38 protein-coding genes (2 of these 38 cut by a window edge) are annotated in these 57671 nt (G+C 74.4%); 25 read left to right on the forward strand and 13 right to left on the reverse strand.

The annotated features are described in order from the left end of the window. Both NX801_RS03635 and NX801_RS03640 read left to right on the forward strand, forming a co-directional pair. A protein-coding gene (locus tag NX801_RS03635; RefSeq protein WP_258785652.1) for a GDSL-type esterase/lipase family protein crosses the window boundary here: on the forward strand, positions 1–108 show its 3' end. The gene continues 1119 nt to the left of window position 1, outside the view; 108 of the gene's 1227 nt are visible here — the last part of the coding sequence; the start codon falls outside the window, past its left edge; its stop codon occupies positions 106–108. Between the two features lie 132 nt (positions 109–240). Next, positions 241–1434, forward strand: coding sequence for a polyamine ABC transporter substrate-binding protein (locus NX801_RS03640; protein WP_258785653.1), 1194 nt, complete (start codon positions 241–243; stop codon positions 1432–1434). Positions 1435–1989: 555 nt separating this feature from the next. Here NX801_RS03640 and NX801_RS03645 read toward each other — a convergent pair. Continuing rightward, entirely contained in the window at positions 1990–2628 is a 639-nt protein-coding gene (locus tag NX801_RS03645) for a TetR family transcriptional regulator (protein WP_258785404.1), read from the reverse strand. A 461-nt stretch (positions 2629–3089) separates the two neighbouring features. Next, positions 3090–4082: a TetR/AcrR family transcriptional regulator gene (locus tag NX801_RS03650; protein ID WP_258785405.1), complete on the reverse strand. Its 993-nt coding sequence runs from the start codon at positions 4080–4082 to the stop codon at positions 3090–3092. Positions 4083–4248: 166 nt separating this feature from the next. Here NX801_RS03650 and NX801_RS03655 point away from each other — a divergent pair, with 166 nt between their 5' ends. From NX801_RS03655 to NX801_RS03665, 3 genes are all read left to right on the forward strand, one after another. Continuing rightward, positions 4249–5595, forward strand: a complete 1347-nt coding sequence (locus tag NX801_RS03655) for a UDP-glucose dehydrogenase family protein (protein ID WP_258785406.1) — start codon at positions 4249–4251, stop codon at positions 5593–5595. Positions 5596–5879: 284 nt separating this feature from the next. Continuing rightward, entirely contained in the window at positions 5880–7130 is a 1251-nt protein-coding gene (locus NX801_RS03660; RefSeq protein WP_258785407.1) for a glycosyltransferase, read from the forward strand. Next, a complete protein-coding gene (locus NX801_RS03665; RefSeq protein ID WP_258785408.1) occupies positions 7127–8764 on the forward strand; it encodes an MDR family MFS transporter in 1638 nt (545 codons plus the stop codon). The genes NX801_RS03660 and NX801_RS03665 overlap by 4 nt, the downstream gene beginning before the upstream one ends. A gap of 272 nt (positions 8765–9036) precedes the next feature. On the opposite strand, the gene NX801_RS03670 is transcribed toward NX801_RS03665, so the two are convergent. After that, a complete protein-coding gene (locus tag NX801_RS03670) occupies positions 9037–9381 on the reverse strand; it encodes a DUF3072 domain-containing protein (protein WP_258785409.1) in 345 nt (114 codons plus the stop codon). A 334-nt stretch (positions 9382–9715) separates the two neighbouring features. Here NX801_RS03670 and NX801_RS03675 point away from each other — a divergent pair, with 334 nt between their 5' ends. Then, positions 9716–10306: a lytic polysaccharide monooxygenase auxiliary activity family 9 protein gene (locus NX801_RS03675; RefSeq protein WP_258785410.1), complete on the forward strand. Its 591-nt coding sequence runs from the start codon at positions 9716–9718 to the stop codon at positions 10304–10306. A gap of 147 nt (positions 10307–10453) precedes the next feature. Here the strand turns inward: NX801_RS03675 and NX801_RS03680 are convergent, their stop codons facing one another. After that, positions 10454–10645 (reverse strand): antitoxin, encoded by a 192-nt coding sequence (locus NX801_RS03680; protein WP_258785411.1) that lies wholly within the window; start codon positions 10643–10645, stop codon positions 10454–10456. A gap of 155 nt (positions 10646–10800) precedes the next feature. On the opposite strand from NX801_RS03680, the gene NX801_RS03685 reads away from it, so the two are divergent. Beyond that, a complete protein-coding gene (locus NX801_RS03685; RefSeq protein ID WP_258785412.1) occupies positions 10801–11922 on the forward strand; it encodes a chitinase in 1122 nt (373 codons plus the stop codon). Between the two features lie 94 nt (positions 11923–12016). On the opposite strand, the gene NX801_RS03690 is transcribed toward NX801_RS03685, so the two are convergent. The 4 genes from NX801_RS03690 to NX801_RS03705 all read right to left on the reverse strand — a co-directional run bounded on the left by NX801_RS03690 (position 12017) and on the right by NX801_RS03705 (position 17394). Next, entirely contained in the window at positions 12017–15955 is a 3939-nt protein-coding gene (locus NX801_RS03690) for an nSTAND1 domain-containing NTPase (protein WP_258785413.1), read from the reverse strand. A gap of 44 nt (positions 15956–15999) precedes the next feature. Then, positions 16000–16416, reverse strand: coding sequence for a hypothetical protein (locus NX801_RS30675; RefSeq protein WP_309505774.1), 417 nt, complete (start codon positions 16414–16416; stop codon positions 16000–16002). A 346-nt stretch (positions 16417–16762) separates the two neighbouring features. Beyond that, a complete protein-coding gene (locus NX801_RS03700; protein ID WP_258785414.1) occupies positions 16763–17080 on the reverse strand; it encodes a hypothetical protein in 318 nt (105 codons plus the stop codon). Then, positions 17077–17394: a hypothetical protein gene (locus NX801_RS03705; protein ID WP_258785415.1), complete on the reverse strand. Its 318-nt coding sequence runs from the start codon at positions 17392–17394 to the stop codon at positions 17077–17079. The genes NX801_RS03700 and NX801_RS03705 overlap by 4 nt, the downstream gene beginning before the upstream one ends. 81 nt (positions 17395–17475) lie before the next feature. Here NX801_RS03705 and NX801_RS03710 point away from each other — a divergent pair, with 81 nt between their 5' ends. From NX801_RS03710 to NX801_RS03755, 10 genes are all read left to right on the forward strand, one after another. Then, on the forward strand, positions 17476–18291 hold the full coding sequence (locus tag NX801_RS03710; protein ID WP_258785416.1) for a helix-turn-helix domain-containing protein: 816 nt from the start codon (positions 17476–17478) through the stop codon (positions 18289–18291). 16 nt (positions 18292–18307) lie between these two features. Continuing rightward, positions 18308–18496 carry a DUF397 domain-containing protein gene (locus NX801_RS03715; RefSeq protein ID WP_258785417.1) on the forward strand — a complete coding sequence of 63 codons (189 nt, stop codon included), beginning with the start codon at positions 18308–18310 and terminating at the stop codon, positions 18494–18496. A gap of 627 nt (positions 18497–19123) precedes the next feature. After that, positions 19124–20440, forward strand: a complete 1317-nt coding sequence (locus NX801_RS03720) for a helix-turn-helix domain-containing protein (protein WP_258785418.1) — start codon at positions 19124–19126, stop codon at positions 20438–20440. Between the two features lie 103 nt (positions 20441–20543). Further along, entirely contained in the window at positions 20544–21539 is a 996-nt protein-coding gene (locus NX801_RS03725) for an LbetaH domain-containing protein (RefSeq protein WP_258785419.1), read from the forward strand. 2 nt (positions 21540–21541) lie between these two features. Then, positions 21542–22858: a UDP-N-acetylglucosamine 1-carboxyvinyltransferase gene (locus NX801_RS03730; RefSeq protein ID WP_258785420.1), complete on the forward strand. Its 1317-nt coding sequence runs from the start codon at positions 21542–21544 to the stop codon at positions 22856–22858. Then, complete coding sequence (locus NX801_RS03735; RefSeq protein WP_258785421.1) at positions 22855–23886, forward strand: serine hydrolase domain-containing protein; 1032 nt, start codon at positions 22855–22857, stop codon at positions 23884–23886. The genes NX801_RS03730 and NX801_RS03735 overlap by 4 nt, the downstream gene beginning before the upstream one ends. Before the next feature lie 197 nt (positions 23887–24083). Beyond that, on the forward strand, positions 24084–24272 hold the full coding sequence (locus tag NX801_RS03740; protein ID WP_258785422.1) for a DUF397 domain-containing protein: 189 nt from the start codon (positions 24084–24086) through the stop codon (positions 24270–24272). Between the two features lie 266 nt (positions 24273–24538). Continuing rightward, positions 24539–25045, forward strand: coding sequence for a hypothetical protein (locus NX801_RS03745; RefSeq protein WP_258785423.1), 507 nt, complete (start codon positions 24539–24541; stop codon positions 25043–25045). Positions 25046–25144: 99 nt separating this feature from the next. Further along, positions 25145–26551 carry a flotillin family protein gene (locus NX801_RS03750; RefSeq protein ID WP_258785424.1) on the forward strand — a complete coding sequence of 469 codons (1407 nt, stop codon included), beginning with the start codon at positions 25145–25147 and terminating at the stop codon, positions 26549–26551. Between the two features lie 171 nt (positions 26552–26722). Further along, a complete protein-coding gene (locus tag NX801_RS03755) occupies positions 26723–27784 on the forward strand; it encodes a PucR family transcriptional regulator (RefSeq protein WP_258785425.1) in 1062 nt (353 codons plus the stop codon). Positions 27785–27804: 20 nt separating this feature from the next. Here the strand turns inward: NX801_RS03755 and efeU are convergent, their stop codons facing one another. From efeU to efeO, 3 genes are all read right to left on the reverse strand, one after another. Next, positions 27805–28824, reverse strand: coding sequence for an iron uptake transporter permease EfeU (gene efeU / locus NX801_RS03760; RefSeq protein ID WP_258785426.1), 1020 nt, complete (start codon positions 28822–28824; stop codon positions 27805–27807). A gap of 75 nt (positions 28825–28899) precedes the next feature. Further along, a complete protein-coding gene (efeB, locus tag NX801_RS03765) occupies positions 28900–30159 on the reverse strand; it encodes an iron uptake transporter deferrochelatase/peroxidase subunit (protein ID WP_258785654.1) in 1260 nt (419 codons plus the stop codon). Between the two features lie 111 nt (positions 30160–30270). After that, the gene (gene efeO / locus NX801_RS03770; RefSeq protein WP_258785427.1) at positions 30271–31413 is read right to left on the reverse strand and encodes an iron uptake system protein EfeO; all 1143 of its coding nucleotides are present in this window, start codon (positions 31411–31413) and stop codon (positions 30271–30273) included. A 326-nt stretch (positions 31414–31739) separates the two neighbouring features. Here efeO and NX801_RS03775 point away from each other — a divergent pair, with 326 nt between their 5' ends. Together NX801_RS03775 and NX801_RS03780 are read left to right on the forward strand one after the other, a co-directional pair. After that, a complete protein-coding gene (locus tag NX801_RS03775; protein WP_258785428.1) occupies positions 31740–33188 on the forward strand; it encodes a TolB family protein in 1449 nt (482 codons plus the stop codon). Positions 33189–33492: 304 nt separating this feature from the next. Continuing rightward, the gene (locus NX801_RS03780; protein WP_428986059.1) at positions 33493–35172 is read left to right on the forward strand and encodes a purine-cytosine permease family protein; all 1680 of its coding nucleotides are present in this window, start codon (positions 33493–33495) and stop codon (positions 35170–35172) included. 22 nt (positions 35173–35194) lie between these two features. Here the strand turns inward: NX801_RS03780 and NX801_RS03785 are convergent, their stop codons facing one another. Together NX801_RS03785 and NX801_RS03795 are read right to left on the reverse strand one after the other, a co-directional pair. After that, positions 35195–36721, reverse strand: a complete 1527-nt coding sequence (locus tag NX801_RS03785) for an amidohydrolase (RefSeq protein ID WP_258785655.1) — start codon at positions 36719–36721, stop codon at positions 35195–35197. Between the two features lie 306 nt (positions 36722–37027). After that, complete coding sequence (locus tag NX801_RS03795) at positions 37028–38437, reverse strand: lysine N(6)-hydroxylase/L-ornithine N(5)-oxygenase family protein (RefSeq protein WP_258785430.1); 1410 nt, start codon at positions 38435–38437, stop codon at positions 37028–37030. A gap of 191 nt (positions 38438–38628) precedes the next feature. Here NX801_RS03795 and NX801_RS03800 point away from each other — a divergent pair, with 191 nt between their 5' ends. From NX801_RS03800 to NX801_RS03825, 6 genes are all read left to right on the forward strand, one after another. Then, positions 38629–39588 (forward strand): methionyl-tRNA formyltransferase, encoded by a 960-nt coding sequence (locus NX801_RS03800; RefSeq protein WP_258785431.1) that lies wholly within the window; start codon positions 38629–38631, stop codon positions 39586–39588. Further along, on the forward strand, positions 39585–40673 hold the full coding sequence (locus tag NX801_RS03805) for a FecCD family ABC transporter permease (RefSeq protein WP_428986051.1): 1089 nt from the start codon (positions 39585–39587) through the stop codon (positions 40671–40673). Before NX801_RS03800 ends, NX801_RS03805 begins: the two co-directional genes overlap by 4 nt. Further along, positions 40670–41833, forward strand: a complete 1164-nt coding sequence (locus NX801_RS03810) for a FecCD family ABC transporter permease (protein WP_258785432.1) — start codon at positions 40670–40672, stop codon at positions 41831–41833. The genes NX801_RS03805 and NX801_RS03810 overlap by 4 nt, the downstream gene beginning before the upstream one ends. Before the next feature lie 650 nt (positions 41834–42483). Continuing rightward, a complete protein-coding gene (locus tag NX801_RS03815; protein ID WP_258785433.1) occupies positions 42484–42702 on the forward strand; it encodes an MbtH family protein in 219 nt (72 codons plus the stop codon). Continuing rightward, positions 42699–44747: a multicopper oxidase family protein gene (locus NX801_RS03820; RefSeq protein ID WP_258785434.1), complete on the forward strand. Its 2049-nt coding sequence runs from the start codon at positions 42699–42701 to the stop codon at positions 44745–44747. Before NX801_RS03815 ends, NX801_RS03820 begins: the two co-directional genes overlap by 4 nt. 124 nt (positions 44748–44871) lie before the next feature. After that, positions 44872–57671: the 5' portion of a non-ribosomal peptide synthetase gene (locus tag NX801_RS03825; RefSeq protein WP_258785435.1), read on the forward strand. It continues 5236 nt past the right edge of the window; 12800 of the gene's 18036 nt are visible here — the first part of the coding sequence; it begins with the start codon at positions 44872–44874; its stop codon lies off the right edge, out of view.

Consider the following 57671-nt stretch of genomic DNA (forward strand, 5'->3'; position numbering starts at 1 on the left):
CACCCCGACGCCGCCACGCACCGCCGGATGGGCGAGCGGTTCGCCGCGCTGGCCTTCACCGCCGGCGGCCCGCTCGCGGCCCACGACGGACAGGTGGCCACCGGCTGACCGGAGGACGGGGCGGCTCGCGGCGGTCGACAGTCTGTCGCGCGAGCGGGGCAGGGGTCGACGCGGCGTCCATTGCCGGGGCTCCGGGGCGGCCGCCATTCTGCGGGCGTGACGGCGCCCCGGAGTTCCTCCCTGTCCCGCCGGTCGCTGCTGGGCGCCCTCGGCGCCGGCGGCGCCGGACTCGCCCTGACCGGCTGCGGAGTGCCACCCGCCCGGGTGGCCCCGGCCGACCGGGCGGGACCCGACCACTCCACCCGCGAGCGCCGGGTGGACTTCGCCAACTGGCCGCTCTACATCGACGTCGCGGAGAGCGGTTCCGGTGACACCGCCGGTGGCGGGAGTGGCACCTCCCACCACCCCACGCTCGACGCCTTCACCCGGCGCACCGGGATCGCCGTGCGCTACCGCGAGGAGATCAACGACAACGACGAGTTCTTCGGCAAGATCGGCCCCGCCCTGATCAACCGGCAGGAGACCGGCCGCGACCTGGTGGTCGTCAGCGACTGGATGGCCGCCCGGTTCGTCCGCCTGGGCTGGGTGCAGGAGATGGACCGGGAGAAACAGCCGAACGTCGCCCGCGAGCTGGACCCGCAACTGCGCTCGCCCGCCTTCGACCGGGGGCGGCGGTGCAGTGTGCCGTGGCAGAGCGGCATCACCGGGATCGCCTACGACCGCCGGCGGCTCGGCCGCGAGATCCGCGCCACGGCCGACCTCTGGGCACCCGACCTCCGGGGCAAGGTGACCCTGCTGTCCGGGATGGACGAGGCGTTCGCCCTGCTGATGCAGGGGGGCGGGGTGGACGTCACCCGCTGGCGGGCCGACGACTTCCACCGGATGTGCGACCGGGTGGAGAGGCTGATACGGAGCCGCCACATCCGGCGGTTCACCGGCAACGACTACATCAAGGACCTGGCGGCGGGCGATGTGCTGGCCTGCCAGGCGTACTCCGGCGATGTCATCCAGCTCCGCGCCGACAACCCGGACATCGCCTTCGTCGTCCCCGAGGAGGGCGGCGAGCTGTGGGCCGAGAGCCTGGTGATCCCCGACCGGGCCCGCCACAAGGCCAACGCCGAGGCCCTGATCGACCATTACTACGAACCGGAGGTCGCCGCCCGGCTCGCCGCCTGGGTCAACTACGTCTGCCCGGTGCCCGCCGCCCGGGACGTGCTGGCCGCCTCGGACGACGCCGAGACCGCCGCGCTCGCGGAGAACCCGCTGATCTTCCCCGACACCGCCATGCGCTCCCGCCTCGCCATCGCCCGGGACATCGGGGCGGGGGAGCGCCCGGAGTTCGCCAGACGCTGGAACGCGATGGTGGGGCTGTAGCGGCCGTACGGGTGCCCGGGCGGGGCCCACTGGCGCCCGGACGGGGATCCGCGCCGGGGTACGGAGCCGTTCGCGCGTGCCCGGGTACGGGCGCCGCCCCTCGCGAGCCGGAGATGCCCGCCCCCGCGTGCTCGGGTACGGGCCCGCCGCCCGCGTCCCGGGTACGGGCCTGCCTCCGCGTGCCGGGGTACGGACCCGGGGCCAATGAACTCCCGGTGCGCGCCGCCCCGCGGCTGCGGGAGGCGCTCCGCCTCGTCCCCGTACAGCCGGGCGAGGCGCCGGGCCTCGGCCCTGACGCCGACGGCCCGCATGACCCGCATGACCCGCATGACCCGCATGACCCGCATGACCCGCCACGCCCGGGCGCCGTACCCCGCCGGGCGCCCCGGCGAACCGGCTCGCCTCATGGGCGCCCGCGAATTCCGGACAGCCCCGCAGGCAACCGGTACCGGCGCGCCGGGGAACCCCGCCCGCCCCACCGCCGGGCCTCCGCCCCGGCGAGTCCGCTGGTACGGGCTGGGCCGGCGGGACCGGGTGCCCCTGGGTGGCGGGGGCTCAGTCCGCCGCCGGCAGCCCCGCCCGCAGCAGGGCGAAGGCGTGGTCGGCGTCCGCCACCGCCTCGGGGTGGACCTCACCGGCCGGGCGGCCGGCCGCGAGGCGCTCCCAGTTGGCCGTCGCCAGGACGCGTTGGGTGGCGACGATCTGGCCCGCCAGCAGGGCGGCCGTCACCGCGCGCGGCGCACCGCCCAGGGCGTCCGCCAGGGAGTGGGCCAGCGCCTCCTCGGACTGGGCGAGGTGGGCGCCGAGACGCGCCACCAGGCCCGGCGTGGAGTGGACCAGCCGGTGGAAGGCGAGGACGTCCTGGTCGTCGTTGAGCCCGGTGATCGGGTCCCGGGCGGCCAGCCCCGCCAGGAAGTGCCGGTGCAGCGCGTCGACCGCCGCCGCCCCGGAGGCGCACCCCGCGACCACCGAGGCGCTCTCCGTCAGATGGTCGGCGAGTCGGTGCACCACCAGGTCTTCCTTGGTGGGGAAGTAGGCGAACAGCGTCGGCTTGGACACCTCGGCGGCCGCCGCGACGTCCACCACCGACACCTGGTCGAAACCGCGCTCCAGGAAGAGCGCGATGGCCCGCTCCGAGATGGTCATCCGTGTGCGCTGCTTCTTGCGTTCCCGCAGCCCTGCCGACGCCTCCATGCCCGCAGGCTAGCACCGGGCTTACCGGGTCAAGGACCTGACCGGGGCAGCTCGGAGCCGTATGCATTTCGGCCATGTGATGTCATCGCGATCGTGACCCTTCCGCCGTGACGGCTGTGCGGTGCCGCCCGGCGGCCGGGCGGCGGAGACTGACCCGATCAGCTTAAGTGAACCGAGTAAAGAAAGTGACTCGGTTCGCTGAATTCACCCGCAAGAGTGCTGTTGGCACCGCCCGGCGCCCGCAGTCGCCCGGCCGGGCCGGGGCCCTCGCGGCCCGGTAGTCACCCGGCCGTGCCGAGCCCTCCGGGCCCGGCGGTCCGCCCGTGGGTCGCCGCGTCCGGCCCGGGGTCCCCGGCGGTCCCGTCGGCCGGCCGCCACCGAGCCGGGGCTGGAGCCGGGTGCCCCGAGGTCCGCCGGGCGTGCCCGGAAGTGCCCCCGCTGCGGCGCCGGGGGAACGGCCGTCAGTCCCCGGGCGGGCGGCCGCAGGGGCAGGAGTCCGGGCAGGACGGGCAGCCGGGGTGGGAGCCCGGGCCCAGCAGCGCCGTCAGGGCGGCGTGCAACTGGCGGTGCAGGGTGTCCTCCGGGGCGGTGGACAGGGCGGGTAGCTGGATGACCTTCCGCATCAGGCTGATGCCCAGCAGCCAGGCTGCCAGCAGCTCGGCGCGGAGCTCCGGATCGGGGCCGTCCAGCCGCTGGGCGAAGCGCTCGGAGAACACCCCCGCCAACTCGTTCCGGAACCGGCAGGCCTCCTCGCTGCGGCCGGGGGAGCGGAGCACCGCCAGCACCGGATGCGGTATCTCCTCGTTGGGGGCACCGCTGGTGACGAAGTCGCTGATCCACGCGGCGACCTCGTCGAGCGGGGTCTCCAGCAGCGGGTCGAAGATGGCGGTGTCCCGGGAGACCGCGGCGAACAGGGCCTCCTTGGAGCCGAAGTAGCGGTAGACCAGCGCCGCGTCCACCCCCGCGTCGCGCGCGATGTCCCTGATTCCCGTGCCGTCGTAGCCGAACTGGCCGAAACGCAGCGAGGCCGCCCCCAGCAGCGCGCTCCGGGTGCCCGCCGCGCTCCGTTTGCCCGGCCCGGCGCGCCGGGCGTCCCCCGGGTGCCCCGGAGGGCAGCCGTCCGGGCCGTCGTGGTGCCCGCCGGGACCTGCCGGTCCCGCCGGGCCGGACTCGGCGCACCCGGGGCCGGGCTGTTCCGGTCCGGGGCACCCGGCTGCCCCGGAATCCCCGGCCGCCGGGTGTTTCGTGTCCGGGCGCCGGCGCCCCGCCCGGGGCCCGGATGCCTTCTCCCCGGCGGACGCGGCGGGTGTCGTACCGTCCGTTCCGCCCGAGCCGGCCTCGGCCGGAGGAGCGCCGGCCGCGTCCGGCCCGCGCCGGTCCGTGCCCTCCGCGCCGGCCCGGTGGGAGCCCGCCCGGCGCGCACCGGCCGCTTCTTCCGTCCTCGATCCGCTCATCTCTCGTACCCCTGCCTCGGTTGGTGGTTCAGCGGGACATGGTCCTCGTTCCCGCTCGTGTCCGGAAGTCATCGGTCGTTGTCATCAATCGTTGACTGGCTGACATGGCACAGGCATACAGTCACATCACCGCTGTCTGATCGATCGTCGGAACAGGTGATGACCCATGCTCCATGTCTCTGACCACCATGGCTCCCAGGACCGCCACGACGCTCGGGTCGTCGTGATCGGCACCGGTTATGTGGGCCTGACCACCGGCGCCTGCCTCGCCTCGCTGGGACACCGGGTGGTGTGCGCGGACGCCGACTCCGGGAAGGTCGAACGCCTGAGCCGGGGCCAGGTGGACATTCTCGAACCGGGCCTGCCGGAACTCGTCGCGGACGGACTCGCCACCGGTCGGCTGGTCTTCACCGGCGACACCGTCTCCGCCGTACGCGAGGCGGAGGTGGTCTTCCTCTGCCTGCCGACCCCCATGGGGCTGGGCGGGGCCGCCGACCTGGCCGCGGTGGAGGCCGTCGCCGGTCAGGTCCGGCACGAGCTGCCGGACGGTTGTGTGGTGGCCAACAAGTCCACGGTGCCGGTGGGCACTTCAGGACGGGTCGCCGCGCTGCTGGGGCGGCCGGACGTGGCGGTGGTGAGCAATCCCGAGTTCCTCCGCGAGGGACGCGCGGTGCACGACTTCCTGCACCCCGACCGTATCGTCGTCGGTGGGGCGCCGGAGGCCGTCGAGCGGGTGGCCGCGCTGTACGGGACGCTCGGCGCCCCGCTGGTGCGCACCGACGCCGCCAGCGCCGAACTCGCCAAGTACGCCGCCAACTTCTTTCTCGCCATGAAGCTGTCCTTCGCCAACAACCTGGCGACTCTGTGCGAGAGCTTCGGTGCCGACATCGCCGATGTCACCGCCGCAATCGGCCAGGACCCGCGCATCGGCTCCGCCTTCCTCCAGCCGGGGCCCGGCTGGGGCGGTTCCTGCCTGCCGAAGGACACCCATGCCCTGCTCTCGGTCTGCGAGGCGGCCGGCATCGACTTCCCGCTGCTGCGCGCCACCATCGACACCAACGTCGCCCACCAGGAGCGGCTCGTGGAGCGGGTGGTGGCCGATCTCGTCCCCGCCGGCGGCTCACCGGCCGGCGCCAGGCTGGCCCTCTTCGGCCTGACCTTCAAGGCCGGCACCTCCGACCTGCGCGACTCGCCGGCGCTGGCGGTCGCCCGGGCTCTGCGCGACCTCGGTATCGAACTGGTCGCGTACGACCCCGCGTTGAGCGCCACCCGGCCGGACCTGACCGACCTGCTGACCCTGGCGGACGATCCGCTCAGCGCGGCCGACGGGGCCGCCGCCTGCCTGATCCTCACCGAGTGGCCGGAGTTCCGCGACCTCGACTGGGAGGCGGTCGCCGCCCGGATGGACGGGCGTACCGTGCACGACTTCCGCAACCTGCTCGACCCGGACCGGCTGGAGCGCGCCGGCCTCGTCCGGCAGAGCATCGGCCGCCCGTACGCCCTCACCGGCTGACGACCGCCGCGTCCCCGGGCGCGACCCGAAGCCCGGCCCGGGTCGCCGTGTACCCCGCCGCGACCCGGCGCCCGGCCCGGGGCCGTACACCCTCGTGCCCGGGGCCGCACCGCGTCCGCCCGGGGCCGTACATCCCCGCGTCCGGGGTCGCGGTTCCCCGTCCCGCGACACCCCCGCGCCCCCCCCCGCGACACCTCATGACACTCATGACGACTTACCACACCTCACCACACCTCACAGCCGGACATGACATGACCGGACCCGAGCCAGAAAGGTCTCTCCCCATGCGGGTTCTGTGCACCACGACCGGAAGCCCCTCGCACGGCCGTGCCCAACTTCCGCTGCTCCGCGCCCTGGCGGCCGCCGGACACGAAGTACGGGTGCTCACCACCTCCGACCTCGTGCCGTTGTTCCGCCACGACGACTTCCAGGTCGAACCGTCCCTCCCCGACTTCTCGCCGGGCGCCCTGCTCGGAAAGGACGGTGACGACGACGATGCCGCGCCCGGCTCGGCCCTTGCCGCCCTGGCGGACCTGAAGCCGGAGGAGCAGCGGGAGGCGCTGATGCCGCTGATGGCCAAGGCGCTCTCCGGGCCGCTGGCGAAGCTGATGTACGAGGCCATCGCCCCGGTGGCGCGGGAGTACCGGCCCCATCTCGCCCTTCGCGACGGCATGGACCTCGGCACCGTCCTCATCGGCGAGGAACTGGGCATCCCGCACCTGCCCACCCCCTCCGGCGCCAACAATCTCCTCGACCCCGCCACCCTGCTCGACGGCCTGAACGAGGTACGCGCGGAACTGGGCCTGCCCATACAGGACGACCCGCTCTCCGTGGTCGCCCACGGCCGGGTGGACTACGTACCTGCCGCCTTCTCCTTCGCCCGGCACATGCCCGCCCCGCTCGCCTACCGCCAGACCGTGGAGGTGGAGCGCTCCTCGATCCTCCCCGACTGGTTCGCCGAACTCCCCACCGACCGGCCGCTGGTGTGGGCCGCCATCGGCACCGCGCTGCCGATGATCCAGAAGCAGCGGGAGGAGGGGAAGCAGGAGGAGCTGCCGTTCGAGATGCCGGACCCGGTCAAGTCGCTCCGTATCATCCTGGACGCGGCGGCCGAACTGACCGAGTGCACCGTGGTGGTCGCCACCTCCGGACTGCCCGTGTCCGACGCCGGCCTGCCCTCCCATGTGCGGCTGACCGAGTGGCTGCCGCAGCCCCTGGTGCTGGAGACCGCCGACCTGTTCCTCACCCACGGCGGCTTCAACAGCGTCCGGGAAGCGCTGCGCACCGCCACGCCGATGGTCGTCCTGCCGCACTTCGGCGACCAGTTCGCCAACGCCGAGCGCGTCGCGGAACTCGGCTTCGGCCGCGGGGTCACCGACTTCACCCCTGACGCGGTGGCCGCCGCCTGCCGCGCCGTGCTGGCCGACGAGCGGGCCGGCCAGGTCGCCCGCCGGGCCCGGCTGGAGATGCTGACACTCCCGGACGTCGCGACCGCGGTCACCGACCTGGAGCGGCTCGCCGGAGTCACCACGTGACCTCTGCGGACGCGGTCCGCCGGGACCCCCGCCGGCCGGAGGGGGACCCGGCGGATCCCGGTGCGCGGCTGACCCACCGCCAGGTGATGACCGTCATGTCCGGGCTGATGCTGGGCATGTTCCTGGGGGCGCTCGACCAGACCGTGGTCTCCGCCGCGCTGCGCACCGTCGCGGACGACCTGCACGGGCTGACCGCGCAGGCCTGGGTGACCACCGCGTATCTGATCACCGGCACCATCTCCACCCCGCTCTACGGCAAGCTCTCCGACATCCACGGCCGCCGGGTGGTCTACGTCTGGGCCATCGTCCTGTTCACGGCCGGTTCGCTGCTCTGCGCCTGCGCCACCTCCATCCACCAACTCGCCGTCTTCCGGGGCATCCAGGGCCTGGGCGGCGGCGGACTGATGTCGCTGGCCATGACGGTGATCGCGGACATCACCTCGCCCCGCGAACGGGGCCGGTACCAGGGCTGGTTCATGGCGGTCTTCGGCGGCTCCAGCATCATCGGGCCGGTGATCGGAGGGGTGTTCGCGGGTGCCGGGACGCTGCTCGGGATCACCGGCTGGCGCTGGATCTTCCTGATCAACGTGCCGCTGGCGGCGGTCGCGCTCGCCGTCATCGTCCGGGTGCTGCGCCGGCTGCCCCATCAACCCGTGCCACACCGGCTGGACTACGGGGGTGCCGCCGCCCTCGCCGTCGGAGTGGTGCCGCTGCTCGTCGTCGCCGAACAGGGCCGCGCCTGGGGCTGGGTGTCTCCGGTGACCCTCGCCCTCGGCGTCCTCGGGGTCGTGGGTCTGGTCGCGTTCGTGCTCGTCGAGCGGCGGATGGGGGAGGCGGCGCTGCTGCCGCTCCAGCTGTTCCGTGTCCGCAGCTTCCGCCTCGGCACGCTGCTCCACTTCGGCATGGCCATCGGCATGTTCGGCGCGATGACCACGCTTCCGCTCTATCTCCAGCTGGCCAAGGGCATGTCACCGATGAGCGCCGGTCTCGCCCTGCTGCCCACCACGGTGGCGAATGTCGCCGTCACCCTGACGGTGGGCCGGCTGCTCGCCCGTACCGGACGGGTGAAACCCTGTCTGGTGGCGGGCATCGGCTGCTTCACCGCCGCCCTGCTGGTCTTCGCCACGCTCCGGGCGGACAGCCCGCTGTGGTACGTCTCCGTCGGCCTGGTCCTCATGGGCGCGGGCCTGGGTGCCTCGCTGCAGAGCATGACGACCCTGGCCCAGTCGGAGGTGCCCCGCTCGGACATGGGGGCCGCCACCGCCGCGGTCAACTTCTTCCGCTCCAACGGCGGTACGGTCGGCGCCGCCGCCTTCCTGTCGGTGCTGTTCTCGCTCGCGGGCACCTGGATCAGCGAACGGCTCGCCACCGCCCTCCGGGACGGCCCGGTGCGCCGGCTGGCCGAGGAGCCGGAGAACGCGCGGCTGCTGAGCGGGGTGCTGCGCCCGGACGGCGGGGTCGATCTGGAGGACTCCGCCTTTCTCCGGGACCTGCCCGCGCCACTGGCCCGGCCCTTCCTGGAGGGGTACGTCAGCGCCATGCAGGTGGCGTTCCTGGCCGGGGCCGCGGTGACTCTGCTGGCCTTCCTGGTCGCCGTCAGCCGGGTGCCCGATCTGCGGCTGTCGGACGAGTGAGCGGCCGCTGACGAGGAAGGGGAACGGCAGGGGGCGGGGTCCTGATGGACCCCGCCCCCTCGTCCGGTGTCCCCTCCGTGAGCGGCCCCGGCCTCCGACCCTCCCGGCCGGGTCGGGACCGCGCGGCCGGGAGGGTCGATCTTCCCCGCACCTCCGGCAGAGGCCCGGGGGGCCCGGCACCGGAGGCGTTCCCCGGCAGGGGCGGGGGCGGGGGCGGGGGCAGGGGCAGGGCTCGGGTCGGTCCGGGCTCGGGTCCGGCACCGGGCCGGGATTCACCGCGTCCCGGCGCCGCCGTTCTCCGGCGTGTCCGCGCCGGACCCACCGGTGCGGGGCGAGGCCCCCTGCAGACGGTCGATCATGCGGGACGCCTCGGCCTTGGTGAGCGTCTCGGGGACATCCTCGCCCGCCTCGCGGGCCAGGGTGCGCAGATAGCTCAGCTGGGGGCCGGTGGCGGGCTCGTCGCCGGTCACCCACTCCTCGACGTCCTTGCGGGGATTCTCCCCGGCCCCGCCGTTCGCTCCGCCGGCGTCCCTCGTTCCGCCCGCGTCGTTCGTGCTGCCCGGGCCGTTCGGGCCGTCCGTGTTGTGCGTATCGCTCATGTCACTCATGTCACTCATGGGGACCGATTACCCCGCATCGCCCGGAGGACCCCCACCCCGCCGAGCCCGGAACCGGCCCCCGGGACGGCTCTCCGAACCGGTCCCCGGGACGGCTCTCCGAACCGGCCCCTCGAATGGCCCCGGGACGACTTTGACGGCACTCCATTGGTATGGACATGACCAACGGTCGCGGCTAGCCTCGAACTTGGTCTAGACCGCAGCGGCGGGCGTACGCCCTCCGGACCCCCATGCCCTGCCATCCCCCCCCCCCCCCGCCGCTCCGCCCGGCAGGCGCTCCGGAGGGCTCCGCGTCCGCGAGACATCCGGATCCCCAGGACCACGGGAGCGAACCATGCGCAACAAGATCGCGTCGTTACTGCTCGGTCTCGGGCTGGCCGGCGGCGCCTTCCTCGCCACCACCGGCAGTGCCCAGGGCCACGGGTACACCGACTCGCCCGTCAGCCGCCAGCAGCTCTGCGGCAACGGCACCGTCCGCGGCTGCGGACAGATCCAGTGGGAGCCGCCCAGCGTGGAGGGCCCCAAGGGCTTCCCCGCTCGCGGCCCCGCCGACGGACACATCTGCTCGGGCGGAATCGGCCGATTCTCCGAGCTGGACGACCCGCGCGGCGGGAACTGGCCCGCCGCCACGCTCGTCGCCGGAGAGAGCCACACCTTCGTCTGGCGGATCACCGCCCGGCACGCCACCACGGACTTCCGGTACTACATCACCCGGGACGGCTATGACCCCACCAAGCCGCTGACCAGGGCCGACCTCGATCCGCAGCCGTTTCTGACCGTACCGTTCGGCGGCCGGCTCCCCGGCTCCACGGTCAGCCACTCGGGCACCCTGCCGCAGAAGTCCGGCCGGCACCTCATTCTCGGCGTCTGGACCGTCGCCGACACCGGAAACGCCTTCTACGCCTGCTCCGACGTGCGGTTCTGAGCTTCCCGGCCCGGGCCGGGAAGCCCTGCGGGGCCCGCTGATCCCGGGCCGTACGCCTGCCGTACGCCTCGCGGGGCCCGCCGGCCGCACGGCAAGGGCCCCCTGCCCGGTCGAACGGGCAGGGGGCCGGAGCCGGTGGGGCGTGCGCTACTGGTCCTGCCGACCGCCGCCGTAGGAACGGCGCGCCGCGTCGGCGGCCTTGTCGGTCTGCGCGTCGTACTTGTTCCCGGTGCGCTCGTCCACCAGCTTCTCGGCGCGCTCCACGCCCTTGTCGGCCTGGTCGGGATGGCCCTTCGCCATCTCCTTGGCCTTGTTCGCCAGGTCGCCCAGCTTGCCCATGAGAGTCCTCCTGGGGTTGTACTCGTGCGTCGTACGCCCCTCCTGGTACCCACCCGATCCGCACCGAATCACATCGGTCCGTGAGAACCGGCAGAGCCGCGTCACACCGGTCCGCGCGACCCGGCAGAAGGGAGTCCGCCATGCCCGGACGGAGAATGGAAGAGACACGTACGCGACGCGGACGGTCCCTGCCGGCCGTCGCCGGCCTGCTGTTCGCGGCCGCCGTCCAGGTCCTGGTCGGCACCGCCCCGGGCGCGGCCGCCCGCGCGGACACCCCGGCCGGGGCACCCGCCGCCCGCGCGGCCGCCGACGGCGAGCGCACCGGCTGCGCGCTCCGGCCCCGGCCGCAGGGGAAGGTGCTCCAGGGCTACTGGGAGAACTGGGACGGGGCCGCCAACGGTGTCCATCCGCCGTTCGGCTGGACACCGGTGACCGACCCCCGGATCCGCGACCACGGCTACAACGTCCTCAACGCGGCCTTCCCGGTCATCCGCTCCGACGGCACGGTGCTCTGGGAGGACGGCATGGACGCGACCGTCCGGGTGCCCACCCCCGCCGAGATGTGCCAGGCCAAGGAGGCCGGGCTGACCGTGCTGCTCTCCATCGGCGGCGCGGCGGCCGGCATCGATCTCAGCTCCAGCGCCGTGGCCGACCGGTTCGTCCAGACCGTCGTACCGATCCTCCGGACGTACAACTTCGACGGCATCGACATCGACATCGAGACCGGCCTCGTCGGCAGCGGCGACATCAACCGCCTCTCGCCCTCGCAGGCCAATCTGATCCGGATCATCGACGGGGTACTCGCCGCCATGCCGCCCGGCTTCGGCCTCACCATGGCCCCCGAGACGGCGTATGTCACCGGCGGCAGTGTGGTCTACGGCTCGATCTGGGGCGCCTATCTGCCGATCGTCAAGAAGTACGCGGACAACGGCCGGCTGTGGTGGCTCAACATGCAGTACTACAACGGCAGCATGTACGGATGCTCCGGCGACTCCTACTCCGCCGGTACGGTCCGGGGCTTCACCGCCCAGACCGACTGCCTGGACAAGGGACTGGTCGTCCAGGGCACCACGATCCGGGTCCCGCTGGACCGCCAGGTGCCCGGGCTGCCCGCCCAACCCGGCGCGGGCGGTGGCCATCTGGCGCCCGGCTCGGTGGCGCAGGCGTGGAACACCTACGGCGGCGCGCTGAAGGGCCTGATGACCTGGTCCGTCAACTGGGACGGCTCGAAGAACTGGAGCTTCGGCGACAACGTCAAGGCCCTCCAGCGCCGTTGAAGCGCCGCCGGCTCCCGCTCCCGGCTCCCGCTCCTGGCTCCCGGGCCGGGCCCTCGCGCCCGGGGCCGGCCACCGCGCACACCGGTCCCGGCGCTCATCCGCAGGGCGGATCGTACGGCAGGACGGGGGAGACCAGCTCCCGCCACACCGCCGGGGTCATCGCCGTCCGGGTGGCCCGGCAGAGCGTGGCCACGGCCCGGCCGGGGTCGGTCTGCCAGAGCCGTACGGTGCCGTCCCCGCCGGCGCTGAGCAGGGTGCCGTCCCCGGGGCCGAAGGAGAGCGCCGCCACCTCCCCGTTGTGTCCGGTGAGCGGAAGCCCGTAGGCGGTGGTGCGGGCGGGCTCGGCGGTGTCCCACAGCCGGATCTGGCCGATCGCGTTCCCCACCGCGAGCAGCCGTCCGCCGGGCGCGAAGCCCAGGCTGTTGACGATGCCGCCCGCCGGCAGGGGGCCGCCCAGCGCGCCCGGCGGGCCGGTCCCGGACGCGTCCCAGAACTGTACGGTGCCGTCCCCGCTGCCCGTGGCGAGGAGCGGCGCCCGTGGATGCGCCGCCAGCGCGACGATCACATGCCCGCCGGACCGGGCGGCGAGCAGCGAGGGCGGGGACCCCCGGCCGGTCCGCCACACCCGGATCGCGTTGAAGACGTCACCCGTGTAGATCCGGTCGCCGGAGGCGGCGGGTGCCATGCCCCGGACCGGGAACTCCTCACCGGGCAACTCACCGCCGAGCGCGGCGGGCCGGCCCGGGTCGGTCACGTCCCAGGCGCGGAGGCCGCCGATGTACCCGCCCTCCAGCCGCATCGAGGCGGCGGCCAGGGTGTGCCCGGCCGCGTCGAAGGCGAGCGCGGAGACCGGCTTGGTCTGGCCCGGCAGCGGTCCGCCCAGGGCCAGCGGCCGGGCGGGGACGGTCAGATCCCAGAGCCGTACACCACCTCCGGAGTCCCCGGTGGCGAGCACCCGCCGGCCGTCCGGACCGGTGCGGAAGGCCAGCGCGTTGACGGTCGCCGGAAGGCGCGGCAGCCCGCCGAGCGGGGTGAGCCGGGCCGGGTCGGAGACGTCCCACAGGGTGACGTACGGGCCGCCGGCCACCGCCGCCAGTCCTCCGTCGGCGGAGCGCGCCAGGGCCCCGGCCGCCCAGCCGCCGGGCAGGACGGCCAGGGTCGGGGGCAGCCGCCACAGCTGTACGCGGCCGTCGGCGCCGCCGCTGGCGAGCACCCGCCCGGTGGGGTCGAAGTCCAGCCCGCCGACCAGGGTCGAGTGCCCCCGCAGCGTCGGCAGCAGCCACCGCGTCCGGTCCGGGGCACCGGCGTTCCAGAGCGTGACACCGCCGGTGTTCTCCCCGGTGGCCAGCATCCGCCCGTCCGGCGAGAAGACGACCGAGCTGACGGGCGAGCCATGGAACAGGGTGCCCCGCAGCCGGGGCCGCCTCGGGTCGGCCAGGTCCCAGACGAGCACCCGGTAGTCGCTCCCGGCGGTGGCCAGCACCGCACCGGCCGGGCTGAAGGCCACCCGGTTCACCACCCCGGTGTGGCCGCCCAGATCGCCGCCGAGCGCGACCGGCCGGGCGGGCTCGGTCACGTCCCAGAGCCGTACCAGCAGCCTTCGCCCCCGCCCCGGTCCGGTACCGCCGCAGACCGCCAGGGCGGCGCCGTCCGCGCTGAAGTCCGCCGAGGAGATGCCCTGTCCCCGCACCGAGACCACCGTGGCGAGCGGGCGCGGCCGCCTCGGATCGGTCACGTCCCACAGCCGCACGGCGCCGGTCTGCGCGGTCTGGACCACCGAGGAGACGACGACGGCGAGAGTCCGGCCGTCCGGGCTGAACCGTACGCCCACCACCCCGCTGCCCCGGGGCGCCGCCGACCGCGCGGCCAGCAGTACCGGGTGCCGGGCGCCGGAGACGTCCAACAGCCGCAGGACTCCGTCGAGATGACCGGTGGCCAGCAGGTCGCCGCGCCGGTTGTGGGCCACCGCCGCCACCCCGGAGCCCGTCCCCGGCCCGTCTCCGGCCGTCCCCGCCCCCGGGCTCGCGGAGCCCGTCGCCGCACCGTCCGCGGCCACCGGCCGGTCCGGGTCCGAGGTGTCCCAGAGACGGAGCGCCGGCCCACCGGTGACCAGCCGTCCCGCCCGGCCGAAGTCGAGCGGCGGACCCAGATCGGCCCGCCCCGGCAGCGGTACCGGCAGCACCGCCCCCGCCTCCGTGGTCAGTTGGGTGCGCAGCGCCGGGGTGGGCCGCATCCGGTGGGCGACCAGATCGAGCTGGGCGGCGAGCGAGGCGTCGGTCGCCCGGCGCCGGTCGGCCTCGGCGCTCACCCGGTCGAAGATCGCGTTGTCCCGCTGCTCCAGCGCCTCCCGGCGGCGGTCGAGCGCGAGGACCGCCAGCGCGGAGGTGAGCAGCGCCAGCACCGTGACGGCGGCCACCGCCGCGCGTCCCGCCAGCCGGGCCCGGCGGCGCTGCCGCTCCGAGGCGGCCAGGAACTCCGCCACCAGCGGGGCCCGGTCGCCGGACGCCGTGGCCGCCGCCCAGGACCGGGCGAGCTCCAGCCGGGCCCCGCGCAGCAGTACCGAGGAGTCCCGCCGCCCGCCGCGCTCCCAGACGACGGCCGCCTCCTCCACCTCCTGCCGCACCGGAGCGCCCTCCCGGACGGTGCCGATCCACCGCCGCAGCCGGGGCCAGGCCCACAGCAGCGCCTCATGGGTGACCTCCACCGTGACGGTCGTGACAGTCGTGACCGCCGAGGCACCCGGGCCGGCCGGTTCCCCGTCCGCCGAGGCGTCGTCCCGCTCCGGAAGGGGTTCCGGGCCCGGGTTCTCCCGCCATCCGGCGCCCTGGGTGAGCAGCCGGGCGCCGGTGAACCGCTCGGCCACCTCCACCACCGCCTCCGGCACTCCGGTGACCAGACCCAGATCGGTACGCGTCCGGCGGCGCCGGGTCACCTCGCCACCGTCACCGACCCGGACCAGACCCAGGAACAACTGCCGGGCCACCTGCCGTCCGGCCGGGCCCAACCCCTCGTACACCTCCTCGGCGGTGGCCGCCACGGCGCCGTCGATGCCTCCGGCGTCGCGGTAGCCGTCCACCGTCAGGGTGTCGCCCCGGCGCGCCAGCCAGGTGGCCCGCAGCGCGTGCGCGAGCAGCGGCAGCCGGCCGGCCCCGTAGGCGCCGTCGTCCGGGGCCGGTCCGGTGCCGCGCAGATCCCGCAGGATGACGTCGACCAGCCCCGGAGCGAGCGACAGCCCGCCGAGCGCGGCCGGCCGGACCACCGCCCGCCGGACCTCCGCGCCGGTCATCGGTCCCACGACCACCTGATGGCGGGCCAGCGCCTCGCGCAGATGCGGGTGGGCCGCGCACTCGCCGTAGAAGTCGGCGCGCAGCCCGTAGACGGCCAGGGCCACCGGATCCTCGCCGCCGGTGAGCCCGGCGAGCACGTCCACGAACGCCCGCCGCGCCGCCGGGTCCCCGCAGAGCGTGAACAACTCCTCCAACTGATCGACGACCAGCAGGAACCGGCCGCCCGGCGCCGGCCCCAGCCGCTCCCGCACCAGGCCGGCCAGTCGCTCGCCGTCCGCGCCGTCCCGTACCGCCGCGCCCGGGGTGCCGTCCCCGGTGAGCCGGTCGAGCCCGGCGGCGAGCGCCCCGAGCGGATCGCCGGTCGGGGTGAGCAGCAACTGCGACCAGTGCCGCGAGCCGTCGAACTGCCCCCGCTTCAGCGCCGGTACGAGCCCGGCCCGCAGCAGCGACGACTTGCCGGCACCGGACGGCGCCACCACCGTCAGCGGCCGGCCCTCGGCCAGGCAGCCGTCCAGCCGGTGCAGCATCCGGTCGAGCAGCGCCTCCCGCCCGAAGAACAGCCCGGACTCGCCGTCCCCGAACGCCCGCAGTCCCGGGTACGGGCACCAGTCGCCCGCCGCCGTACCGGTGGCCCGGGTGAACTCCTCGTCGCCGTACCGGAAATGAAGGGTCACTCCGGCTTGGACGACGATCATGTCCCCGGCCGCCTGCATGATCTGGCCGCCGCCCGTCACCGAGGCGCTCATGCGTTCCCGCGCCTCCCGCTCACCGGGAGTCGGGCCGCCGGGGCTCACCGGTGGGTGATGTTGGTCATGTCACGGCCGGCCTGGTAGACCCGGCCGCCGTTGCTCGCCTCCGCCCGCAGCTCCGTGTGCCGGGTCCCGGATCGGCCCGGCTTCTCCCGTGCGTCGGCGCCGAGTTCGGCCACCAGCTCCGCGAGCGCCCGGGCCGCGTCGCTGTCCGAGGCCAGCAACTGCCGGAACCGCACCCGCCAGAGCGCCGTGAGGTCCTGTTCGTCCGCCTCGTGCACCCCGCTCAGCAGCAGCTCGCGGCTCTCCGCCACCTGCGCCCGTGCCTCGGCCGCCTGCCCGGGCCTCCGCCACAACCCGCCCACCAGCACCCGGGCCCGCTCCCAGGTCTCGGTGGCGAGCGAGCCCACCACCGCGTTCGCCGCCGTCGCCGCCAGCGCTGCCATCTGCTCGTCCATCCCGGTGCCCCCGTCCGGCAACTGCCCGCCGTACCCGATGTGTCACCAGTCTGCGCGGAGCACCCGGTCTCCCGGAAGGTTGCCTGGAGACCCCATCCGATCGCCGACCATCCCCTGGTAGGAGAGCGACCGGATGGGGCCGATTGGCCCCTCTCCGGGAGGGCAGGAGCGTTGGATTCACCCGGAGAGGGAGTCTGAGGGAGTGCGCCGGGAGGGCCGCCGCCCCCGGCTCCCGGGGCGGGAGCGACGACGGCAGGGGAGCGGCGGCCCCAGGGGGGCCGGTTGTTCCCCGGACACCGACGTCCGGGGAACAACCGGGTTCCTCGCAGGGGTACGCGCACCCGACCTACGAGGAGCTTGTGGTGGTACGCCGGTAGACGCGCACGGCGGAGTCGGCCGACGGCTTCGGCGGCTCGGTCCTCGCCGGTTCCGGCTTGCGCCGGTACGCCCAGATGGAGCCCGCGACGGTGACCGGGGGAAGGTAGTCGAACCAGAGCACCCGCTGTGCCGGGTCCCTGCCGGACGCCATCATGTTGATGATGGCGAAGGGCACGTTGTCCACGAAGACCAGATCCCCGACCTTCAGTTGAGCGGGGGAGTACTTGTGGCCGACGGTCCCCTCGGGAGCCCGGGGGGACATGGTGCCGAAGCTGAGAAAGCTCACGGAGCCGCCTCCCGGTCCGCCGCCTCGGCCGCCCGGTCCGCCTCCTCGTGGGTGCAGCGCACCCGCACCCAGCGGGCGAGGTCGTAGGCGTCACACTGACGCAGCGCGATGGTCACCATGCCGTGCCCGTTCACCACACCGGTGGCCGCCACCGCCGGGTTCTCCAGGCCCATGATCGCCATGGCCTCTTCGAGCTCCGGAACCGCGTTTCTGGCCAGTATGGCGGCGGCCTCGTCGGGGCTCGTACGGGTGTACTGGGGGTAATCCGTGCACGTCGTTTCCGGCGGCTCGGGACTGCTCATCTCCGTTGCCATGACCTAACCTTGGCGCACCTGAACACCCGCTGACCAGTAGGTTCAGTCGGACAACGCCTTGTCTTTTCCGGGGAGTTGAGTGTGACATTAAGTGAAGCTTTGGCCGCGAGCGCTTCGGACAACCCACGCGACTTCATGCGGCAGGAACTCATCCGGCGGCGCACCCTTGCTGGCTTGAAGCAGGAGGAGCTGGCCAAGAAGATCAATGTCTCACCGGACTACATCTCCAAGTTGGAGCGAGGTGTCCGGCCCATCACGCTGGAGCTGGCTATCCGGCTCGATGCGGCACTGAACACGGGCGGGACGTTTGTCGGAGCCTTGGGGCTCGCGGAGGCCGATCCGACCAGCCCCGAGTTCTTCGCATACGTCAAAGAGATGGAGAAGAGTGCGCGGCGGATTGAAGCCTGGGCTCCGAGCCTGATCCCCGGGCTGCTACAGATCGAGGGTTATGCGTACTCGACCATCAGCTCAGTGATGGCGTACGACTCGCAGGAGATGCTTCGGGTCAAGGTGAAGGACCGGCTCGACCGGGCGCAAATTTTCGACTCCGATGAGCCGCCGGAGTATTGGGCAATTGTGGCCGAGGCGGTTCTTCGTGAACCGCTTCCCGGTGGCATGATGGAGGAGCAGCGTGCTCACCTTGTCGAGCTCATCGAGTCCCGGCAGATCGTCCTCCAGATTCTTGAGACGAAGATCGGCATGCACGCGCTGCGAACCGGATCGCTCTGGATTATGACCCTGGACGACGGGTTCCAGTTCGCATACACCGAGGGCCCGTACTCCGGAAGCATCATGGATGACGCCAAGCGGCTCGCCGCTTGCCGGAGGTCGTACGATCTTGTCCGAGCCGACGCCCTGTCACCGGCGGCGTCTCTGGCTCTACTTAAGGAAATCTAGAGGAAGTTGCCGAAAAATGACCAACGAACCAAACTGGCGTACGTCCAGCCATTCCGGTGGTGAAGGCGGCGAATGTGTCGAGGTCGCGGACAACGGGCCTGTGGTCCGGGTCCGGGACACCAAGGACCGTGCGGCCGGCGAGCTGGCGGTGGCTCCCGCCGCCTGGTCGGCGTTCGTGGAGGTCACCGGCGGCCGAGCCCGCTAGCGTCCAGCCTCTCCCCGGACGGACATCCGGAGATCCGTCGCAACACCGGTCCGGATCCAGGCAGTCAGTAGATCACGCAGGCGCTCGGCCGGGGCCACCCCGGCCGAGCGCTTTGCCGTCCCGGGCTCGTGGCCTCTTGCGGGACGGGTCAGGGGATGGGCGTGACTTCGGTCCGGACGCGGTGCAGGAAGTCGCGGACGCGTGGCTCCTTGCGGTCGCCTCAGGTGCTTGAGGTGCCTTTCATAGCCCCCCTGTACATCGAGCAGTTGTTTCCTACGGGCGCGAAGATCGGATCCGCCACCGGCTTCGTCGTCCGCCACAGTGTCCCGTGTCTTCGTCGTCCCCATCATTCTGCTCGTCGTGGTGCCCCGGCCCGATGAAGTCGCCCCAGTCGTCCCAGTAGCCTCAGCCCGGCCGCCACAGTTCGAGCTCTGCACAACTCATCCGGGCCCTGTGTGCCGGGCAGGGCGCCCCACCGACTGGCTTTGTGTCGCTCCGGCAGGGTCCAGCCGGACCTCGCTCGCCATCTCGGATCGGTGCTCCTGGGCTGAACCCCCACTTCGAGTTCACGTCAGTGGGTACGGTTGCTTGCCGTAGCTGTCCGGATACGAGCGGCGGGGGCTGGCCGTGGCTGGGGGCAGGGAAGTCACCTTCGGCGAGTTCATCGCCAAGTTACGTGCGCGCAAGGGCTGGTACCAGCGCGATCTCGCTGCTGAGGCGGGCCGGAGCGAGGAGTGGGTGTCCGGGGTCGAGCGGGGGCTGATCCCCGTCCGGAACGTCGAGATGCTCACCCTGCTCGCACGGGTGCTCGGCACAACCCTGGAGGAGTTGCTGGCCCATCCGCGGCCTGCGCGGGTCGTGTCCAGTTCGCCTCGACGAAAGGTCAGCTCCGCTAGGCTGACGCCCAGTCCGGCTGCCGAGGAGGATGACGACGAGGTGCGACGCCGTGAACTGCTGGCCGCCGCTGCCGCCGTCTTCGCTCCGGTCATCGGCGCCCAGCCTGCTGCCGCGAGCCCGGCACCGCTGGCCCCGCTGGAGGACCTGGTGCTCTACGGCACCGCCGGCATCCCCGGCCGGCGCGAGCCCACCGCGGCCTCGGTCCAATCCTCCGTCCTGGCCGCGCGTCAGAACTTCCGCGCCGCGCGCTACGACGCGCTCGCTCAGGCCCTTCCGGGATGGATCGCCGCAGCTCAGAGCCTCGGTCCTGTCGAGGAGTCGGCTCGGAACGTGGCCGCGCTCTACAACATCGCGGTCCGGCTGTGCATCAAGCTCGGCGACAACGGCATGGTCGCGATCACCTCGGACCGGGCGCTGACCGCCGCACGGGCAGGCGGCGACGGCCTGATCATCGCCGAGGCTCAGCGGATGGTCTCCAGTGCCTGGCGGCGCCAGGGCCACCTGAGCCGGGCCGCCGACATCGCGGTCCGGGCCGCCCACGACCTGCAGCGCGATGCCGGCGTCCCCGAGTCGGCCCGCTTGGCTGCCCAGGGCGACCTGTTCGCCACGGCGGCCTACACCGCCGCGAAGCTCGGCGACCGCTCGTACGCGCACTCGCTGATCACCGAGGCCGCCGACACCGCTCGCGCCGCCGGCCGGGCCTCCGGGCAGGTGGACGGGATCCAGGGAGTGGCCCTGCATCACCTGTCGGTGCACTACGAGCTCGGCGACTCGGGTCAGGCGATCGAGCTGGCCCGCACCGTCAACCCGGTTGCGCTGCCGACCGTCGAGCGCCAGGCCCGGTTCTTCACCGACGTGGCCCGCGCGTTTGACCAGTGGGGCAAGCCCGAGCAGGCTTTCCGCGCGCTGCTGGCCGCCGAGCAGGCCGCCCCGCAGGAGATCCGCCGCAGTGCGGTGCGCGAGGTCGCCACCGACCTGCTCCGCCACGACCGCTCGCTGCCCGGCATCCGCGACTTCGCCGTCCGATCCGGCGTGCAACTCGGCTGACCGTAATTCGGTTACGGGCCCGTAAGCCGATTACGGATCCGGTCTTCGCCGGGGCCTTTCACTGGGGACACCCACTTCCGTCCCCGCTGACGAAGGCCCTCGTATGCCGAGGAACAGCCCCTCCGCCCTGGCCGTCTCCGGCCCGCGCCACCGTGCGCCCGACCGTGACCGGCTGGGCGACTTCCTGACCGCCTCCTGGGCGGTACCGCACATCCCCGTGCTTGTCCTGCCGGGCCTTCTCGTCCTCCACCAGGGCGATCCGGCCCAGCTCTCGGCGGCCCCGGCCGCCGCCACCCCGGACCTGCCCCCGGTCTGGGCCCGGCACCTCTTCACTCGCTCGTCCGAGAGGAGAACAGTCATGCACAACCTCACCGAAGCCCCCACGATGAGCGCCGAGTTCGCGCGCACCGACTACCGCATCACCCCCGATTACTACTTCGAGACCGAGCGCGTCACCGACCCGGTCGTGCTCCACCTGCTCGACCACTGCCCGACCGTCTTCGGCCTCAAGAAGGCTGTGGCCGACCTGCTCGCCGGCCGGGACGAGATCACCCTGCCGGCCTCGGAGGGCGTCATCGCGCCCGGCGCGACCGTCCGAGGCCAGGTGATCGTGGCGGCCGGAGCCGTCATCGCCGAGGGCGCGTTCGTCACCGGCCCCGCTCTGATCTGCCCTGGTGCGGTGATCGAGGCCGGGGCCCGGGTGCGGGACAACACCGTCATCGGCCCCGACTGCCGGATCGGCTTCGGTGCCGAGGTCACTCGCAGCCTGCTGGTCGGCGGCGTCTTCATGAAGCACACCAGCTTCGTCGGCGACTCCGTCCTCGGGCTGGGCGTCAACATCGGCGCCTTCGTCTCCACCACTGGCCTGCGCTGCACCTCCGGGCCGGTCACCGAGCCGGCCGCCGAGGAGGTGAGCGCGCACCTGGACGGCCATCGCATCGCCACCGGCCAGACCAAGTTCGGCGCCGTCGTCGGCGACGGCGTCATCATCCCGGCCGGCACCGTCCTGCAGCCCGCCACCCTGATCGGCGCCCACACCGTGCTCTACCCCAAGACCCAGGTCGGGGGCTTCTTCCCCGCCGGAAGCCAAGGAAGGTGACCATGAACGACCAGCTCAACCTGCCGCCCGCCACCGACTCCCGCGCCGTCCGCGTCGCCGGCGGCCACCGTCTGGAGGGCACGACGACGGTCCAGGGCAGCAAGAACATCGCCCTGCACCTGTACGCCGCCGCTGTGCTGGCGGACGAGCCGCTGACCCTGGCCGGTGCCCCGGAGATCCCGGACACCTTGGTCTGCACGGAGATCCTCAACCGCACCGGTACCCCGACCAAGGTCGTCGGCGACCGCTTCGAGACCACCCCGGCCGCCGCCTGGTACCCGGTCATCCCCGACCAGCTCGGCGGCCGCATCCGCTCCACCGCCGTCATGGCCGCCGCCCTGCTCGCCCGCACCGGGCAGGTCAGCTTCCCGCTGCCGGGCGGCGACGCCTTCTGCCGCCGCCTGATCGACCGCCACCTCGCCGCCATGGAGGCCGCCGGCGCCACCCTGGCGGTCACCCACACCCATGTGAAGGCCCGCACCGCCTCCCGGGACTCAGCCGCCTTCACCACCGACGCCGCCACCCGGCAGTGGGGGCCGAGCCTGGGTGCCACGGTCACCGCGATGCTGCTGGCCGCCCGCCTGCGGGGCACTTCCAGCATCCTGAACCCCAGCATCGAACCCGAGGTGATGGTCACCGCCGCCGTGCTCGCGGCCGGCGGAGTCGGCATCACCTGGGAGGGCACCATCGCCCTGCACGTCACCGGCACCGACCGGATCACCGGCGGTGCCTTCCAGATCCCGCCGGACCGGCTGGAGGCCGCCACCCTCACCCTGGCCGCCGCCATCACCGGCGGCACCGTACAGCTCGACAACTTCCCGACCAGCGAGTTCCCCGATGGCCTGGTGGCCGTCTTCGCCGACGCCGGGATCGAGCTGGTCCCGGTCAACGGCGGCACCCTGGCCCGCTGCCCGGCCGGCCCGCGCGCGGTGCACACGGCCACCGGCCCCCACCCCGCCTTCCCGACCGACACGCAGCCCCAACTGACCGCCTTCCTCAGCCAGGCCCCGGCCACCTCCCGGATCGAGGAACGCGTCTACACCGACCGCACCACCCACATCGGCCCTCTGCGGGCGCTCGGCGCCGCCGTCAACGCCGACGGCTCGGTCATCACCGTCCGCGGCCCCGCCCCGCTGACCGGCGCCGACGTGGCCGGGAAGGACATCCGGGCGGCCACCGCCGCGCTGATCGCCGCTCTGGCCGCCGAGGGCACCTCTACGATCCGAGGGATGTACCACCTGCGACGCGGCTACGGCGGCCTGCTGCCCAAACTCACCTCGCTCGGTGCCGAACTGACGATCAATCCGGAGATGCCGTGACCGTCACCTCGTGGAAGCCCGCCCAGCTCGCCGACCTGCGCGAGTGCCTGGAGCTGATGACCGCCGACGGCACGGTGCCCGGCGGCGTCATCGCCCACGGCACCCTCGACGGGCAGCCCGGCTTCCTGACCGCCGGCATCGTCGCACCCGAGTGCGGCGACGCCCGCCCCGGCCCGGACACCGTCTACGACGTCGCCTCGCTGACCAAGGTGGTCGCCACCTGGCCGCTCATCGGCAGCACCGGCATCGACCTCGACACCCCCGTCAGCACCTTCCTGCCCACCGTGCCCGCCGAGGCGCCGGGCGGGAAGGTGACGATGGGCCAGATCCTGGCCCACACCACCGGGCTGCGGGCCGACACCCGCCTGGACCAGTACCGCAACCGGAGTGCGGACCTGGCCGCCCTGATCTGCGGCGAAGACCTGATCGCCGAACCGGGGGCCGGGCACCGCTACATCAACCGCGGCTTCATCCTCGCCGGCCTCCTGCTCGCCCAGGACACCGGCCGCCGCCTGAACGACCTGGCCGCCGGCCTATGGACCTCCCTCGGCATGACCAGCACCGCCTACGGGCCGATCAGCCGCTCCAGCCAGGTCGCGCCGACCGAACAGCGACTGGCCGGTGCCCCGCGGCTGTGGGGCATCCCGCACGACGACAACGCGGCCCTGCTGGGCGGCGTCGCCGGACACGCGGGCGTCTTCACCACCGCCGCCGACCTGGCCACCTACGCGACCGCCCTGCTGGCCGGGCACCGCGACGGCACCGAGCTGGGCCGCTGGCTGGCCCGCAGTATCGTCCCGCGGGCCGTGATCGAACCGGGTATCGACCGGGGTCTGGCCTGGATCCTCGCCGGCGACGGCCGAGCGGTCTACCACCACGGCTTCACCGGCACGAGCCTCTACCTATTCCCGGCCACCGGCCGCTACCTGGCGATCTGCACCAACGCGGTCTACCACCACCAGGACAACCGCACCGCCCTCGCGCCCCTGCGGGACGTCGCCATCAAGGTGATCACCGCCGAACCCTAGGGAGAAGCCGGCCGTGGCACCGACCACGCTCGCACCCCTGACCACGGCATCACCGCCGAGCGGGTGGACGACCACGCGGGCGCCGGAGCCCTGGGAGTCATGCCCCGCCTGGTCCAGTTCACGACACTCGTATGGGCGTACCGAGCGGCATCATGGAAGTGCAGCGTGCTCACCTTGTCGAAAGGGAGTTACCGAAAATGATCAACAATCCGAACTGGCGTACGTCGAGTTACTCCGCTGGCACAGGCGGCGAGTGTGTCGAGGTCGCGGACAACGGGCCTGTGGTCCGGGTCCGGGACACCAAGGACCGCGCGGCCGGCGAGCTGGCGGTGGCTCCCGCCGCCTGGTCGGCGTTCGTGGAGGTCACCGGCGGCCGAGCCCGCTAGCGTCCAGCCTCTCCCCGGACGGGGACACAGCAGGGCCCGTCTCCCTTCCAGCGCCGGGAGACGGGCCCTTTCCCGCGCCCGGAGGTGGGAACGGTGCGCCTCGGGCGCAACCGGCCGGGGTGGTTCCGCGTGTCCGTGGGTGGAGGGGGCGTGGGGGCGGCATCAAGGGGGCGTAAAGATTGCCGGAAACCGGCAATGCGGATCGGCCGCCGGCCATGACAAGATTCCCTCACCTCGGGGATCGGTTACCTGTATAGGGGGAGTGCATGGGGCTGTTTCTGGGCCTCGGCATCGCGGGGGTCGCGTTGCTGGCCTGTTCGCTGCTTCTCGACGGGCTGTTCGAGGGGCTGTTCGGCGGAGCGCTGGGCGGGTTGTTCGGATGGCTGTCGCTGCCGGTGGTGGCCGGGTTCGTCTCGATGCTCGGCTTCACCGGGGCCATCGTGCTGGGCACCACCGGCCTGGGCGCGGGGGTGGCCACGGCCGCCGGCGCGCTCGCGGGGGCCGTGGCCGGAGCCCTCACCTGGCGGCTGAGCCGGGCCCTGATGCGCGAACAGCCGGTGCCCGCGCCGCGCGGTGACGACCTGCTCGGGGTCTCCGGCGCGGTGGTCACCGCCATCCCGGCCGACGGCTACGGCGAGGTGCTGCTGCGTGTCCACGGGCAGCCGGTGAAGTTCGCCGCCCGCTCGGCCGTGCCCGCGCCACGGGGCGCCGAGGTCTGGGTGGAGGAGAGCCTCTCGCCCAGCTCCGTCCGGGTCCGCCCGGTCGAACGCTGACCACACCGGTCGCCAGTCCACCGGTCACCCGTCACCGGTTCTGACGTTTCGTTCCACCCGCTCGATCGGCCCCCACCAGGGGCGCAAGGGGGATGCTCCATGAGTCCAGTCATCATCGCCGTGGCCGGGGTCGTCGTACTCCTGGTCCTGCTCGTCCTCGCCGTGATCACGCGCTACAAGGTCGCCGGGCCCAGCGAGGCGTTCATCATCACCGGCCGGCGCGGCAAGACCGCCGCCGACAACAGCGGCCAGAAGGTCGTCGTCGGCGGAGGCGTCTTCGTCGTACCGTTCGTCCAGCAGCGGTTCACCCTCGACCTGTCGAGCCGCCACATACCCGTCGCCGTGCGCGGCGCGGTCACCCTGCGCGGGGTCAAGGCGCACCTCGAAGGCGTGGCGATCGTCAAGGTCGGCGGCGCCGAGGACTCCATCCGGGCCGCCGCCCAGCGCTTCCTGATGCAGCAGAAGGGCATCGTCGGCTTCACCCAGGAAGTGCTCTCCGGCGCGCTGCGCTCCATCGTCGGCCGGATGTCGGTGGAGGACATCATCCGCGACCGGGCCGCGTTCGCCGGGCAGGTCGCGGAGGAGGCCGAGGCCAGCCTCGCCGGGCAGGGTCTGGTGCTCGACGCCTTCCAGATCCAGGACATCACCACCGAGGGCTCCTACCTGGAGGATCTGGGCCGTCCCGAGGCGGCGCGCGCCCGGCAGGAGGCCGACATCGCGGAGGCCGTGGCCCGCCGGGCGTCCGAGCAGGCACGGCTGAAGGCCGAGGAGGAAATCGCGATCGCCCAGCGGACGTTCGCGCTCAAGCAGGCCGAGATCAAGGCCGAGACCGATGTGGCCGCCGCCCGGGCCGCCGCCGCGGGACCGCTGGCCGAGGCCGACCGGCAGCAGGAGATCCTCAGCCAGCAGGAGAAGGTCGCGGAGCGGCAGGCCGCCCTCACCGACCGGGAGCTGGACACCCGGGTGCGCAAGCCCGCCGACGCGGCGCGCTACCAGGCCGAGCAGGAGGCCGAGGCCCGCCGTATCGCCCAGGTCAAGGAGGCCGAGGCGGACGCCCAGCGCGCCCGGCTGACCGGTGAGGGTGCCAAGGCCCACCGCGCGGCGCTCGCGGAGGCCACCCGGATCGAGGGCGAGGCCGAGGCCGCCGCCATCGCGGCCCGGGGAGCCGCCGAGGCCGAGGCCATGCGGAAGAAGGCCGACGCCTTCGCCCAGTACGGTGACGCGGCGGTGCTCCAGATGCTGGTGGAGGTGCTGCCGCAGGTCGTGGCCAAGGCGGCCGAACCGCTGTCCGCCATCGACAAGATGACCGTCATCTCCACCGACGGCGCCGGGCAACTGCCGCGTACCGTCGCCAACAACGTGGCCCAGGGCATCGAACTGCTCGGCTCCGCCACCGGCGTCGACCTCACCAAGCTGCTGGGCGGGCTGACCGCCAGGGGCACCGCCCCGCTCAACGGCCGGCCGGGCGGCGGCGCCGACGACGGAAGGGTCGAGGTCACCGGCTGACCCCCGGGGGGACCGCCCCGGCCCCGCCCGGGACCCGGAGCCCGGCGCCGCACTCGTGCGCGGCGCCGGGCTCCGGGCGTTTACGCTGGTCGGATGCGGTGCGGCAGCCCCGGCGGGGTCGCCCGCCGCGCGGTGCGCCGGGACCGGGGGCAGGGGAGCGGGGAGGGGACGATGACGGCCGGAGAGAGGGCCGAGCGGCACCTTGAGGGATACGCGCGCATCCTGACGGAGGCGTGCGGGACCGGCCGGCGGCTGCGCCGGGACGAGTTGGAGGACCTGCGGGCAGGCGGCGAACGGGCGGCCGAGGCGGGGGTGGGGCTGCGCGCTCTGGTACGGGCCCAGCTCGCCGTCGCGGAGGCCGTCCGGCCCACCCTGGAGCCCGGGGCGGTCGGCCATCTGCTCGCCGCCGTGGGACAGGCCGTCGACGCCTCCGCCGAGGGCCATGAGCGGGCCCAGCGGCTGGCCATCCGCCGGGAGGAGACGGCCCGCCGGGAGTTCATCGACGACCTGCTGCACGGCCGCAGCGACCTGGGCCGGCTGGCCGAGCGCGCCGAGCGGTTCGGGCTGCTGCTCTCCCGCGCCCATGCCGTGGCCGTCGCGGAGAGCTCCCGGCCGTACGGTGACGGGCACCCCGTCACCCGGGGCGTGGAGGCCGCGCTGACCGCCCGCTTCGGGGCCCGCCGCATCCTGCTGGCCACCAAGAACGGCCGGCTGATCTGCATCGCGCCCGGCGACCAGGAGGACGTCCTCGGCTACTTCGCCAAGCGGGCGTACGACGCCACCGACGGCGGCCGGGTCGCGATCGGCCGCGCCCACGCCGGGGTCGGCGGGGTGGTGCGGTCGTACGAGGAGGCGCTGAGCGCCCTCGACCTGGCGGTCCGCATGGAGCTGGCCGACCCGGTGCTGCGCGCCGCCGATCTGCTGGTCTACCCGGTGCTCACCCGGGACCGGCAGGCGATGGCGGACCTGGTGGTCAGCGTCCTCGGCCCGCTCCGGGGAGCCCGGGGCGGCGCCGAACCGCTGCTCGCCACCCTCACCGCGTACTTCGACACCGGCTGTGTCACCGCCGAGGCGGCCCGCAAGCTCGGGCTGAGCGTCCGCGCCGTCACCTACCGGCTGGCCAGGATCCACCAGCTGACCGGCGCCGACCCCGGCGACCCCATGCACCGCTACACACTCCAGACCGCCGTGGTGGGCGCCCGGCTGCTGGACTGGCCGGCCCAGGAGCTGTGACCGGGTGGCCGGGGGCCCGGCTACTCGGCGGTGGGGCCGGTGGTACGGGAGTCCGGCGCGGGACCGGTCGCGGCCGGCGCCGTACCCGGGCCGGGCGCCGGGGCCGTACCGGAGCCGCCGACCGTCCCCGGAGCCGTACCGGAGCCGCCGACCGTCCCCGGGGCCGTACCGGAGCCGGCGGGTACGGCGCCGCCGGACGGGGCCGCCGCCGGGGATCCGGGGGCCGCCGCGGCCGGGGTGTCCCGGCGCGGGGCCAGGAAGAGGGCCAGCACCGGCAGCAGATAGGCGAGCCAGACGCAGAGCTGGAGCACGGTCGGGTCCGGCTGGAAGTTGAAGACGCCCTTCAGCAGGGTGCCGTACCAGCTGTCCGGCGGCACCGCCCCGCTGATGTCGAACGCCTTGTCGCCCAGGCCGCCCAGGAACCGGGCCTCCTGGAGGTCGTGCACCCCGTAGGCGAGCACCCCGGCCGCGACCACCACCAGCAGTCCGCCGGTCCACTGGAAGAACCGGCCCAGGTCGATCCGGAGCGCGCCCCGGTAGAAGAGCCAGCCGAGCACCACCGCCGTGGCGATGCCCAGCAGCACCCCGGCCAGCGGCGCGGGGGTGCCCTCGCCGCTCGCCCGGACCGAGGCCCAGACGAAGAGCGCCGTCTCCAGACCCTCCCGGCCGACCGCCAGGAACGCGGTGGCGACCAGGGCGCCGGTGCCCATGGTCAGCGCCTGGTCGAGCCGGCCGTGCAGCTCGGCCCGCAGATGGCGGGCGGTGCGCCGCATCCAGAAGACCATCCAGGTGACCAGGCCCACCGCGACGATCGACAGACTGCCGCCGATCAGCTCCTGGGCCTCGAACGTCAGCTCCTGGGTGCCGAATTCGAGTGCGGCGCCGAAGCCGAGGGAGAGCGCGCAGGCCAGGGCGACTCCGGTCCACACCGGGCGCAGCGCGTCCCGGCGGCCGGTCTTGACCAAGTAGGCGACCAGGATGCAGACGACCAGGCTCGCCTCCAGCCCCTCGCGCAGACCGATCAGATAGTTGCCGAACACGGCGGGTCCTGCCTTTCCGTATGAACCCCGTGGCGGTGTGGTCCCGCGAAGGTGTGGTGGTGGGGGCGGGGAGCGTCAGGAGAAGAGCGTCCGGCCCCACCAGTCGGACGCGTCCCGCACCCCCGGCGGGACGGCGAAGACGGCCGAACCGACGTGCTGGATGTACTCGTTGAGACCGTCCTGCCGGGCCAGCCGGCGCTGCACCGGGATGAACCCGGTGCGCGGGTCGCGCTGGTAGGCCAGGAAGAACAGCCCCGCGTCCAGCCGCCCGAGACCGTCGGTGCCGTCGGTGAACGAGTATCCCCGGCGCAGCAGCCGTGCCCCGCCGTTGGAGTCCGGGTGGGCGAGCCGGACATGGGCGTCCGGCTTCATGGCGGGGAGGAACGGCTCGTCGTGCTCGTTGGACCGGCCGACCGGAGCGCCCTCGCCCTTGTCCCGGCCGAAGATGTCCTCCTGCTCCTGGAGCGAGGTGCGGTCCCAGGTCTCGATGTTCATCCGGATGCGCCGGGCCACCAGATAGGAGCCGCCGGCCATCCACGGACTGCCGTCCCGCGCGGCGGCCCAGACGTGCCGGCCGAGCGCGGCGGTGTCGGTGCCCGCGATGTTCCGGGTGCCGTCCTTGAAACCCATCATGTTGCGCGGGGTCTGCGCCTCGGGCGTGGTGGAGGAGGTCTTGCCGAAGCCGAGCTGCGACCAGCGCACCGCCGTCCGGCCGAAGCCGATCCTGGCGAGCTGACGGATGGCGTGCACCGCCACCTGTGGGTCGTCCGCGCACGCCTGGACGCACAGATCGCCGCCGGAGCGGGCCCGGTCCAGGTTGTCGCCGGGGAAGGGCTCCAGGTCCACCAGGGCGTCCGGGCGGCGGCCGGCCAGACCGAACCGGTCCTTGGCGAACAGGCCGGGACCGAAGCCGACCGTCAGGGTCAGCCGGGACGCCGCGAGACCGAGCGCCTCGCCGGTGTCGTCGGGCGGCGCCTCCGGCAACCCGCCGAACCCGCCCTCGCCGACCGGGCGGCCGGCGGTCATCAGCCGGGCCGCGGCCGTCCACTCCTTCAGCAGCGCCACCAGCTCCGCGCGGTCCTTGGTCGTCACGTCGAAGGCGGCGAAGTGCAGCCGGTCCTGGACGGGGGTGGCGATGCCCGCCTGATGCGGACCGTGGAACGGTACGGCCGTCCCGGCGCCGGCCGTACCGGCGACGTCGCCGCGCAGCGCGACCGCCGTACCCCCGGCAGCGGCGGCACCGAGCGCCAGCCCGGCGCCGCCCCAGCCCAGCAGGGCCCGGCGGGACGGCGCGGTCCGCCCGGGGCCGTCCGCCCGGGCATCGGCGTCACCGATGTCACCGGTGTCGCGGACGGTGCCGGTGTCACCGGTGTCACCGGTGACACCGGGACGGCCGGCGCCGCTGGTGTCGGCGCCGCTGGTGGTGTGCTCGTCCGGCACCGGAACCTACTTCACGACCGCGGCGGCCAGCTTGGAGAGCGGCTCGGCCAGCGCGTTCACGCCGTCGCTCAGCTCCTTGCGCCGGTCCGGGGCCACCTTGTCGTAGGAGGTGAACACGTAGCTGTTCTTGTCGGCCCGGTACGTGTCGAGCAGCGCGTTGAGCGCGGCGAACCGGGCGTCCAGGTTCTTGGCCAGCGCCGGGTCGTTCTTCGCCGCCACCGGCTTCAGCAGCTGGTACGACTTCTCGGCCCCCTCCAGGTTGGCCTTGAAGTCCACCAGGTCGGTGTGCGAGTAGCGCTCCTCCTCGCCGGTCACCTTGCCCGAGGCCACCTCGTCCAGCAGCTCCTTGGCCCCGTTGGCCATGGAGGTGGGGGTGATCTCCGCGAAGCCGACCTTCTTCTGCCAGACGGTCAGATCGGCCACCAGGGTGTCCGCGAGCTTCTTCTCCTCCGGACCGATCTTCTTGTCCTGCCAGAGCGCCTTCTCCAGCCGGTGCCAGCCGGTCCAGGTCTGGCCCTTCTCCAGGCCGTCCGCGCGCACGTCCACCTTGGGGTCGATGTCCCCGAAGGACTCCGCGACCGGCTCGGTCCGCTCCCAGCCGATCCGGGACGGGGCGTACGCCTGCTGGGCCGCCGCCAGGTTCCCCGACTTCACCGCCGCCGCGAACGCCCGCGCCCTGGGCAGCGTCTCCTCGGCCTGGGCCAGCACATAGCTCCGGTAGGCCGCGACCGCCGCGTCCTGCTCCGGGCTGCGCTTCGCCGCCGCGCCCTTGCCGGTCACCTTGACCTGCTGGCGGATGCCGTCCCCGGTCATGCCCGGCTTGCAGGCGATCGCGTAGTCGCCCGGCTTGATCTCGGCGGTGATGGTGGCCTTGGTGCCGGGACCGATGTTCTCCCGCTCGGTCACGATCCGGTCATCCGGGAACAGGACGTAGACCTCGGTGACCTTGCTGCCCTTGTTCTCCACCTCCAGGCTCACCTTGCCGGCCGCGAACTCCTTGGCGGAGACCTCGCAGGCGGTGTCCTTCGCCTCGACCCGGACGGTGCCCTCGCCGCCCTTGGCCGACCCCTTTTCGGCGCAGGCGCTGAGGGTGGTGAGGGCCGTCACCACGGCGGTGGCGGCGAGGAGCGGGCGAACGGACGGGCGCATGAGGTCTCCAGCGGAGGAGGGGGACGGCGAACCTCGGAGAGGTCCGGGTCAAGTTAGCCTAGCCTCACCTGCGAAAAGGGTTCGAGACCGCTTTCGAATCCGCACTGTTATGCGTCGGATATGAACAAAGGCCGCATTGTTCAAGGTGCGGCCAGTTCTCGGTAAAGCACCGGTCAACCCCGCCGGCCGGCCGATGGCCGGTTGTCCGCGCAACCTCTTGACCGCCCGGCCGTGCGCGGCTTGGCTCCGGCCCGGGGCACCGGCCGCCCGGGGCCGGTGTGCGCGGGGTCGCGTGCGCGCGCCGCGCGGCAGACGAGGGGGACCGTATGCGACACAGCAGACACGCCGGACACAGCAGACGCGCCACACGCGACACCGCGCGTGACACCACACCCGGCACCGTATCCGCCGGCCGGGGAACCGGGGCGAACGGGAGAACCCGCACCGCGCTGGCCGTCCTGGCCGGAACCTGCCTCACCGCGGGCGTCCTGGCCCCGGGCACGGCGGTGGCCCGCCCGGCGGACGGCGGTACCGCCCGGGCCGTACCGGCGGTGGAGCGGATCAGCGTCGCGCAGGACGGAGCCCAGGGGAACGGGCCGTCGCACTCCTCGTCGATCAGCGCCGACGGCCGGACGGTGACCTTCCTCTCCGCCGCCGGCAACCTGGTGCCGGGTGACACCGACGGCGCCACGGACATCTTCATCCGCTCGCTGTCGACCGGTCGGACGCAGCGGCTGGAGTTCGGCCGCCCCGGGCTGGAGCCGGTCGCGCTGTCGGCCGACGCGGAGGGGCGCAGGGGAGTCGTGGAGACGTACCAGTACGACCCGGTCACCGGGGAGCAGACGCAGGAACTCTGGGTGTACGACCGCGACAGCGGTCGGGTCCGGCCCATGCTGCCGGGCGGCCCGACACTGGCCGGAATCCAGCAGGCGGTCATCAGCGCCGACGGCCGGTCCGTGGCGTTCCAGTCCACCCGCGCCGATCTGGTGCCCGGTGACACCAACGGCATCGCCGACATCTTCGTCCACGACCTGCGGCGCGGCACCACCAAGCGGGTCAACGTCTTCAGCGACGGCACCCAGGCCGACCGCGCCGCCGCCGGCCCGAGCCTGAGCGCGGACGGCAGCCGGGTCCTCTTCATCTCCCGGACCGACCTGGCCCCCGGGCCGGAGGGGCCGGGTCCCGGGGAGCCGGGCGCCGGCACCGCCCGCAAGCCGATCAGCTATCCGGCCTTCGTGCACGACCTGCGCACCGGCCGCACCGAGGCCGCCAGCATGGGCCACGACAACGCCACGGTCGGGGCCATCAGCGCCTCGCTCAGCGCCGACGGCCGGTACGCGCTGTTCTCGTCGCGGTATGTCGATGTCGTCCCCGGGGACACCAACAATCAGATCGACCTCTTCCGCCGGGATCTGCGCCGGGGCACCGTCGAGCGCGTCAGCCTCGCGCACGACGGTGCCGAGCCGCAGGGCGGGGAGAGCTGGAACGGCGTCCTGAGCGCCGACGGCCGCACCCTGCTGTTCAACTCCGTGGCGAACAACCTGGTGCCCGGCGACACCAACGACGGGGAAGACCTCTTCGCCCGCGATCTGCGGACCGGAGCGGTCGAGCGGCTCCCCGTGACGCCCGACGGCAGCGCTCTGCCCTGGGACGTGTACGGCTACACCACCGACGCCCGGGGCCGCACGGTGGCCTTCGACTCGGGGAGCGCCGCGCTGGTGCCGGAGGACACCAACGGCGTCTCCGACGTCTACGTCCTGCGCCGCCGGAGCTGAACCCCCGACGGGGGGACGGCACGCACGCCAGCGGCCCCCGCCCGGCAGCCGCGCATCCCACGGCTGCCGGGCGGCGGGCGGGTCGGGCCGGGCGTCGGGCGGGCCGGCCACCGGGCGGGGCGGAGCGCGGTCAGGACGCACCCGGCCCGACTCCGCGCCGGAAACACCGAGTTCACCCGAGCCGCGTCCCGGGGTAACACGCCGTCCCTACCGTCCCGGCATGGACACCACGCCGAGCAGGAGCGCCGACAGCACGACCGGGACCGCCCCCGGAGCGGCGGCCGCGACCGGGACCGTCTCCGGGATGGCGGCCACGGCCGCCCCCGCGCCCGCCGGCACCCCGGCTCCGGTCCTCCCGCCGGCCGCCGCGCCGCCGGGGGACCAGGCGGCCCGGGAGACGCTGGAGGACTACACCCTCCGCTTCGCGCCCCGGAGTTACCGCCGCTGGTCCCCGATGGTGGTCGCCACCACCGCGCTCGGCGGCATCGCCTACATGGCCGACTTCTCCATCGGCGCCGGTATCGGACTGGCCCACGGCACCGGCAACGCGCTCGCCGCCATCCTGGTGGCCGCCGTCGTCATCTTCGTCACCGGCTTCCCGCTCGCCTACTACGCGGCCCGGTACAACATCGACCTGGACCTGATCACCCGGGGCTCCGGCTTCGGCTACTACGGCTCGGTGCTCACCAGTGTCATCTTCGCCAGCTTCACCTTCATCTTCTTCGCGCTGGAAGGGTCGATCATGGCCCAGGGGCTCGAACTGGGCCTCGGACTGCCGCTCTGGCTGGGCTACTTGATCTCCACTCTGATGGTCATCCCGCTGGTGATCTTCGGGATGAAGGCGCTCAGCCGGCTCCAGGTGTGGACCACACCGCTCTGGCTGCTGCTGATGGTGGCGCCCCTGGTGTATCTGGTCGCCACCGACCCCGGCTCGGTGGACCGCTTCCTCGCCCACCCGGGCACCGGCGGCGACGGGTCGGTGAACACCGCCTCGGTCCTGCTGGGGGCGGGCGTCTGCCTCTCGCTGATCGCCCAGATCGGTGAGCAGATCGACTACCTCCGCTTCATGCCGCCGAAGACCCGGGCCAACCGCCGCGCCTGGTGGACGGCGGTGGTGACGGCCGGGCCCGGCTGGGTGGTGCTCGGCGCGTTCAAGCAGGTCATCGGGGTCTTCCTCGCGGTGTACCTGCTGGCCGGGACCGGTCCGGCCACGGCGACGGAACCGATCCGGCAGTTCACCGGGGCGTTCGACGCGATGCTGCCGTCCTGGCTGGTGGTGCCGCTGGCGGTGGCCCTGGTGGTGATCAGCCAGATCAAGATCAATGTGACCAACGCCTACTCGGGCTCGCTGGCCTGGACCAACTCCTTCACCCGGATCACCGGGCGCTACCCGGGCCGGATGGTCTTCGTCCTGGTCAACCTGGGCTTCGCGCTGGCGCTGATGGAGGCCGACATGTTCAGCTTCCTCAACGCCGTCCTGAGCTTCTACTCCAACTGCGCCATCGCCTGGGTGGTCACCGTGGCCACCGACATCGTGGTCAACAAGCATCTGCTCCATCTCTCGCCGCACGCACCGGAGTTCCGGCGCGGGATGCTCCGCGCGGTGAACCCGGTGGGGGTGGTCGCCTTCACCGTGGCCTCCGGTCTCTCCATCGCGATGTACTTCGGCGCCCTGGGCGGCACGCTCCAGCCGTACTCGCCGGTGGCCGCCGCCGCGCTCGCCCTCCTCCTCACCCCGCTGACGGCCGTCGCCACCCGGGGCCGGTACTACCTGCGGCGGACCGACGACGGCATCGCGGAGCCGATGTACGACTCCGAGGGCAACCCCAGCGCCACCGTGCTCGGCTGCCATGTCTGCCGGCAGGAGTTCGAGCGCCCCGACCTGGCCGCCTGCGCCACCCATGACGCCCTGGTCTGCTCGCTCTGCCTGAGCACCGACCGGATCGGCGATCATCTGCTGCCGCCCCAGCCGGTCCGTACCTGACACGCTTTCACGCCACCGGAGTTCAGGACTCGTGGACCGGCTCGCCCGCCACCCAGGTCTCCCGCACCGGCAGCTCCCCGACGGCGTCCAGGGAAAGTTCGGCCGGGTCGGCGGGGAGCACCACCCAGTCGGCACACCGCCCGGGGGCGAGGGTGCCGACCCGGTCCTCCCAGCCGCAGGCCCGGGCGCCGCCCACGGTGTAGGCGCGCAGGGCGTTGTCCACGGTCATCGCCTCGTCCGGCCCGACGGGGCGGCCCGACGCGGAGAGCCGCCGGGCCAGGAAACCCACCGCCCGCAGCGGGGCGCCCGGGGTGACCGGCCGGTCCGAGGAGGCGGCCAGCGCCACCCCGTGGTCCAGGAACGACTGCCCCCGGTAGAGCCAGGGTGCCCGTCCGGGACCCATCAGCCGGGCGTAGTCGTCCCCGAAGTACCAGAGGAACGAGGGCTGGACGACCGCCGTCACCGCCAGCTCCCGGAACCGGGGCAACTGGTCGGGACGGACCAGGCCCGCGTGCTCGATCCGGTGCCGGGCGGCCGGGCGCGGCCGGGCGCGATGGGCCTCGGCCAGGGCGTCCAGGGCCACGTCCACCGCCCGGTCCCCGATGGCGTGGATCGCGAGCTGCCAGCCCGCGAGGTGCCCGTCGACCACGGTACGGACGGGATCGGCCTCGTCCGCGTACAACTGGCCACCGTGGTCCAGCCCTTCGTACGGCTCGGTCAGCGCGGCGGTCCTGGCCATCATCCCGCCGTCCGCGAAGACCTTCAGCGCCCCCAGGCCCAGCCGCTCCCCGCCGAACCCGGTGCGCAGCCCCAGGTCCACCGCGTGCAGCGGACCGTCGTCGGGTGCCCCGGCCACCGGGCGCAGTGCGGCGGCGGCCACCATCAGCTGCACCCGCAGCGGGAGTTCACCGGCGGCCAGCAGCTGCTGATACGGCTCCGCCTCCACCGGACTGTGCGCGATCAGCCCGGCCCCGATGCCGGCCTCGGCGCAGCTGGTGACACCCTCGGAGACACAGACGGCCGCCGCCCGGGCGATCGCCGTCCGCAACTCGGCCGTCCGGTACGGCATCCGCAGCGCCCGTACCGCCGCCATGCCGGACTCGACCAGCACCCCGTCGCTGTGCGCCACCCCGTCCGGGAGCAGGGCGAGCACGGCGGAGCTGACCACACAGGAGTGGCCCGAGTCATGGGTGACGATCACCCGCCGGCCGCCGCCCGCCGCGTCCAGCTCGGCCGCCGTGAGATGGCGGCCGAGCGGGCGCTGGTCGTAGCCGACCACGTCCACCCAGGCCCCGGTCGCCGCCTCCGCCGCCCGCCGGACCACCGCCAGGATCTCGCCGGCCGACCGGCTCGGTGACACGTCGGCGGTGCGGGACTTGAGCCCCGACCAGGCCAGATGGACATGCGGATCGACGAAGCCGGGCAGCACGGTCGCCCCGGCCAGGTCCAGCACCCGCCGGGCCGGCAGGTCGCGGATCTCCTCGTCCAGGCCCACCACCCGTCCCTGCCACACGCCGAGCGCGTCGGCCGCCGGGCGGCCCGGGTCCATGGTGCGGATACGGGCGTTCACCAGCTTGAGGTCGAGACGCACAGGGGCTCCAGGTGGGGGAGGGGAGCGGAAGGCCCGGGAGGGGACGGCCGGACCGGGCGGGCGGAGGGCGGCGGTGTCACCGGAACGGCCGGACGGGATGAACGACCGGGCGGGGCGGGCGGATGACGGCCGTGTCACCGGAACGGGCCCGGGTGGGCCACCGGGCAGCCGTGTCGCCGGAGCGAGCCGGGCGGACGACCTGGCGGTGGCCGGGCCGGGGCGGACGACCTGGCGGCCCGGGGCGGCAGGCGGCCCGCGCGGGGATCAGCCGGCCCGGCGGGCCCCGGCGGCCGGCGCGGAGCCGGCGGACTGCCCGGTCCCGGCGGACGGAGCGGGGCCTGCCGCGCCGTGGGCGAGCAGGGACGCCAGGATCTCCCCGGCCCGGATCGCCGTGTGGGAGAGCAGGGTGGAGGTGATCCCATGGGTGTGTTCGGTGCTGCCCTGGACGTACACCCCGGCCGTGACATTGGGAGCCATGGCGACCCGGTGGTCCCGGCCCACCCGCAGCTCGTCGTCCTCGTCCCGCAGACAGAGTTTCTCCGCCCGGCCCAACAGGGCCCCGGGGTCGGCGGGTTCGTATCCGGTGGCGTACACCAGCAGATCCGCGTCGAGCGTGGTGCGTTCCCCGGTGGGCAGGTGCTCCACGGTGATCCGCAGCCCGTCGCCCCCGTCGGTCACCTGCCGGATACGGGAGACATTGAGGAAGCGCAGCCGCTCCCGGCCCTGCACCCGCTCCCGGTAGCTGGTGCGGTAGAGCGTGTCGATCAGCTCGATGTCCACCGCCGAGTAGTTGGTGGAGCGGTGGTAGTCCATCAGCGACCGCTTCACCTCGGGCGGGGCGTCGAAGTAGACGTCCACCGCCTCGGGGTCGAAGACCCGGTTGGCGAACGGGCTGTCGTCGGCCGGGGTGTAGCCGTACTTGGCGAACACCCCGCACACCTCGGCCTCCGGGAACACCCCGTGCAGATGGGCGACGGCCTCGGCGGCGCTCTGCCCGGCGCCCAGCACCACCACCCGGCGGGGCCGTGCGCCGGTCCAGCCGGCGACCCCGGTCAGCAGGTCGCGGGTGTGCCACACCCGGTCACCGATCTCGGCTCCCGGCGGTATCCGGGGGGTGAGCCCGGTGGCCAGCGAGAGATTGCGGGCCCGCCGGGTGACCAACCGCCCGTCGCTTCCGCCGACCCGGCTGGTCACATCGAACCAGCGCACCTCGTCGCCGTCGAAGGCCGGCTCGACGCCGACCACCTCCTGGCCGTAGCCGGCCAGATGGGGGAGCCGGGCGGCGGCCCACTCGAAGTAGTCGTGGAACTCGATGCGCAGCGGGAACAGGGTCTTCTGATTGAGGAAGTCGACCAGCCGGCCCCGCTCCTTGAGGTAGCAGAGGAAGCTGAAGTCGCTGGTCGGGTCGCGCATGGTGACCAGATCCTTGAGGAAGGTCACCTGCATCGTGGCATCGTCGATCAGCATGCCCCGGTGCCAGCCGAAGCCGGGTTGTTTCTCCAGGAACATCGCGCCGACAGCACCGGCGGTCCCGACAGCACCGATGGACCCGGCTTCCGGGGCCGCGGAGCGGTTGTGCTCCTCGATCGCGATCGCCAACGCCAGGTTGGAGGGGCCGAAGCCGATCCCCAGGACGTCATGGACGGGTTCTTGTTCGCGGCGGACTCGATTCACCGCAGCATCGCCTCCCTAGCCGCCGTGATCGTAGGTAAGGTGAGCCTTACTTTGCAACGGGGGTGGATCTTGCGCCTCCGATAACTGGCCGAAAATGTGCGCCGGTTGGTGGCGCCGAGCGCCAACGTCGGTGCGATACGGCCGATATGCGCGGAAGCGCAGACATGATTCGGACAACGGAAGGCTCGGATATGCGGGTTGTGATGTTCGGCTACCAGACCTGGGGGCACCGCACGCTCCGCGCGCTGCTGGACTCCCGGCACGAGGTGGTCACGGTCGTCACCCATCCCAAGAGCGAACACGTCTACGAGCGGATCTGGGGCGACTCGGTGGCCGACCTGGCCGAGCGGCACGGCGTTCCCGTACTGCTGCGCAACCGGCCCGACGACCCGGAGCTGCTCGACGCCCTCAAGGCCGCCGAGCCCGATCTGATCGTCGCCAACAACTGGCGCACCTGGCTGCCGCCGGAGATCTACGACCTGCCGCCGCACGGCACCCTCAACATCCATGACTCGCTGCTCCCCGCCTACGCCGGTTTCTCGCCACTGATCTGGGCCCTCATCAACGGCGAACCCGAGGTCGGGGTCACCGCCCACCGGATGAACGCCGAACTGGACGCGGGCGACATCCTGCTCCAGCGCTCGGTCCCGGTCGGCCCGGCGGACACCGCCACCGACCTGTTCCACGCCACCGTCGATCTGATCGGGCCGATCGTCGCCGAGTCCCTGGAGCTGATCGACTCCGGGCGCGCCGAGTGGACCCCGCAGGACCGGAGCCGGGCCAGCTTCTTCCACAAGCGCGCCCTGGAGGACAGCCGCATCGACTGGACCTGGCCCGCCGAGGACCTGGCCCGGCTGGTGCGGGCCCAGTCCGACCCGTACCCCAACGCCTACACCTATCACCGGGGCGAGCGGCTGCGGATCCTGGAGGCCGGGGTCTCCCGCGCCCACTACGGCGGCACCCCGGGCCGGATCTTCATCCCCGAGGACGACGGCGTGGTGGTCGTCGCCGGGCCGCACGCCCGGCGCGGCGACGCCCCCGGCCTGCTGATCCGCACGGTCCGCACCGAGGACGGACAGGACCTGCCCGCCACCCAGTACTTCCGCACCATGGGCGGCTACCTCACCGCCCACCCCCGGCCCGGCCGGTGACCCCGGCCACCGGCACGCCCGCCGCCACCGGAACCCCCGGGCCGGCCCGGCCCCCGGGCCCCGGGACCGCCGCCGCCACGGCCCCGGTCCGCACCGCGCTGCGCGGCGGCGGACTGCTGGTCCTGGCCGGGGTGCTGCTCCTGCTGGTCGTGCTCAGCACCTGGATCGGTGCCAAGGACACCGGCATCGGCCAGGTCTGGTCGGCGCTCTGGACCGACGACGGCTCCTACACCACCGATGTCGTACGCGAACTCCGGCTGCCCCGCACCCTGGTGGGGCTGATGACCGGCGCGGCGCTCGGGGTCGCGGGCGCCGTGATGCAGGCGGTGACCCGCAACCCGCTGGCCGACCCGGGGCTTCTCGGGGTCAACGCGGGCGCCTCGGTGGCGGTGGTCTTCGGCATCGGGGTGATCCAGCTGACCGGCTTCCTCTCGCTGGTCTGGCTCTCCTTCGCCGGAGCGGCCGTCACCACCGTGCTCGTCTATCTGCTGGGCGCCTCCGGCCGGGCCGGACCCACCCCGGTACGGCTGGCGCTGGCCGGCGCGGCCGTCAGCGCCAGCCTCAGCGGCGTCATCGCCGGGCTCACCGTCTTCGACTCGGCCACCTACGAGTATCTGCGCTTCTGGATGGTCGGCTCCCTGGCCGGCCGGGACGCCGGACTCGCCGCCCAGCTCCTGCCGTTCACCCTCGCCGGGCTGCTGCTCGCGCTGCTGCTCGCCCGGCCGCTGAACGCCCTGGCGCTCGGGGACGACCTGGGCCGGGCGCTCGGCACCCGGACCGCCAGGACCCGGCTCGCCGCCGTGGTCACCGTGACCGTGCTCTGCGGGGCGGCCACCGCGGCGGCCGGCCCGATCGGCTTCGTCGGACTGGTGATCCCGCTGGTCGCCCGCTGGCTCACCGGCCCCGACCTGCGCTGGGTGCTGCCCTACTCCATGCTGCTCGCCCCCGCGCTGGTGCTCCTGGCCGATGTGATCGGCCGGGTGGCGGTGCCCGGGGACGAACTGGAGGTCGGCGCGGTCACTGCGGTCATCGGCGCGCCCGTCTTCATCGCCATGGTCTGCCGGCGCAAGGAGGCGTCGCTGTGACGACGACGGCACCCGCCCGTCCGCCCAGTGCCCCGGGCGGCGGTACGGGAACCGGGCGGCGCACGGCCGTGCCGGTGCGCTTCTGGTCCGGCCGGGTCAGCTTCCGGCTGCACCGCCGCACCGCCCTGGTGAGCGCCGCCGCGCTGCTGCTCTGCGCCGCGCTGCTGCTCGCCAGTCTCTGCGTCGGCGCCTACCCGGTGCCGCTGCCCGCCGTGGCCGACGCCCTCTTCTACGGCACCGGCGACCGGCTGGCGGTGCACTTCGTGAACCAGGAGCGATTGCCCCAGGCGCTGTTGGCGATCCTGGTGGGAGCGGCCCTCGGGGTGAGCGGGGCCATCTTCCAGAGCATCTCCCGCAACGCGCTGGCCAGCCCCGATGTGATCGGCTTCAACAGCGGGGCGGCCACCGGGGCCATCCTGGTGCTGGTCACCGTCGGCAGCGCGGCCTCCACGGTGGCCGCCGGCGCCATCGCGGGCGGGCTGCTCACGGCCCTGGTGGTCTCCGCGCTGGCCAGCCGGGGCGGGCTGCACGGCATCCGGCTGGTACTCATCGGCCTGGGTGTGACCGCCATGCTCGGCTCGGTCAACTCGTATCTGCTGACCCGCTCCGACCTCAACGACGCCCAGAACGCCCATGTCTGGCTGGTCGGCACGCTCGCCGGGCGCGGCTGGAGCTCGGTGAACACCATGGCCCTGGCGCTGCTGGTGCTGTTGCCCCTGGCGCTGCTGCTGGGCCGGCGGCTGCGGATGCTGGAGCTCGGTGACGAACTGGCCTCCGGACTAGGCCTGGAGGTGAACCGGGCCCGCCTGGCCCTCACCGTGCTGGGCATCGGGCTCTGCGGGGTCGCGGTGGCCAGCGCCGGACCCATCCCGTTCGTCGCGCTGGCCGCGCCCCAGGTCGCGGTGATGGTGAGCCGCAGCCCCGGGGTGAGCGTCGCCGCCTCGGCCGCCATGGGCGCCGTGCTGCTGTCGGCGGCCCACCTGGCCTCCGGTCAGTTCTTCGCGGCGCTGGCGGCGCTGGACGCCCAGATCGGCTGGATCGATGTGGTCTCCGAGTCCCGGCGGAACAACCTGCTCCCGGTCGGTGTGACCACCGGAGTGCTCGGCGGCGTCTATCTGGCCTGGGTGCTCTTCCGGCGGCGCGGCACCGGGAGCGCCTGACGGGCCGTCGTTCTCCGGGCGCCTGGACACCCGGAGGATGGCCGAATGCGGGCGGCCGGTGTGGTGTTTTTCCCGTCGAGTGACAGGAGAGGGTATTGAAGACAGAGATCAACAAGCTTAGGCTTACCTAAGTAGTCGAGTGATCGGGCGGTCCGGGTGTTTCATCCGGCCGTTCGGCGCCGTCGTCGCCGTTGTTTTCCGGCGCCCGTCGGATTTCGCCTCGTACGGTTCGGCCGGCCGTGGTGCGAAGGGCCCGGAAACGCCGGATGGTGCCGGACACCGGAAACTCCGGCGCCCCGGACTCGGAACCGGCGCGAACTCCGGAACCGGCGGTATGCGCGCGGTGCGTGTGCGGCGCGCGCGGACGGCGCCGTGACCGTGGACGGCCGTCCGCCCGGCGGTGTCGCGCCTGGCGGTGCCGGACCGGACCGGCCGGAGGCGAACGGACGCCGGGCCGACCGGAGCCGAACCGGTGCCGGACCGGACCGGAGCCCGACCGGACCAGGAGCCGGGCCGGAAGCCGCAATGCACCACAACGAGAGAGACGTACCGCACCGCACTGACAGAGCCGTACCGCACGTCAGCGAGAGAGCCGTACCGCACCGAGCGTCAGCCCCGGCCGGGAGCCGGGCCGAAACCAGGAGGACCCCGTGACCAACCCGTTCGAGGACGAGGACGGCACCTATCTGGTGCTGGTCAACGACGAAGGACAGCACTCCCTGTGGCCCTCGTTCGCCGAGGTCCCGGCGGGCTGGACCGTCGCCCACCCGGAGGACACCCGCCAGGCGTGCCTGGAGTACGTGGAGGAGAACTGGACGGACCTGCGGCCCCGGAGCCTCCGGGAGAGCATGGCGGCCGATCCCGCATGATCCGCCCGAACCGTACCCGCCAGAACGGCCTTCCGGCCGGGTGGGGCCGGCTGGCGCGGCGCGGTTTTCTCGCCGGGGCCGGGGTGGTGGGCACCGGTGCCGCCTTCGGTACCGGGCTCGCCCTGGGCGGCTCCGCCCCGCCGGCGGTGGCCGCCGTGCCCGGCCGGTCCGCCCTGCTGACCGCCGCCCTCGGCACCCCCCTCCGGGACCTCCCGGAGGCCGTCCGCGAGGCACTGGAACGCGGCGCCCCCTCCGGTACGGCCTCCGCCGCCGCCCGGCGGGCCGCCGCTGCCGCCGCCGGCCTCACCCCGTACCGCGACCCGCTGCCGGTCCCGCCGGTGCTCCGCCCCCGGGACGGCCGGCTCACCGTCGCCATGCGTCCGGCCCGGGTCCGGCTCCACCACGAGCTTCCCGCCACCCGGCTCTGGACGTACGAGGGCGGGCACCTCGGGCCGACCATCGAGGTGCGGCGCGGCAGCCGGCTCCGGGTGGCCTGGGAGAACGACCTCTCCGGCGGCTTCCCGGTCGCCGCCGTGCGGGTGCCCTTCGCGTACGATCCCCAGCTCCCGCTGATGTGGGACCGGCCCGGCCGGGAGGGAGCCGCCCCGCGCGCCGATGTCGCCGCCCTGCCGCCCTGGACCGCGGTCCATCTGCACGGCGCGGTGACCGGCGGCGGCAACGACGGCTGGGCCGAGAACGCCGTACTGCCGGGCGCCGCCCAGCTCAGCGAGTACCCGAACGACCAGCCCGCCGCCGGGCTCTGGTACCACGACCACGCCATGCACATCACCCATCTCAATGTGATGACCGGGCTGGCCGCGGGCGCCTATCTGATCCGGGACGAGACCGAGGCGCGGCTGCGGCTGCCGTCCGGCGACCGGGAGATACCGCTCGTGATCATGGACCGCAATCTCGACCTCGGCGCCGACGGCGCCTTCACCGGCGGCCTGCTCTACAAGGGCATCGTCGTCGCCGACGACCCCTATGAGCTGGTCCGGCCCTTCACCGGACCGTTCACCCTGGTCAACGGCGTGATCTGGCCCCACCTCGACGTGGCCGCCGGCTGGTACCGCTTCCGGCTGCTCAACGCCTCCAACAACCGGCCCTACCGGCTGCGGATCCTGGACGAGGAGGGCACCCCGCTGCCCGCCGGGGCGGTCCGGCTCATCGGCGCCGACGCCGGGCTGCTCCCGGCGCCCGCCCCGGTGGCCGACGGCCTCTCCCTGACCCCCGGCGAACGCGCCGATCTGCTGGTGGACTTCTCCGCCCTGCGCGGTCGCCGGCTGCGCCTGGCCAACGCCCTGCCCGAGCCGGGCGCCCGGGCCGAGCTGATGGAGTTCCGGGTGGCCTCCCGCGCCGAGGGGGCGGTGCCCTTCCGCCCGCCCGCCGCGCTGACCGGCCCCCGCCCGCCCGCCGGACCGGCCACCGGACCCGAGCGGCTGGTGGTGGTCACCCCGGTCTACCCCAGGGACCCGGAGCTGTGGGAGATGGTGGAGACCGAGGCGCCGCCGGGCCCCTTCCCCGTCGACGGCATCGTGCAGATCGAGGACGAGGCCGGCAGGGTCCGCACCTACCGGCGGGTGGCCTCGAACTTCACCGACCCGGTCCGCTTCACCGTCGCGGCCGGCGACCGGGAGAACTGGAGATTCCTCAGTCTGGAGAAATCGATGGGCTCCTATCCGCACCCCATGCATCTGCACACCGTCGCCTTCGAAGGGGTGAGCCGCGAGGTGTACGACGTGAGTTCCTTCACCTTCTTCGAACTCCCCGGCGGTGATTACGGGGCCGGTACGAGCACACCCCTGAAATGGCTCCGGAAGGGCGAGCTGAGCGCCGCCGAAAAGGGGCCGAAAGACGTGATCGCGCTGGCGCCCGCCGAACTCGTCACCGTGTCCGCGCATTTCACCGGACCGCCCGGACGCTTTATGCACCACTGTCACATCTATGAACACGAGGACATGATGATGATGCGGCCCTTCGTGGTGCAGCCGCGCGCCGTCATCGCCCTCGCCCCGCACGGCGGCGCCCACGCGCCCCGCCACTGACCGCGCTTCCCCCACTCCTGCCCCCCGCGCCCCCGCCTCCGTACCGCTCTCACCCGCCCAGGCCCACCCGTTGGGCCCGCCTCGCCACGCACGGCGAGTGATTCCGCATGCCGGGAGAAACCGCATGAGCATCCGCCGCGACCGCCTGCCGCTCACCCGGGCCCAGCTCGGGCTGTGGTCCGCCCAGCGACTGGACCCGGCGAACCCGGTCTATCTCACCGCCGAATACGTGGAGTTGACCGGCCCGCTGGACGAGGACGCCTTCCTGGCCGCCGTTGTGCGGGCGGTGGGGGAGGCGGACGGGCTCTCGGTGCGCTTCGACACCACCGAGCCGGAGTCGCCGGCCGGGCCGGATGAGTCGCTGGAGCCGGGTGCTTCGGCCGGGCCGGCCGCGCCGGTGAACCTCCCGGACGCGTCGGCCGATTCGGCGGAGGGTCCGGCCGGGGACGGGGTGTGGCAGGAACTGGGGGCGGTGGCGCCCGAACCGCCGCTCGTGCTCGACCTGCGGGACCGGGCCGACCCGGACGCGGCCGCGCTCGACTGGATGGCCCGGGAGCGCTCCGTACCCGTCGATCTGGAGCACGGCCGGCTCTTCCGGCACGCCCTGCTGCGGACCGGGACCGAGCGGTGGCTCTGGTACCACCGCTGCCACCACATCCTGCTGGACGGCTACGGCTTCTCCCGGCTGGCCGACCGGGTGGCCGCGATCTACCGGGCCACCACCGCCGGCACCCCCGTACCGCCCGCGCCGTTCGCCTCGCTGCGGGAGGCGGTCGCGGAGGACCAGCGGTACGAGACCTCCGAGCGGCGCGCCGCCGACGCCGCCTTCTGGCAGGAGCTGTACGCCGACCGGCCGCACCCGGTCACCCCGGCGCGGCGGGAGCCGGACGGCGCCGCGCACACCTTCCACCGCACCCGGCTCGCCCTGCCCGGCGGGGACGCCGCCCTGCTCACCGGCTGGGCCGACCGGGCCCGCGCCACCTGGCCCGAGGTGGTGACGGCGGCCTGGGCGCTCTATCTGACCCGGTTCACCGGCGCGACCGAGGCGGTGATCGGCCTGCCGCTGAGCAACCGCACCGGCAGTGTGCTGGCCCGTACCCCGGTCACCGCCGTCAACGTCCTGCCGCTGCGGATCGCCGTGGACGAGCGGGAGCCCCTCGGGGAACTGGTCCGCCGGGTGGTGCTGGCCCTCCGCCGGCAGCGCCGCCACCAGCGCTACCGGGGCGAGCGGCTCCGCCGCGACCTCGGGCTGCTGGGCGGCGGCAGACGGCTCACCGGCCCCCAGCTGAACATCAAGCCCTTCCCGACCGAACTCTCCTTCGGCGCCTGCGCGGGCAGCACCCACTATCTGGCGGCCGGCGCGGTGGAGGACCTCACCGTCACCGTCAGCGGACGCGGCGGCCCGGAACAGGGGCTCACCGGTCTGGACGTCATCGTGGACGGCAACCCCGAGCTGTACGGCCCCGCCGAACTCGACGCCCACCGCGACCGGTTCGCCGCCCTGCTCACCCGGCTGGCGCACACCGACCCCGGCCTGCCCGCCGCCGCCCTGCCGCTGGCCCCGCCCGCCGAACGCCGGCTGCTGCTGGAGGAGTACGGCTCCGGCCGCCCGGCCACCGGTCCGGCGCCCGCGCTGGCCGAGGGCTTCACCGCCCAGGCGGCCCGCACCCCCGGCGCCGTCGCCCTCCAGCGCGGCGACCACCGGCTGAGCTACGCCGAACTGGCCGGCCGGGTGGAGCGGTTGAGCGAGGCGCTGCGCTTCCGGGGTGCCCGCCCCGGGTCCCTGGTGGCCGTCGCCCTGCCGCGCACCGAGGCACTGCCGGTCGCCCTGCTGGCGGTCGCCGCCACCGGGGCCGGATACCTCCCGCTGGACCCCCGCTACCCGGCCGGCCGGCTGCGGGCCATGCTGGCCGACGCCCGCCCGGTGCTGCTGGTCACCGACCGCCCCGGCGCCGACCGGTACCCGGGTGTCCCGGTGCTCACCGTCGACCGGTCGGGCACGGCGGAGAGCCCGGCGCCGGACACCCGGGAGCCCGGCGGGTCCGGTGAGCCCGCCGACCGCTCCACGGATGTCACGGCTCCCGGGGACTCCGCTCCCGTCGTGCCCGCCGGCACCGCCTATGTCATCCACACCTCGGGCTCCACCGGCCGCCCCAAGGGAGTGGTGGTGCCGGACACCGCGCTCGCCAATCTGCTGGCGGCGGCGGGGGAGTCGCTGTTCCCCGGCGACCGGCTGCTGGCGGTGACCACGGTCTCCTTCGACATCGCCGCCCTTGAGCTGTTCGCCCCGCTGCACCGGGGCGCCACCGTGGTGCTCGCCGGTACGGAGGAGGCCGCCGACCCGTTCGCGCTGGCCGCCCTGATCCGTGCCGTCCGGCCCACCGTCATGCAGGCCACGCCCTCGCTCTGGCGGCTGCTGGCCGACGCCGACCCGGGCGCGCTCGACGGGCTGCGGATCCTCAGCGGCGGCGAGGCGCTGCCCGCCGACCTGGCCCGCACCCTCGCGGCCAGGGGCCGGGAGGTGGTCAACCTCTACGGGCCCACCGAGACCACCGTCTGGTCCACCGCGGGCCCGGTGCGCGCCGGGGAGGCCGAACAGCCGCACGTGGGAAGGCCGTTGCGGGACACCCGGGCCCTGGTGCTGGACCGCACCCTGGCCCCGGCGCCGGTCGGCGCGGCCGGGGAGCTGTATCTCGCCGGCGGGGGAGTGGCGACCGGCTATCTGGGCCGGTCCGCGCTGACCGCCGAGCGGTTCACCGCCGATCCGTACGGCCCGCCCGGCTCCCGGATGTACCGCACCGGGGACCTGGCCCGCCGGCGGGCCGACGGCAATCTGGAGATCCTGGGCCGGGCCGATCAGCAGGTGAAGGTCCGGGGCCACCGGATCGAACCGGGGGAGATCGAGGCCGTGTTGCGGGCGCTGCCCGGGGTGCGGGACGCCGCCGTGACCGCTCGTCCGGCCCCCGGCGGCACCGTGCTGGTCGCCCACTACGTCCCGGCCGCCGAGACGGCCCCCGCCGCCGCTCCTGGAACCGCCGCCGGAACCGCCCCCGCCACCGCTCCTGGAACCGCCGCCGGGACGGCCCCCGCCGCCCCCGCCGGTACCGTCCCCCCTGACGCGGCGCGCGAGCTGCGGGAGGCGCTGGCGGCCCGGCTGCCCGCCGCCCTGGTCCCGGCCCACTTCCTGGCGCTGGACGCCCTGCCCCGTACCCCCAACGGCAAGCTGGACCGGGCGGCCCTGCCCGCGCCGGAGGCCCCGACCGCCCAGGACCGGGCCGCCGGTGACCGGGGGCCGGACGACGGCGTCGAGGGGCTGCTGCGCGGCCTGTTCGCGGAGATCCTGGGAGCGGCGGACGGGACGGTCGGCCCGGACGACGACTTCTTCCTGCGCGGCGGCGACTCGCTGGCCGCCGCCCGGCTGATCACCGCGCTGCGCTCCCGGGCGGGCGTACTGCTCCCGGTCCGGGCCGTCTTCGACCACCCGACCCCCGCGCTGCTCGCCGCCCGCGCCGACCGGGCCGCCACCGCGCCCGGGCCGCTCACCCGGCAGCCCCGGCCGGAACGGCTGCCGCTCTCCGCCGGACAGCTGCGGCTCTGGTACCTGCACCGCTCCGGGGAGGACGCCGGTGCCTACAACATCCCGCTCGCCGTGGACACCGGAGTGCCCCTCGACCCGGCGGTTCTGCGGGCCGCGCTCAGGGACCTGGCGGCCCGCCACGAGCCGCTGCGCACCGTCTTCCCGGTCACCGACGGGGAGCCCGAGCAGCGGGTGCTGCCCGAGGCGGACGTGCCGGTGCCGGCCGAGCTCTGCGCGGCCGGGGAACTCGACCAGCGGGTCCGGGAGTTCGCCGCGGTGCCGTTCGACCTTGAGCACGAGGTGCCGCTGCGGGCAGGTGTGTTCAGCGACGGCTCACGGCACACCCTGGTCCTGGTCCTCCACCACATCGCCGCCGACGAGTGGTCGCTGCCCCCGCTGCTGCGGGACCTGGCCGCCGGTTACACCGCCCGGCTGGCCGGCCACGCCCCCGAACTGCCCCCGCTGCCCGTCGACTACGCCGACCACGCCCTGCGGCAGCTCCGTACCGCGCCGGAGACGACGGCGGCCCACGCGGGGCACTGGCGGGCCCGGCTCCGGGGCGCCCCGGAGCGACTGGCCCTGCCCTGGGCCCGCCCCCGGCCCGCGCGGACCGGTGGTCCCGCCCGCACCCATGACTTCGACCTCGGCGCCGCGCTGTACGCCCGGGTCCGGGACCTGGCACTGCGCACCCGCACCACCCCGTTCATGGTGCTGCACGCCGCCTTCGCCGCCACCCTGGCCGGGCTCGGCTGCGGTGACGACCTGGTGGTGGGCGCCCCGGTCGCCGGACGGGACGACGAGGCGCTCCGGGAGAGCGTGGGCTTCTACATCAACACCCTGCCGCTGCGCACCGATCTGAGCGGCACCCCGAGCTTCCGCGAGCTGCTCGACCGGGTCCGGGAGGCCGACCTGGGCGACCTCGCCCACCAGGACCTGCCGCTGGACCGGATCGTCGCCGAGGCCAACCCCGCCCGGCTGCCCGGGGTGACTCCGCTCTTCCAGGTGCTGTTCGCGGTGCGCGAGGAGTTCTCCGGCCGGCCGGTCCTCCCCGGGCAGCAGGGCCGCCCACGGCTGGTGAACACCGGCACCGCCAAGTTCGACCTCCAGTGCGTCATCAGCGAGGACCCGGCCGGCGCCACCGCCACCGGACAGCTCGAATTCCGCACCGACCTCTGGGACGACCCGGCCGCCGAGCGGTTCGCCGGCGCCCTGCTCACCCTGCTCGACCGGGTCACCGCCGAACCGGACCGCCCGGTCGCCGCCGTCGAGCTGCGCACCCCCGGGGAGCGGGCCCGGCACCAGGAGGAGCGGACGGCCGCCGTCCGCCCGGTGCCCGCCGTCTCCCTCGCCGCCCGCTGCGCCGGACAGGCCGCCCGCACCCCCGGCCGCACCGCCGTGATCAGCGGCGCCGAGCGGCTCACCCACCGGGAGCTGGACGAGCGGGCGGCCCGGCTGGCCCGGCTGCTGGCCGCGCGCGGCGCCGGCCGGGGCACCCTGGTCGCCGTCTGTCTGCCGCGCTCCGCCGAGCTGCTGGTCACCCTGCTGGCGGTCGCCCGCACCGGAGCCGCCTACCTTCCGGTCGACCCCGGCTTCCCGCCCGCCCGGATCGCCCTGCTGCTCGCGGACGCCACCCCGGTGCTGCTGGTCACCGACCGGGCGAGCACTCCCGGGCCCGCCCCGGACACCGACGCACCGACGCCGCCGTCACCGGCGCCGACACGGGCACGGGCGGTGACACCGGCACCGGCAGCGACGCCGACACTGTTGCTGGACGCCCCGGAGACCGCCGCCGAACTGGCCGACGCCGTCCCGCTCGCTCCCCGGCACGGCACCGGCGCCGACCCGGCCTATGTGATCCACACCTCCGGCTCCACCGGCCGCCCCAAGGGCGTGGTCGTCCCCGCGTCGGCCGTCGCCAACTTCCTGCACTGCATGGCCGGCACCCTTGACCTCGGCCCGGACGACCGGCTGCTCGCGGTGACCACGGTCGGCTTCGACATCGCCGTCCTCGAACTCTTCCTGCCGCTGTTCACCGGCGCCACCGTGCTCCTCGCCGACCGGGAGCAGGTCCGGGACCCGGCGCTGCTCGCCGCCCTGATCCGCGAGCTGCGGCCCACCGTCATGCAGGCCACCCCTTCGCTCTGGCGCGCCCTGCTGGACGCCGAACCGGAGGTCGTACGGGGGATGCTGGCGCTCTGCGGTGGCGAGGCGCTCGCCCCGGACCTCGCCTCGGCCCTGCTGGAGCGGGGCGCCGAACCGGTCAACCTGTACGGCCCCACCGAGACCACCGTCTGGTCCACGGCCGGACCGGTGGACCCGGAGAGCGCCGGGCGCCCGCACGTCGGTACGCCGCTCTGGAACACCCGGGCCCAGGTGCTGGGCCCCGGTCTGGTCCCGCTCCCCGACGGGGTGCCGGGCGAGCTGTACCTCGGCGGCGACGGAGTGGCCCTCGGCTATCTGGGCCGGCCCGCGCTGACCGCCGAGCGGTTCACCGCCGACCCGTACGGCCCGCCCGGCTCCCGGATGTACCGCACCGGCGACCTGGCGCTCCGCCACCCGGACGGGAACCTGGAGATCCTGGGCCGGGCCGATCAGCAGGTGAAGATCCGGGGTCACCGGATCGAACCAGGGGAGATAGAGGCCGTGTTGCGGGCGCTGCCCGGGGTGCGGGACGCCGCCGTCACCGACCACCCGGCCCCCGGCGGCACCGTCCTGGTCGCCCACTGGGTCCCGGCCACCGCCCCCCGAACCGGGACCGCCGCCGGTGCCGGCCCCGGTACCGGCCCCGCAACCGCCGCCGGTGCCGTCACCCCCGGCGCGGCGCGCGAGCTGCGTGAGGCGCTGGCGGCCCGGCTGCCCGCCGCCCTGGTCCCGGCCCACTTCCTGGCGCTGGACGCCCTGCCCCGTACCCCCAACGGCAAGCTGGACCGGGCGGCCCTGCCCGCGCCGGAGGCCACCGAGCCCGGTACCGGCCGTGCCCCCGAGGGTCAGCGCGAGGAGCTGCTCGCCGCCCTCTTCGCCGAGGTGCTCGGCCGCGAACGGGTCGGCGCCGACGAGGACTTCTTCGCCCTGGGCGGCCACTCGCTGCTCGCCGCCCGGCTGGCCGCCCGCGCCACCGGGGCGCTGGGCCGGCCGGTCACCGTACGGCAGGTCTTCGACGCCCCGACCGTGGCCGCGCTCGCCCGCCCGGCCGGGGGCGCCCGGGCCCTGCCGCCGCTGGAGCCCGCCGCCGGGCCCGCCGGGGCGGACGCCCCGCTGTCGCCCGCCCAGGCCCGGCTCTGGTTCCTGGACCGGCTGCCGGAGACCGGCGCCGCCTACCACCTGCCGTTTCTGCTCACCCTGACCGGAGCGGTGGACACCGGCGCCCTCACCCGCGCGGTGACCGATCTGGCCGGCCGCCACGAGGTGCTGCGCACCGTCTTCCCGGAGCGGGACGGCGCCCCGGCGCAAAGGGTGTCGGCCGCCCTCCCGGAGGTAGCGGTACGGATCGTGGCCGGACCGGACGAGGCCGACGGGCTGCTCGCCGCGCTGGCCGCCGAGCCCTTCGACCTGGCCGCCGAACCGCCGCTGCGCGCCACCCTGCTGGTACCGGCCGAACCGCCGGGCCCGGTGCGCCTGCTGCTGCTGATCCACCACATCGCCGCCGACGAGTGGTCGGTGGAGCCGATGCTCACCGATCTGGCCACCGCCTACCGGGCCCGGCTGGCCGGCCGCGCCCCCGACTGGCCGCCGCTGCCGGTCCGGTACACCGACTACGCCCGCTGGCAGCGCGGCCTGCTGGACGGCTCCGGGCGGGACGGCTCCGCGCTGGCCGGCCAACTCGCCCACTGGCGGCGGACGCTGGCCGGGGCGCCGCCGGTGCTGCGGCTGCCCGCCGACCGGCCGCGCCCGGCCGTGCCCGGCGGGCGGGGCGGGTTCGTGGAGTTCACCGTGGCCGAACCGGTCGCCAGAGGGGTGCGAGCACTCGCCGCCGAGGCCCGAGTGACCCCGTTCATGGTGCTGCACGCCGCCGTGGCCGCCCTGCTGCGGGCGCTCGGGGCGGGTGACGACATCCCGCTGGGCGTCCCCACCGCCGGTCGCGGCGACCGCCGCACCGAGGACCTGATCGGCTTCTTCGTCAACACCCTGGTGCTGCGCACCGACCTCTCCGGCGACCCCACCTTCCGTGAACTCCTCGCCCGGGTGCGGTCCGTGGCGCTGGACGCCTTCGACCACGCCGATGTGCCCTTCGAGCGGGTGGTGGAGGAGCTGAACCCCGACCGGCCGCCCGGTGTCAACCCGCTCTTCCAGGTGATGCTGACCCACCAGAACCGGTCCGCGGCCCCGCCCTTCACCGCCCCCGGGGTCACCGCCGGCTTCCGGCTGCTGGAGACCGGCACCGCCAAGTTCGACCTGATCATCGGCTTCACCGACCACACCGGCACCGGCCGGCTGGACGGCGCCGTCAACTACAGCGCCGACCTCTTCGACCCCGCCACCGTCCGCCGGCTCACCGAGCGGCTGCTCACCCTGCTCACCGCCGCGACCGAGGCGCCCGACACCCCCCTCGGCCGGCTCGGGGTGCTGCTCCCCGGCGAGCGCGAGACCCTGCTCGGGGAGTGGAACCCGGCCCCGGGGGAGGAGAACGGGGCCCCGGAATCCTTCCTGGAGCGGTTCGCCCGGGCCGCCGACCGCCACCCGGAGGCCGTCGCCGTCAGCCACGGCGACCGGTCGCTGACCTACCGGGAGCTGGACGACCGCACCAACGCCCTGGCCCGGACGCTGATCGCCCGGGGCGCCGGACCCGAGCAACGGGTGGCGCTGCTGCTGCCCCGCTCGCTCACCCTGGCCGAAGCGGTGCTGGCGGTCGCCAAGACCGGCGCGGCGTACGTCCCGCTCGACCCCGCCCACCCGGCCGAGCGGCTCGCCGGCACCCTCGCCGACGCCGCGCCCGCCCTGCTGCTCACCGACCGGGCCACCGCCGGGCGCGTACCGGCCGGAAGCGTATCGGCGGGGAACGTACCGGCCGGGGGCGTACCGGCCGCCGGCGACGCCCCGCCCGTACCGGCCCTGATCCTGGACGACCCGGAGTACGCCGCCGAGCGCGACCGGCAGTCCGCCGGGCCGGTCACCGACACGGACCGCTCCGCCCCGCCGCGCCCGGAGCACGCCGCGTACCTGATCTACACCTCCGGCTCCACCGGCCGGCCCAAGGGCGTCGTCGTCACCGGCCGCAATCTGGCCCGGCTCTTCGACGCCACCGCCCGGCGGTGCGCCCCCGGACCCGGGGACGTCTGGACCCTCTTCCACTCCATCGCCTTCGACTTCTCGGTCTGGGAGCTGTGGGGCGCGCTGCTGCACGGCGGCCGGCTGGTCGTGGTGGACCACGACACCACCCGCTCCCCGGCCGACTTCCTCGCCCTGCTCCACCGGGAGCGGGTCACCGTCCTCAACCAGACGCCCTCGGCGGCCTACCAGCTCACCGAGGCGATGACCGCCCCCGGCTCGCCCGGCCGGCCGGGCGCGCTCCGGCTGCTGGTCCTCGGCGGCGAGGCGCTCGACCCGGCCCGTCTCGCGCCCTGGCTCACCGGTCCGGCGGCGCCCCGGGTGGTCAACATGTACGGGATCACCGAGACCACCGTCCATGTCACGGCCTACGACCTCGCGGCACCCGGCCCCGGGCCGGACGACCGCGTGCCGGACGGCTCCGGTCAGGACGGCTCCGGGGCCGCCGCTTCCGGGCCTGCCGCACACGGGCCGGACGGCCCCGGGCGAGCCGCGCCCGCTCCCGCCGGGGTGAGTCCGGTGGGGCGGGCCATCGACGACCTGCGGCTCTACGTCCTGGACGACGCCCTGCGGCCGGTCCCGCCCGGTGTCACCGGCGAGCTGTACGTCGCCGGGCCCGGCCTCGCCCGGGGCTACCGGGACCGGCCCGCGCTCACCGCCGTACGGTTCACCGCCGACCCGTACGGTCCGCCCGGCTCCCGGATGTACCGCAGCGGCGACCTGGCCCGCTGGTCGGCCGGCGGGGTGCTGCACTACGAGGGCCGGGCCGACGACCAGGTGCAGCTGCGCGGCTTCCGGGTGGAGACCGGCGAGATCGAGGCGGTGCTGCTGCGCCGGGGCGGGGTCGCCTCGGCCGCCGTGCTGCTCCGCGCGGACCTGCCGACCGGCCCCGGCCTGGTCGCCTACACCACCGGGCCCGCGGACCCGGCCGCCCTCCGCGAGGTCTGCGTCCGGGCGCTGCCCGAGCACATGGTGCCGGCCGCCTTCGTCACCCTGGACCGGCTGCCGCTCACCCCCAACGGCAAGCTGGACCGGGCCGCCCTGCCGCTGCCGGACCGGAGCCGTACCGCCACCCCCGGACGCGCCCCGCGCACCCCCCGTGAACGGCTGCTCGCCGGGCTCTACCGGGAGGTGCTGGAGTGCGGGCCGGTCGGCGCCGACGACGACTTCTTCGCCCTGGGCGGCCACTCCCTGCTGATCACCCGGCTCGCCGCCCGGCTGCGCGCCGAACTCGCCGCCGAGATACCGGTACGGGTGCTCTTCGAGGCCCGTACCCCGGCCGCGCTCGCCGCCCGGCTGGCCGACCTCGAACGGTCCGCCCGCCCCGCGCCGCCCCCGCTCACCGCCCGCCAGGGCCGCCCGGGTCCGCCGCCGCTCTCCCCGGCGCAGGCCCGGCTCTGGTTCCTGCACCGGCTGGGCGGCGCCGACCGCACCTACACCGTGCCGCTGCTGCTCACCCCGGACGGCCCGCTCGACGAGGCCGCGCTCGGCCGGGCGCTGGCCGCCCTGGTGGCCCGGCACGAGATCCTCCGCACCGTCTACCCGGAGGACGCCGGCGGCCCCGTCCAGCGGGTGCTGCCCGCGTACATCCCCGAGCTGGAGCGGGTCGCCGTACCGGCGGGCGAGGACCCCCGGGAGGCGGCCCGGCGCATCGCCGCCGCCGAGGAGTTCGACCTCACCGCCCGGCCGCCGCTGCGCGCCCGGCTGCTCGGCACGCCCGGCGGCGACACCGCCGTACTGCTGACGCTCCATCACATCGCGTACGACGAGGGCTCCACCGAACCGCTGCTGAGCGAACTCGCCGCCCTCCACCGGGGCGAGCGGCTCCCGGACCCGGAACTCCAGTACGCCGACTACAGCGACTGGCAGGCGGAAGCCCTGGCCGGCCGGGCGGACACCCTGCTCGCCCACTGGCGCGCCGCCCTCGCCGGCGCCCCCGCCGAACTGCCGCTGCCGCTGGACCGGCCCCGCCCGGACCGGGTGGACGACCGGGGCGACTCGGTGGAGTTCACCGTGGCACCCGCCCTCCACCGGGCCGCCGCCCGGCTCGCCGGGGAGTCCGGCGCCACCCTCTTCATGGTCCTCCAGGCCGCGCTGGCCGCCCTGCTCACCGCCCATGGCGCGGGCGACGACATCCCGCTCGGCACCCTGGTCAGCGGCCGCGACCGGGCCGGTCTCGACGCGCTGCCCGGCCTGATCGCCAACACCGTGGTGCTGCGCACCGACACCTCGGGCGACCCCACCTTCCGGGAGCTGCTCGACCGGGTGCGCGCCACCGATCTGGACGCCTTCGACCACGCCGAACTCCCCTTCGAGCGGCTGGTGGACGCGCTCGCCCCGGACCGCTCGCTCGCCCGCCACCCGCTCTTCCAGGTCGCCCTGATCCATCAGAACTCCCCGCGCCGCACCCACGCGTTCGGCCCGGCCGCCGTCCGGGCGGAACTCCTGGAGACCCGGGCCGCCAAATTCGACCTGACCCTCGCCGTGGTGGAGACCCCCGACACCGAGGGGCTGCGCGCCGCCCTCAACTACCGCACCGCGCTGTTCGACCGGTCCACCGCCGAGGCGCTGGCCGCCCGGCTGACCGCCCTGCTCGACCGGGTCTGCGCCCACCCCGACCGGCCCGTCGGCGCGCTCTCCGTCCTCACCCCCGGCGAGGAGCGCCGCGCCCTGACCGCCTCGGCCGGACCCGGGGTGCCGGTGCCCGCCACCACCCTGCCCGCCCTCGTCCAGGAGCGGGCCACCCGCACCCCGGGCGCCGAGGCGCTCAGGGACGGCGCCCGGAGCTGGACGTACCAGGAGTTCGACACCGAGACCGACCGGCTCGCCCGGCTCCTCGCCGAGCAGGGAGTACGCCGGGGGAGCACGGTCGCCGTCGCCCTGCCCCGGTCGGCCGAACTGGTCCTCGCCGTCCACGCGGTGCAGCGCGCGGGCGCCGCCCATCTACCGCTCGACCCCGAACTGCCGCCCGCCCGGGCCCGGGAGATGCTGCGGGACGCGGCCGTCACCCTGGTGATCGCGGACCCCACCGCCGCCGGGGCCGGAGCGTCCGCCGCGGGCGATGCTCCCGGACCGGGCGCCTCCGCAAACGTCCAGGAGCCCGGCACCGGGGTGCCCGCGCCCTCCGGGGCCACGCGTCCCGGCAGCGCCCCGGACCCCGGATTCGGCAGCGGCCTCCCGGTGTTCGGCATCCGCACCGACGCCGTGCCCCCGGCCGCCGTCCGGCCCACCCCGCCACTCCCCGGCGACCCGGCGTACACGATCTTCACCTCCGGCTCCACCGGCCGCCCCAAGGGTGTCACCGTCCCGCACTCCGCCGCCGTCAACCGGCTGCTCTGGGCCCAGGACACCTACCGGCTCGGCACCGACGACCGGGTCCTGCTGAAGACCCCGGCCACCTTCGACGTCTCGGTCTGGGAGCTGTTCTGGCCGCTGCTCGCCGGTGCCACCCTGGTGGTGGCGGGTCCCGACGACCACCGGGACCCGGCCGCCGTCGCCCGGCTGGTGCGCGAACAGCGGATCACCACCGTCCACTTCGTCCCCTCGGTGCTCGACGCCTTCACCACCGTGGCCGCGCCCGGGGACTGCCGCACCCTGCGCCGGGTGCTGGCCAGCGGCGAGACCCTGCCGCCCGCCGCCGTCGCCGCGCTGCGCCGGCTCGCCCCCGGCGCCGGGATCCACAACCTCTACGGCCCCACCGAGGCCGCCGTGGACGTCACCGCCCACGAGGTCACCGACGCGGACACCGCCGGTGCCCGGATCCCCATCGGCCGGCCGGTCTGGAACACCGGCGCCCTGGTGCTCGACCACCGGCTCCGCCCGGTCCCCGACGGGGTGCCCGGCGAGCTGTATCTCGCCGGACCGCAGCTCGCCCTCGGCTACCAGGGCCGTCCGGCGCTCACCGCCGAGCGGTTCACCGCCCACCCGTACGGCCCGCCCGGCAGCCGGCTCTACCGCACCGGCGACCTCGCCCGGCGCCGCCCGGACGGCCTCCTCGAACACCTGGGCCGGGTGGACGACCAGGTCAAGCTGCGCGGACAGCGGATCGAACCCGGCGAGATCCGGGCCGCCATCGACGCCCA

Origin of the sequence: Streptomyces pyxinae, from assembly GCF_024756275.1 — a bacterium.
GTDB classification, from domain to species: domain Bacteria; phylum Actinomycetota; class Actinomycetes; order Streptomycetales; family Streptomycetaceae; genus Streptomyces; species Streptomyces pyxinae.

Bases quoted from the DNA above. Each gene is read 5' to 3' on its own strand.
- NX801_RS03645 (WP_258785404.1), bottom strand. From the start codon at position 2,628: ATGGAGGCGTCGGCAGGGCTGCGGGAACGCAAGAAGCAGCGCACACGG.
- NX801_RS03750 (WP_258785424.1), top strand. From the start codon at position 25,145: ATGAGTCCAGTCATCATCGCCGTGGCCGGGGTCGTCGTACTCCTGGTC.
- NX801_RS03655 (WP_258785406.1), top strand. From the start codon at position 4,249: ATGCTCCATGTCTCTGACCACCATGGCTCCCAGGACCGCCACGACGCT.
- NX801_RS03675 (WP_258785410.1), top strand. From the start codon at position 9,716: ATGCGCAACAAGATCGCGTCGTTACTGCTCGGTCTCGGGCTGGCCGGC.
- NX801_RS03650 (WP_258785405.1), bottom strand. From the start codon at position 4,082: ATGAGCGGATCGAGGACGGAAGAAGCGGCCGGTGCGCGCCGGGCGGGC.
- NX801_RS03715 (WP_258785417.1), top strand. From the start codon at position 18,308: ATGACCAACGAACCAAACTGGCGTACGTCCAGCCATTCCGGTGGTGAA.
- NX801_RS03725 (WP_258785419.1), top strand. From the start codon at position 20,544: ATGCCGAGGAACAGCCCCTCCGCCCTGGCCGTCTCCGGCCCGCGCCAC.
- NX801_RS03690 (WP_258785413.1), bottom strand. From the start codon at position 15,955: ATGAGCGCCTCGGTGACGGGCGGCGGCCAGATCATGCAGGCGGCCGGG.
- NX801_RS03660 (WP_258785407.1), top strand. From the start codon at position 5,880: ATGCGGGTTCTGTGCACCACGACCGGAAGCCCCTCGCACGGCCGTGCC.
- NX801_RS03680 (WP_258785411.1), bottom strand. From the start codon at position 10,645: ATGGGCAAGCTGGGCGACCTGGCGAACAAGGCCAAGGAGATGGCGAAG.
- NX801_RS03800 (WP_258785431.1), top strand. From the start codon at position 38,629: ATGCGGGTTGTGATGTTCGGCTACCAGACCTGGGGGCACCGCACGCTC.
- NX801_RS03685 (WP_258785412.1), top strand. From the start codon at position 10,801: ATGGAAGAGACACGTACGCGACGCGGACGGTCCCTGCCGGCCGTCGCC.
- NX801_RS03745 (WP_258785423.1), top strand. From the start codon at position 24,539: ATGGGGCTGTTTCTGGGCCTCGGCATCGCGGGGGTCGCGTTGCTGGCC.
- NX801_RS03740 (WP_258785422.1), top strand. From the start codon at position 24,084: ATGATCAACAATCCGAACTGGCGTACGTCGAGTTACTCCGCTGGCACA.
- NX801_RS03820 (WP_258785434.1), top strand. From the start codon at position 42,699: ATGATCCGCCCGAACCGTACCCGCCAGAACGGCCTTCCGGCCGGGTGG.
- NX801_RS03730 (WP_258785420.1), top strand. From the start codon at position 21,542: ATGAACGACCAGCTCAACCTGCCGCCCGCCACCGACTCCCGCGCCGTC.
- NX801_RS03670 (WP_258785409.1), bottom strand. From the start codon at position 9,381: ATGAGTGACATGAGTGACATGAGCGATACGCACAACACGGACGGCCCG.
- efeO (WP_258785427.1), bottom strand. From the start codon at position 31,413: ATGCGCCCGTCCGTTCGCCCGCTCCTCGCCGCCACCGCCGTGGTGACG.
- NX801_RS03785 (WP_258785655.1), bottom strand. From the start codon at position 36,721: ATGGACCCGGGCCGCCCGGCGGCCGACGCGCTCGGCGTGTGGCAGGGA.
- NX801_RS03705 (WP_258785415.1), bottom strand. From the start codon at position 17,394: ATGGCAACGGAGATGAGCAGTCCCGAGCCGCCGGAAACGACGTGCACG.
- NX801_RS30675 (WP_309505774.1), bottom strand. From the start codon at position 16,416: ATGGACGAGCAGATGGCAGCGCTGGCGGCGACGGCGGCGAACGCGGTG.
- NX801_RS03780 (WP_428986059.1), top strand. From the start codon at position 33,493: ATGGCGGCCACGGCCGCCCCCGCGCCCGCCGGCACCCCGGCTCCGGTC.
- NX801_RS03775 (WP_258785428.1), top strand. From the start codon at position 31,740: ATGCGACACAGCAGACACGCCGGACACAGCAGACGCGCCACACGCGAC.
- NX801_RS03755 (WP_258785425.1), top strand. From the start codon at position 26,723: ATGACGGCCGGAGAGAGGGCCGAGCGGCACCTTGAGGGATACGCGCGC.